The sequence below is a fragment of the Fuchsiella alkaliacetigena genome (assembly GCF_023227765.1).
Lineage (GTDB): Bacteria > Bacillota > Halanaerobiia > Halobacteroidales > Acetohalobiaceae > Fuchsiella > Fuchsiella alkaliacetigena.
Genome location: NZ_JALKBZ010000014.1, coordinates 1 through 57,671 on the forward strand (window position 1 = coordinate 1; position 57,671 = coordinate 57,671).

General features: G+C 36.7%; 59 protein-coding genes (1 of these 59 running past the window's edge). All 59 read right to left on the reverse strand.

Annotated features, from left to right (window positions below; genetic code table 11):
* Positions 1–83 precede the first annotated feature (83 nt).
* Positions 84–2,513 carry a coiled-coil domain-containing protein gene (locus tag MWH30_RS05765; RefSeq protein WP_248663106.1) on the reverse strand — a complete coding sequence of 810 codons (2,430 nt, stop codon included), beginning with the start codon at positions 2,511–2,513 and terminating at the stop codon, positions 84–86.
* Positions 2,514–2,659: 146 nt separating this feature from the next.
* Positions 2,660–3,310 (reverse strand): YjbH domain-containing protein, encoded by a 651-nt coding sequence (locus tag MWH30_RS05770; protein ID WP_248663107.1) that lies wholly within the window; start codon positions 3,308–3,310, stop codon positions 2,660–2,662.
* 3 nt (positions 3,311–3,313) lie between these two features.
* The gene (gene lpxD, locus MWH30_RS05775; protein WP_248663108.1) at positions 3,314–4,345 is read right to left on the reverse strand and encodes a UDP-3-O-(3-hydroxymyristoyl)glucosamine N-acyltransferase; all 1,032 of its coding nucleotides are present in this window, start codon (positions 4,343–4,345) and stop codon (positions 3,314–3,316) included.
* 21 nt (positions 4,346–4,366) lie between these two features.
* Positions 4,367–4,792, reverse strand: a complete 426-nt coding sequence (locus MWH30_RS05780; protein ID WP_248663109.1) for an OmpH/Skp family outer membrane protein — start codon at positions 4,790–4,792, stop codon at positions 4,367–4,369.
* Between the two features lie 13 nt (positions 4,793–4,805).
* Positions 4,806–5,993 (reverse strand): coiled-coil domain-containing protein, encoded by a 1,188-nt coding sequence (locus MWH30_RS05785; RefSeq protein WP_248663110.1) that lies wholly within the window; start codon positions 5,991–5,993, stop codon positions 4,806–4,808.
* A 33-nt stretch (positions 5,994–6,026) separates the two neighbouring features.
* A complete protein-coding gene (locus MWH30_RS05790; protein WP_248663111.1) occupies positions 6,027–6,536 on the reverse strand; it encodes an OmpH/Skp family outer membrane protein in 510 nt (169 codons plus the stop codon).
* Positions 6,537–6,560: 24 nt separating this feature from the next.
* The gene (locus tag MWH30_RS05795; protein ID WP_248663112.1) at positions 6,561–8,285 is read right to left on the reverse strand and encodes a BamA/OMP85 family outer membrane protein; all 1,725 of its coding nucleotides are present in this window, start codon (positions 8,283–8,285) and stop codon (positions 6,561–6,563) included.
* Positions 8,286–8,305: 20 nt separating this feature from the next.
* Positions 8,306–12,670, reverse strand: a complete 4,365-nt coding sequence (locus MWH30_RS05800) for a translocation/assembly module TamB domain-containing protein (protein ID WP_248663113.1) — start codon at positions 12,668–12,670, stop codon at positions 8,306–8,308.
* A 177-nt stretch (positions 12,671–12,847) separates the two neighbouring features.
* Positions 12,848–14,770 (reverse strand): SpoIVB peptidase S55 domain-containing protein, encoded by a 1,923-nt coding sequence (locus tag MWH30_RS05805; protein WP_248663114.1) that lies wholly within the window; start codon positions 14,768–14,770, stop codon positions 12,848–12,850.
* A gap of 80 nt (positions 14,771–14,850) precedes the next feature.
* A complete protein-coding gene (locus MWH30_RS05810) occupies positions 14,851–15,204 on the reverse strand; it encodes a rod-binding protein (protein WP_248663115.1) in 354 nt (117 codons plus the stop codon).
* A 25-nt stretch (positions 15,205–15,229) separates the two neighbouring features.
* Positions 15,230–16,438, reverse strand: a complete 1,209-nt coding sequence (locus MWH30_RS05815; RefSeq protein WP_248663116.1) for a flagellar basal body P-ring protein FlgI — start codon at positions 16,436–16,438, stop codon at positions 15,230–15,232.
* A gap of 37 nt (positions 16,439–16,475) precedes the next feature.
* Positions 16,476–17,051 (reverse strand): flagellar basal body L-ring protein FlgH, encoded by a 576-nt coding sequence (locus MWH30_RS05820; RefSeq protein ID WP_248663117.1) that lies wholly within the window; start codon positions 17,049–17,051, stop codon positions 16,476–16,478.
* 58 nt (positions 17,052–17,109) lie between these two features.
* Entirely contained in the window at positions 17,110–18,096 is a 987-nt protein-coding gene (gene flgA, locus MWH30_RS05825; protein ID WP_248663118.1) for a flagellar basal body P-ring formation chaperone FlgA, read from the reverse strand.
* A 17-nt stretch (positions 18,097–18,113) separates the two neighbouring features.
* Positions 18,114–18,908 carry a flagellar basal-body rod protein FlgG gene (gene flgG / locus MWH30_RS05830; protein ID WP_248663119.1) on the reverse strand — a complete coding sequence of 265 codons (795 nt, stop codon included), beginning with the start codon at positions 18,906–18,908 and terminating at the stop codon, positions 18,114–18,116.
* A gap of 160 nt (positions 18,909–19,068) precedes the next feature.
* On the reverse strand, positions 19,069–19,806 hold the full coding sequence (gene flgF / locus MWH30_RS05835; RefSeq protein WP_248663120.1) for a flagellar basal-body rod protein FlgF: 738 nt from the start codon (positions 19,804–19,806) through the stop codon (positions 19,069–19,071).
* Positions 19,807–19,887: 81 nt separating this feature from the next.
* Entirely contained in the window at positions 19,888–20,151 is a 264-nt protein-coding gene (spoIIID, locus tag MWH30_RS05840; RefSeq protein WP_248663121.1) for a sporulation transcriptional regulator SpoIIID, read from the reverse strand.
* A gap of 116 nt (positions 20,152–20,267) precedes the next feature.
* A complete protein-coding gene (locus MWH30_RS05845; protein ID WP_248663122.1) occupies positions 20,268–21,080 on the reverse strand; it encodes a M23 family metallopeptidase in 813 nt (270 codons plus the stop codon).
* Positions 21,081–21,161: 81 nt separating this feature from the next.
* Positions 21,162–21,971: a stage II sporulation protein D gene (spoIID, locus tag MWH30_RS05850; protein WP_248663123.1), complete on the reverse strand. Its 810-nt coding sequence runs from the start codon at positions 21,969–21,971 to the stop codon at positions 21,162–21,164.
* Between the two features lie 261 nt (positions 21,972–22,232).
* Positions 22,233–22,826, reverse strand: a complete 594-nt coding sequence (locus MWH30_RS05855; protein ID WP_248663124.1) for a YueI family protein — start codon at positions 22,824–22,826, stop codon at positions 22,233–22,235.
* A 77-nt stretch (positions 22,827–22,903) separates the two neighbouring features.
* A complete protein-coding gene (locus tag MWH30_RS05860) occupies positions 22,904–23,308 on the reverse strand; it encodes a F0F1 ATP synthase subunit epsilon (protein WP_248663125.1) in 405 nt (134 codons plus the stop codon).
* Between the two features lies 1 nt (position 23,309).
* Positions 23,310–24,743, reverse strand: a complete 1,434-nt coding sequence (gene atpD, locus MWH30_RS05865; RefSeq protein WP_248663126.1) for a F0F1 ATP synthase subunit beta — start codon at positions 24,741–24,743, stop codon at positions 23,310–23,312.
* 62 nt (positions 24,744–24,805) lie between these two features.
* The gene (atpG, locus tag MWH30_RS05870) at positions 24,806–25,666 is read right to left on the reverse strand and encodes an ATP synthase F1 subunit gamma (RefSeq protein ID WP_248663127.1); all 861 of its coding nucleotides are present in this window, start codon (positions 25,664–25,666) and stop codon (positions 24,806–24,808) included.
* Positions 25,667–25,704: 38 nt separating this feature from the next.
* Positions 25,705–27,240, reverse strand: coding sequence for a F0F1 ATP synthase subunit alpha (atpA, locus tag MWH30_RS05875; protein WP_248663128.1), 1,536 nt, complete (start codon positions 27,238–27,240; stop codon positions 25,705–25,707).
* Positions 27,241–27,804, reverse strand: a complete 564-nt coding sequence (atpH, locus tag MWH30_RS05880; RefSeq protein ID WP_248663129.1) for an ATP synthase F1 subunit delta — start codon at positions 27,802–27,804, stop codon at positions 27,241–27,243.
* Positions 27,798–28,301, reverse strand: coding sequence for a F0F1 ATP synthase subunit B (atpF, locus tag MWH30_RS05885; protein ID WP_248663130.1), 504 nt, complete (start codon positions 28,299–28,301; stop codon positions 27,798–27,800). The genes atpH and atpF overlap by 7 nt, the downstream gene beginning before the upstream one ends.
* A gap of 137 nt (positions 28,302–28,438) precedes the next feature.
* Entirely contained in the window at positions 28,439–28,672 is a 234-nt protein-coding gene (gene atpE, locus MWH30_RS05890) for an ATP synthase F0 subunit C (RefSeq protein ID WP_248663131.1), read from the reverse strand.
* 65 nt (positions 28,673–28,737) lie between these two features.
* Positions 28,738–29,385, reverse strand: coding sequence for a F0F1 ATP synthase subunit A (atpB, locus tag MWH30_RS05895; RefSeq protein ID WP_248663132.1), 648 nt, complete (start codon positions 29,383–29,385; stop codon positions 28,738–28,740).
* A gap of 17 nt (positions 29,386–29,402) precedes the next feature.
* Positions 29,403–29,804 carry an ATP synthase subunit I gene (locus tag MWH30_RS05900; RefSeq protein WP_248663133.1) on the reverse strand — a complete coding sequence of 134 codons (402 nt, stop codon included), beginning with the start codon at positions 29,802–29,804 and terminating at the stop codon, positions 29,403–29,405.
* 127 nt (positions 29,805–29,931) lie between these two features.
* Positions 29,932–30,159, reverse strand: coding sequence for an AtpZ/AtpI family protein (locus tag MWH30_RS05905; protein ID WP_248663134.1), 228 nt, complete (start codon positions 30,157–30,159; stop codon positions 29,932–29,934).
* 192 nt (positions 30,160–30,351) lie between these two features.
* Complete coding sequence (gene wecB / locus MWH30_RS05910) at positions 30,352–31,470, reverse strand: non-hydrolyzing UDP-N-acetylglucosamine 2-epimerase (RefSeq protein ID WP_308221603.1); 1,119 nt, start codon at positions 31,468–31,470, stop codon at positions 30,352–30,354.
* Positions 31,471–31,599: 129 nt separating this feature from the next.
* Positions 31,600–32,643, reverse strand: a complete 1,044-nt coding sequence (locus MWH30_RS05915) for a glycosyltransferase family 4 protein (RefSeq protein ID WP_248663135.1) — start codon at positions 32,641–32,643, stop codon at positions 31,600–31,602.
* 81 nt (positions 32,644–32,724) lie between these two features.
* Positions 32,725–33,207: a deoxycytidylate deaminase gene (locus MWH30_RS05920; protein ID WP_248663136.1), complete on the reverse strand. Its 483-nt coding sequence runs from the start codon at positions 33,205–33,207 to the stop codon at positions 32,725–32,727.
* A complete protein-coding gene (gene upp / locus MWH30_RS05925) occupies positions 33,194–33,823 on the reverse strand; it encodes a uracil phosphoribosyltransferase (protein ID WP_248663137.1) in 630 nt (209 codons plus the stop codon). The genes MWH30_RS05920 and upp overlap by 14 nt, the downstream gene beginning before the upstream one ends.
* Entirely contained in the window at positions 33,823–35,085 is a 1,263-nt protein-coding gene (gene glyA / locus MWH30_RS05930) for a serine hydroxymethyltransferase (protein ID WP_248663138.1), read from the reverse strand. The genes upp and glyA overlap by 1 nt, the downstream gene beginning before the upstream one ends.
* Before the next feature lie 23 nt (positions 35,086–35,108).
* Entirely contained in the window at positions 35,109–35,543 is a 435-nt protein-coding gene (gene rpiB, locus MWH30_RS05935) for a ribose 5-phosphate isomerase B (protein WP_282706208.1), read from the reverse strand.
* A 56-nt stretch (positions 35,544–35,599) separates the two neighbouring features.
* The gene (locus MWH30_RS05940; protein WP_248663139.1) at positions 35,600–36,082 is read right to left on the reverse strand and encodes a low molecular weight protein arginine phosphatase; all 483 of its coding nucleotides are present in this window, start codon (positions 36,080–36,082) and stop codon (positions 35,600–35,602) included.
* A 17-nt stretch (positions 36,083–36,099) separates the two neighbouring features.
* The gene (locus tag MWH30_RS05945) at positions 36,100–36,639 is read right to left on the reverse strand and encodes a manganese efflux pump MntP (RefSeq protein ID WP_248663140.1); all 540 of its coding nucleotides are present in this window, start codon (positions 36,637–36,639) and stop codon (positions 36,100–36,102) included.
* A 21-nt stretch (positions 36,640–36,660) separates the two neighbouring features.
* Positions 36,661–37,248 carry a manganese efflux pump MntP gene (locus MWH30_RS05950; protein WP_248663141.1) on the reverse strand — a complete coding sequence of 196 codons (588 nt, stop codon included), beginning with the start codon at positions 37,246–37,248 and terminating at the stop codon, positions 36,661–36,663.
* 47 nt (positions 37,249–37,295) lie between these two features.
* Positions 37,296–38,351, reverse strand: coding sequence for an L-threonylcarbamoyladenylate synthase (locus MWH30_RS05955; protein WP_248663142.1), 1,056 nt, complete (start codon positions 38,349–38,351; stop codon positions 37,296–37,298).
* Between the two features lie 521 nt (positions 38,352–38,872).
* Positions 38,873–39,760, reverse strand: a complete 888-nt coding sequence (prmC, locus tag MWH30_RS05960; protein ID WP_248663143.1) for a peptide chain release factor N(5)-glutamine methyltransferase — start codon at positions 39,758–39,760, stop codon at positions 38,873–38,875.
* 1 nt (position 39,761) lies between these two features.
* Positions 39,762–40,841 carry a peptide chain release factor 1 gene (gene prfA / locus MWH30_RS05965; RefSeq protein ID WP_248663144.1) on the reverse strand — a complete coding sequence of 360 codons (1,080 nt, stop codon included), beginning with the start codon at positions 40,839–40,841 and terminating at the stop codon, positions 39,762–39,764.
* Between the two features lie 52 nt (positions 40,842–40,893).
* Positions 40,894–41,781, reverse strand: coding sequence for a DUF1385 domain-containing protein (locus MWH30_RS05970; RefSeq protein ID WP_248663145.1), 888 nt, complete (start codon positions 41,779–41,781; stop codon positions 40,894–40,896).
* A gap of 69 nt (positions 41,782–41,850) precedes the next feature.
* A complete protein-coding gene (gene rpmE / locus MWH30_RS05975) occupies positions 41,851–42,051 on the reverse strand; it encodes a 50S ribosomal protein L31 (RefSeq protein WP_248663146.1) in 201 nt (66 codons plus the stop codon).
* Positions 42,052–42,211: 160 nt separating this feature from the next.
* Positions 42,212–43,474 (reverse strand): transcription termination factor Rho, encoded by a 1,263-nt coding sequence (gene rho / locus MWH30_RS05980; protein ID WP_248663147.1) that lies wholly within the window; start codon positions 43,472–43,474, stop codon positions 42,212–42,214.
* 74 nt (positions 43,475–43,548) lie between these two features.
* Positions 43,549–44,547, reverse strand: a complete 999-nt coding sequence (locus tag MWH30_RS05985) for a sodium:calcium antiporter (RefSeq protein WP_248663148.1) — start codon at positions 44,545–44,547, stop codon at positions 43,549–43,551.
* Between the two features lie 171 nt (positions 44,548–44,718).
* The gene (locus MWH30_RS05990; protein ID WP_248663149.1) at positions 44,719–45,570 is read right to left on the reverse strand and encodes a class II fructose-1,6-bisphosphate aldolase; all 852 of its coding nucleotides are present in this window, start codon (positions 45,568–45,570) and stop codon (positions 44,719–44,721) included.
* A 67-nt stretch (positions 45,571–45,637) separates the two neighbouring features.
* Entirely contained in the window at positions 45,638–46,273 is a 636-nt protein-coding gene (locus MWH30_RS05995; protein WP_248663150.1) for a hypothetical protein, read from the reverse strand.
* A 90-nt stretch (positions 46,274–46,363) separates the two neighbouring features.
* The gene (locus tag MWH30_RS06000; RefSeq protein WP_248663151.1) at positions 46,364–46,906 is read right to left on the reverse strand and encodes a hypothetical protein; all 543 of its coding nucleotides are present in this window, start codon (positions 46,904–46,906) and stop codon (positions 46,364–46,366) included.
* An 86-nt stretch (positions 46,907–46,992) separates the two neighbouring features.
* Positions 46,993–48,585 (reverse strand): CTP synthase, encoded by a 1,593-nt coding sequence (gene pyrG / locus MWH30_RS06005; protein WP_248663152.1) that lies wholly within the window; start codon positions 48,583–48,585, stop codon positions 46,993–46,995.
* A gap of 142 nt (positions 48,586–48,727) precedes the next feature.
* Positions 48,728–48,883, reverse strand: coding sequence for a XapX domain-containing protein (locus MWH30_RS06010; protein ID WP_248663153.1), 156 nt, complete (start codon positions 48,881–48,883; stop codon positions 48,728–48,730).
* A 22-nt stretch (positions 48,884–48,905) separates the two neighbouring features.
* Positions 48,906–50,582 (reverse strand): arginine--tRNA ligase, encoded by a 1,677-nt coding sequence (gene argS / locus MWH30_RS06015; protein ID WP_248663154.1) that lies wholly within the window; start codon positions 50,580–50,582, stop codon positions 48,906–48,908.
* Positions 50,575–51,000, reverse strand: coding sequence for a YwiB family protein (locus MWH30_RS06020; RefSeq protein ID WP_248663155.1), 426 nt, complete (start codon positions 50,998–51,000; stop codon positions 50,575–50,577). Before MWH30_RS06020 ends, argS begins: the two co-directional genes overlap by 8 nt.
* 140 nt (positions 51,001–51,140) lie before the next feature.
* Positions 51,141–51,590: a DUF441 domain-containing protein gene (locus MWH30_RS06025; protein WP_248663156.1), complete on the reverse strand. Its 450-nt coding sequence runs from the start codon at positions 51,588–51,590 to the stop codon at positions 51,141–51,143.
* A gap of 66 nt (positions 51,591–51,656) precedes the next feature.
* The gene (locus tag MWH30_RS06030) at positions 51,657–52,718 is read right to left on the reverse strand and encodes a CoA protein activase (protein WP_248663157.1); all 1,062 of its coding nucleotides are present in this window, start codon (positions 52,716–52,718) and stop codon (positions 51,657–51,659) included.
* A gap of 73 nt (positions 52,719–52,791) precedes the next feature.
* On the reverse strand, positions 52,792–53,748 hold the full coding sequence (locus MWH30_RS06035; protein ID WP_248663158.1) for an acyl-CoA dehydratase activase: 957 nt from the start codon (positions 53,746–53,748) through the stop codon (positions 52,792–52,794).
* Positions 53,745–54,833: a 2-hydroxyacyl-CoA dehydratase gene (locus MWH30_RS06040; protein WP_248663159.1), complete on the reverse strand. Its 1,089-nt coding sequence runs from the start codon at positions 54,831–54,833 to the stop codon at positions 53,745–53,747. Before MWH30_RS06040 ends, MWH30_RS06035 begins: the two co-directional genes overlap by 4 nt.
* Positions 54,830–55,819 (reverse strand): acyl-CoA dehydratase activase-related protein, encoded by a 990-nt coding sequence (locus tag MWH30_RS06045; RefSeq protein WP_248663160.1) that lies wholly within the window; start codon positions 55,817–55,819, stop codon positions 54,830–54,832. The genes MWH30_RS06040 and MWH30_RS06045 overlap by 4 nt, the downstream gene beginning before the upstream one ends.
* 431 nt (positions 55,820–56,250) lie before the next feature.
* Positions 56,251–57,582, reverse strand: a complete 1,332-nt coding sequence (gene glnA / locus MWH30_RS06050; RefSeq protein WP_248663161.1) for a type I glutamate--ammonia ligase — start codon at positions 57,580–57,582, stop codon at positions 56,251–56,253.
* 79 nt (positions 57,583–57,661) lie between these two features.
* Positions 57,662–57,671: the 3' end of an alkaline phosphatase family protein gene (locus MWH30_RS06055; RefSeq protein ID WP_248663162.1), read on the reverse strand. 896 nt of this gene lie beyond the right edge of the window; the window shows 10 of its 906 coding nt (coding positions 897–906); its start codon lies beyond the right edge, outside the window; the stop codon is at positions 57,662–57,664.

Below are 57,671 nucleotides of genomic sequence, written 5' to 3' on the forward strand. Positions count from 1 at the left end.
CTTTTTGCTTTTAATTATAGCATCTTAAAGGGAAGAAATTAAATCTATTTTAGAGTTCTTTCTTGCGATTGCCCTGATTAGCATTACTTAAATACCAACTGCCTTTTATTTAACAAGCTCAAAAAACCAGGCCGACCTTCAGGAATAATCAACTCCTGCATAATCAAGCTATAATCTAAGCCCATAGCCTCCCCAGCCAAAAATTCAGCTTCCGCAATGGGATTAATAGCTTCAGCTTTATTAGCAGCTAAAACACCTAAGAAGCCTCCCAGTCCAGCAGTATGCACTAAATTAAGATAAGGCAAACGGGCCCGAGTAAGCAAAAAGATAAACACTAACACCACCGCTCCCACCGAAAAACCATATACATACTTAGAATTAAGCAGCTTCATTACTCCCTTATTGTATCCACAACTAATCCTTTTCATACTGACCATCAACAACGTTTGATCTATAAATAACACAAAAGCAGTAAATACCAGCGCTGTTAAAGCAGTAATAATCATCTTTACTTCACTTAAAACCCTAAACAGCTCCCCGCGCACATTGGGCCGAATTAAGCCTGCTTCAGTAAAGACCGAAGTAACTTCTTCTGCAGAAAAATGATTAATAATCACTTCCTCCACCAGCTCTTGATCAAGATCACGATCCACTAAATAATAAAGACTTTCTCCAGCTACTACCTCGCCAGCTAAATGTTCATTTAGCAGTTCAATGCTACTTGTAATCTCCTCATCTTTCAACTGAGGTAAAGAGTTTTCTAAATTATTAAGCTGTTGACTTAAAAGCCCTATATCTAAATCCCTAAACACTAATAAATTCTGAACTAAACTATCAATTTGCACTGATAACTGTAGCTCTTCTAAATCTTGACTTAAACGTTGAAATTCAGCTAAAAAATACTCCACTGAATCCAAATTAGCATCTATCTCACTTCCCTGCTGTAAAAAATATTGAACAGACTCTAAACCCTGTCTCCAGCCTTGTAACTGCTCTAAAAAAGAATTATAACGGTTTAAACTATTAACCATCGATTCTGTATTTTCTACCATCTTCATTCTCAACTCTGCTAATGAACTACGTAAATCCATTAAACGCTGCTCATCTTGATTAAGCAAGGATAACATCGTTAGCTGCTCAGCTACTTCAGCTTCAAAATCATAAAAATCAGCTCTCATAGCTAGTAACTTTTCCTCCCAAGAGTCCAAAACTGTTAAATTACTCTCTAATTGCTGGCTTAGTTTAAGAATCTCAGTTAATAAACTGTCTATCCGTTCCAAATTAGCATTATTTAACTCCAAACTACTTAACTGCTCCGTATAAAAAACTAACTGCTCCTCCAACTCCTCTAAGTTCTGAAGCTTATCCTGCTGGGCTAATAAAAATCCTGAATTAGCTTTAAACTGTTCAGATTGAGCTAATAAAGAGTCCACTCCTGGTAATAAGTTCTTAGTTTCACTAACTGCCTGCTGCAATAGATATCTCGGCTTATTAATCTCAGCTTCGCCTAAATATTCAACAACCTTTCCGGTTTCATCAATTAAATAAACATCTTTAGCTCCTAACTCAGCTACATCACCGCGACTAATTAACGCCTCTAAGCTTCCTTCAGCTGTCTTTAAAGTAGTCAACAATAGCGCTTCACTACCTAACTCTTCTCCAATAGCTAAAGAGTCTTGTTCTTGACTAGACATAGCCAAGCTCTGTTCATCAGTAATCTCAAAATCAGCCGGCACTTTTACTTCAATAACAGTAGCATATCCCAATAAGAATCTTTGCATCTCCGTCATTGTCTTTACTAAATTGCCTAAGCCATCAATCTCTTCAGTTTCTAATCTAATTATACTTTCTTGAGCAAACTTAGAGCTCAAATCCGCCTCTAAATCCCTAACTAAGCTATTAGTATTATCAGCCAAAGGAAGTTCTAACTGTAATAATTGCTGACCAGCTAATATTTCAACAACAGCTGCTTGAGCCTCCTCCAAATCAGTCCCTTGCTTAAATATTATATCTAAACCGGAGCTAGCTGGAAGAATGAATTCAACTTCCTTTAAATCTTCAATCTGCTGGCCTAAAACTAAATTAGCATCTCCTACCATACCTCTTAGTGAAAGCATCGGTTCTGCAATCACCGAAACATTATCCAATCCAGGTATCTGTTCAAAATAACCATTATCTATTTTAGAAAATACCTCTTTATTTCTATAATTATCGTTCAACTTTAAAAAATAATTAGCCTTTCCAGCTACCTTAACTCCTGAAATTAATTCACTTTCCGGTAAATCTTTAGCTAAAATCTTCTCTATTTCTGCTACTGCTGATTCTTCCCCTTCTTGATTAATAGTCAATAAAAAATCATATTCTCCATAGTCTCCTACTAAATTATTAACTGTATCTCCAAAATAGTTATCGGCTAGATAACCTACGCTGCTAGCAAATAAACTACCAATTACTACTACTACTATCAGCCAAATCATTAAGTCTTTTCTAAACTCATAGCTTAAAATTCCCATTTAAGCTCCTCCTCTACTTCAACTAATTATAGCATTTAACTAAAGGAGCGTAAATAAGTAGCAGCAGGTAATTATTGTTTATCAGCAAACAAAACTAAAAGAGCTGTCCTCTAGTTTCAACTAAAGAACAGCCTTGAGCTAAGTTATTAAAATCTATTACTAAAGGTAACTCCTGCTCCTAATTCCGAAAAGTCATTAAGCGCTAAATTTAGGTCCAACTGAGAACTCATTTTGAAATCAGCTCCAAAATTAAAATCGGCCCCATCATACTCAAAAATCAAGGTAGTAATCGGTAGCTGAAACCAACTATCTTCAGTTAAAATACTGACTGGATTGATAGTCTTAGTAATTCCCCCAAAGATATTTTCAAAACGACCATTTCCTACTCCAATATGGGCTCGCAAACCAAAATAGTTTAAACTTTGACTAACTGCTAAATAAAGATCTTCCTCTATTAAGCCTACAGCCAAAGCAGGCTGCCTAGAGTCTTCTGCTAAAAGCTTCAACTTAGCATTTAAAGCTAATTCACTATCTTCATTTTCTAACCAAGAAAGACCTGTTAAGCCTAATTCAAGATTTCCATCCATTCCGTAATTAACCACTAGCTTATTAGTTCCTGCCAGATAACGATAGCCTATAGTAGCCTTTTGAGCCGGAGCTATCTCGGCGGTAGGGGTTCTAATCAGTCCGCTGTAACCTCCTTGGAAGGCGGTAGTAGCTGTAGCAGTAGCTAAACTACCTAATACAGAGCTTAACACTATGGTAAGTATTAAAGCATATTTAAGCTTGTTTTTCACTCCTTATTCCTCCTCAACTTGGGCCCGCAGCTTAGCCACTTCCTTTTTTAAACTTCTTAGCTCCTTTAACATCTCCGGCAGCTTCTGTCTAGCTGCCTTAATCCTCATCTCTTTTTTATGATCACGAGCCGGATAACCGGAATAAAAAGAGTCAGCCGGTACATCACTAATTACCACACTGCGCCCCCCAATAGTAGTATTAGCTCCAATCTTTAAGTGACCAACTACTCCTACCTGTCCAGCTAAAGTTACCCAGTCTTCCAATTCAACACTGCCTGAAATTCCTACCTGAGCTACTATTAAACAGTTCTGACCAATCTTCACATTATGACCGATATGAACTAGATTATCCACCTTAGTCCCCTGTCCAACTACAGTATCTCCTGTAGCCCCGCGGTCCACGGTCACATTAGCTCCTAACTCCACTCGGTCTTCAATAATCACATTTCCTAACTGCGGCACCTTATAGTGACCCTGCTCAGTGCTTTCAAAGCCATAGCCATCACTGCCAATTACAGTTCCAGCCTGCACAACCACCTCTGAACCCAGCTGAGTACCGTGCTCTACTACTACTTGGGGATGAATCAAGGTCTCATTTCCTATAGAGACCTCTCTTCCTATATAAACTCCAGCTGCTAAGGTAGTATTATCTCCAATTTGAACTCCTGATTCTATAGTTACCTGTGGACCAATAGAAACCCCACTTCCTAATTCGACATCATCAGCAATAACTGCTGTTTTGTGAATCTGACCTGTTTTATACAGTTGTGGTGTAAACTCTTGGGCAATCTTAGCAAAGGCAAGACGTGAGTTATCAACTCGTAATAAGGTTTTAGCTGATTCAAAGTCCTCTTCTACAATAATCACTGCTGCTGGACTAGCTTCCGCCTTAAGAAAATACTCCTCAGTTTGAGCAAAGGTAATCTCTCCTGCCTGCACATCTCCAACCCCGCCTACACCAGAAATTTCTAATTCATTTTCCCCAACTACTCTTCCCCCAACTAACTCAGCTAATTCTCGCAATAAATAAGCCAAAATCAGTCCTCCTTCATAAACTTACTGCAGTATTTCTAATACCTGCTCAGTAATATCTACTCCTCCATAATGTAGCTCCGACTTCTTTAAAACTACCTCTAAATTCTTTTCTTGAGCTATCTTAGCAATAGCTTCTTGAATTTGCTCTTTAACCTCTAACTCCATCTCTTCCTTGATCTCTTGACTTTTAGCATAGGCTTCTTCTCTTTTCTGTTCTATCTCCTCTTGGTCTTCTAGCTCTTCTAACTGAGAGGTATATTCTACCTGCAACTCCTCAAGCTGATAGTCCAAAGCCTCTTGATAGTTTTGAATATAAACGCTACTATTAACCAACGCCTCCATATCTATAACCCCTATCTCTTTTTCCTCAACTTGACAGGCTCCCAATAAAGATAAGAAAACCACAAGAATAATCAACAATACTGCCTTTCTTTTAAAAGCTTTCATTCCAAAACCCTCCTTAACCGCCTAATTCACTCAGCCTCTCCAGCACTTCATCGGTAATATCAACTGTATTTAAATTACTATAGGAATCCTTGAGCACTACCTCTAATCCTTCTTCCTCAGCCACAAGGGCCACTTTAGACTTTATCTCTTCTTCTAGTCTATTTTCAAACCTAGATTTACTACTCTGTAATTCCTTTAAATTATTGCTTAATTCTTGATTCCTACTTCTAACATCATCGCTTAACTCCCTTTCAGCCTGAAGTACCATACGCTTTATACTACCTTCCAGTTCAGCTTCTTTTTCTGCTAAGTCTTTTAGCAAAGCTGCTTCCTGCTTCTCTATATAATTTCTTAACTGCTCTTCTTTTGTCTTTTGCTTAGCTGATAGTTCTGCTTCTCTTTCTTTTACTAATTCTCGACTATAAGATATTAATATTTGCCTAGCTTCTTCTTGTCTATTCTCTTTAAATTCATTTAATCTCTCAGCTAAAGCTGATTCCTTTTCTTCTAGCCTCTTACTTCTTTCAGCTTCCAAGCTACTTGATTTTTGTTGATATTTCTCTCGTCGTTCTTCATTTAAATCTAAAGTATTCAACTTCATTCTTAAGTTAAAGATATCACTATTAAATTCTCTATTCAAATTCTTTTTAAACTTCTTTAGTTCTTCAGCCAACTCCTGTTCTTTAGATTCCACTTCAACCTTTAAATCTTCATTCAACTGTTCATCCTTTTTAGTTATTGCTTGAGATACTTCATCCTCAATCTGTTTTCTATAATTCTCTAAACTTTTTTCTTTTTCCTTAGCTTTCCTTCTTATCTGACGACCATAGGTCTCTTTGATCTCATTCAACCTTCTATCAATAAGTTGTTCTACACTTGCTGTGTGTAGTTGACGGTTTTCTTCAACCAAAGATAATACATTAAACTGCTCTTCTAAATTTAGTCTTTCATTTTCAATCTGTTCTCGCAATTCATAAAGTAGTTCTATTTGCGGATGAGCATCTTTTAAACGCTGCCAATCAACTACAGCTATCTTAGGGCCCGCTTCAGCTGTTGAATCTTCTTGATCCTGCTCAGCCTCAACTACCTCTTCTTGATTAGAATCGTCTGATAAACCTCTATCCCTACAAGCTACTACAGCAAAAAGTAAAATAAATACTACCCCTAAATATAAAAGCTTTTTCAAAGGCTGTTTAGGCACCTCATAACACCTACTTCCTAAGTTGAGATTTAATTAATCTTGAGCTACCTTAGCTTCAAGCCGCTCTATCACAGCTTCTGTTAAGTTATGGCCTCCGTAAAGAACAGAATCTTCCTCCAAGATTACCGCTACCTCTTTTTCAGCCCCTATTTTTTCAACGGTAGAATGGATTTCTTTCATCAAGGAATCTAGTAACTCCTCTTCTTTTTGGGTAATTCTATTTCTCAACTGCTGTTCATAGCTTTGGACCAACTTCTGCCGATCTTCGCCGCTTACTTCCTTTAACTCTAATTCCAAATCAGCAGCTAAATCACTCCTTAACTCTTCTACTTTTTTATTAAACTCAATTTCTGTTTCTTCTTTGTGAGGATGATTCTCGAATATCTTTTCAATATTTACATAAGCAACAGCCTTTTTTAACTCATTTTCACTTTCAGCTTCCGCTTCAACAGCCGGGGAGAGGTAGCTAATTAAAGCTAACCCCATCCCCAAAACCACTAAAGCTATTAAAAGTTTAACTTGCAAACTCTGCTTAGCTAACATATTTTAGCCCCCTTTCTAAACAACCTAAAAGGCTTGACCTAAACTAAAGTGTGGTCTAGACTCATCTTCTCCCCAACCATAGTCCAGCCTCAACTGGCCAATAGGAGTATGAACTCTAACTCCCAAACCAGCAGACTTTTTTAAGTCACTACTACTGAAGCTACTATCCCAAGCATTACCAGCATCAGCAAATAAAACTCCTGTAAAGTTATCGGCAACAGGAATCCTATATTCAGCACTTAAAGCCATCATTGAATCACCTGTTAAGTCCCTTTCTGTACGCTCATAACCTCTTACCCCTTCGGCTCCTCCAATTCTATAACGTTCACCTTGAGGTAGATCTCCATCACTCAAACCAAATCTAGACCTAAAGGCCCAGCTATTACTATCCGATAAGAAATCAGCAGTATACTTACGCAAATCAACTTGATACTTAGTAAAGTCATTGTCGCCGCCTAAGAGTTGACCAGCATATTTCACTGATACCCGATTATTAGTTCCAGAGCGAGGTTCAAAGATATTATCTCTGGTGTCTCTAGTTCCAGAAAAGGTCAAGCTACGAACTGTACTTTCGCTTTCCTCATCTAAAATCCTATAATCACTCTCCAAAGACTCATACTCAAAGCTCTCATACTGATACCTTAATGAACCATCTATGGTATTAGTTAGAGGACGACCTAAGGTAATACTACCACCTCTTCTATGCTCTTCGTATTCAATATTTTGTTCATCATCATCTTCTTCAACTCCAAAATCACCAGAGCCCTCTCGAGTTTTATCATAAATACTGAAACCAAAGGAGGTATCAGTACCGAAAACCCAAGGTTCATGGAAGCTTAGCTCATAGGTATTCTGTTCTCCAAATTCCCAACGGAACTTAATTCTTTGGGCCCGACCCCGCAAATTATCCTCTTGAATCTCAAAGTGACCTAGCCAGCCTATACCGCTATTGTAGCCAGCACCTATACCAAAGGTTCCTGTTTTTCCTTCTTCAACCTCTAAAACTAAATCAACTTCATTTTCTAACCTATCAGCCTCTTCTAAATGAGGTATAATATCCTCAAAAAAGCCTAAGTTAAAAATATCCCGTAAGTCCGACTGTAACTGCTGAGCATTAAAGACATCCCCTGACTCCTGAGAAAGATTTCTTTCAATAACGAAGTCCTTAGTCTTTTCATTACCTTGGATCTTTATTTCATTTAATCTACCTTCATTAATCTCAATCTCTAAAACTCCATCCTCTTCCATATATATATCATCTATTCGCATCAAAATATATCCTTGTTCCTGATAGTAAGACTCTACATTACGCAAACCTTGATCCAAGTGATTATTATTTAAAATCTGTCCAGCTTCCAAGGATAATTTTTCTGCTAACAAATCATCATCTAAAGCTTCATTTCCTTTAAACTTAATTTCATCCAAAGTAGGATTTTCCACCACCTCAAAGATCAACTTCACTCCATCTTGATAAGGTTCAAAGTGAATCTCTAAGTTAAAAAAGTAACCTAAGTCAAAAATAGACTGTAAATCCTCTTGTAAACGTTGACTAGAAACTCTATCTCCCACCTCTGTCTCTATTGGTGCTAAAATATCCTCTTCAGCTAATTTTTCGTTACCTTCCACCTCGATAGCAGTAATTAAATTACTACCTTCTAGAGGACTATCATCTGCTGCTAAAGATAAGCTGCTACCTAATATCATTGTCAAAATAATAATTAAAACTAAATATTTAACTTGACGTCTCAAAATTAATTCCTCCTTATCTTTTAGTTAAAAGGTAATATCATCTGTAACTTTAACTGATACTGTTCTTCATTATTTATAGAACCATCCAAAATTAAGTTCCTTAATCTATCCATTATTTCATACTCAAAGCCAATTGAACGCCTATCTTCACCATTGATAGTCTGTTCATACTTCAGAAAGAACTCCTCGGATAAATACTTTCCCATCCGAATTCTCCAATCTCTACCAAAGGAAGGATAAATTCTAAACTGATCTAAGCCCCATTTTTCCTCTATAGTCTCTTCAATTCCTGAAAAAAGTCTCATCGTAAGTCCAGCCTGTACTATCCGCCACAGTTCAGCCTCCAAAGCCTCTTCATAATTACCTTCTAAAAAGCTGCCTAAGCCTCCCTGGCGAGCTAAGAGATTAACTATCAATTCCTCATCCATCTGTGGCTCAGATTCAAAACTGATATTCATTTGATCTGCGGGCCCGCTCATATTCAGCTTAACCTCTATTTCTTCAAACTCCTGCTGAGGCTCAACCTCCGGCTCTACCTCATTTTCAGCAACTGATTCTACATCTACATCTCTGCCTGGTAAAGAGTCAGTACCTGAAGTAACATTAGTCAGTTCAGTAGTAGCATCTATATCTAAATAAGGCATAAAACCATCGTAAACATTAAAAGTAGCTCTAGCTGAATCCACTTCAAATCTATTATTATAGTAGTTAAATCTACCAATTTTAGATCTTAGGTTACCACGCATAGCTAGCTCCTGATCTATAGTAATTAAATTAACAGCACCCTGTTCAACTAAAATATCAATATTATCATTATAGACCCTCACATTATCACCAGGTCTAATTATCAAATCATAGCTGGGCCCGATTATTGGATCTTCAGCCACCGGCCATTCAAAAGGAATCAAAATTCTAGTATCATAAGCTACTATCTCTCCTCCTATATGTGGTTGTAAAGCAGTACCAGTGATCTCTAAGTCAACATTATTTTTACCCTGCCAAGAACCATGCTCAAAAGGAATCTCTTTCCCACTAAGCTGAAGTTCTAAGTCTCCTAAACCCCATTCATCTATAGCTATTTGACCAGTGCTTTCAAACTTTCCACTTCCATAACTTCCGCTAAACTGGTCAACACTAATCAACTGTTCCTCAATACTCAGTTGAGCATTGATAGCAGAAAGCTCCGCGGGTAAAGCATCTGCCCAAATTTTTCCTTCGCTAATCTGCAAATCACCACGAAAGTTAGGATCATTTCTATTCCCATAAATGATTAACCTTCCACTGCTACTTCCTTGAGCCTGCTCAATCCCATTAACTAAGTTAGCCAGAAGAGCTAAATCCCCCTCGCCTAAGTTTAGGTTGAAATAAAGAGGCTTCTCTTTAGAATCCAAAGGTACATAGCCTTCGGTAGTAATTAAATTATTTTCATCAACTAGCATCTCTAATCTCTGAGTGATTTTGAGATCTTTACCTTCATTTAGAGCTATAGCTCCCGTTAAAGAATCATACCTTAAGTTACCAACCCTACCTCCCCAAACTTCAATCTCAGAATCTATATCTAACTTAGCTAAGTCTCCTTTTATATCAGCAGCTAAATTAACCCGACCACCTAACTCCTGCTCTATAGGAATCAGTTCATTAAAAGGAGCCAAGGTAAAGGATTTAGCAATTAAAGATAAATCAGCACCTGAATCATAATCATAGCTTCCTTGTAGATTAATCGAGCCTATTTGATCTACATCTTTTACTAAGAGTTCTCCTGAAATTCGCGGAGTTAGAAATTCATTTTCAATTACTACCTCTCCAAAAAAACTATGAGGAGTACGCAAATTTAAGCCTTCAACTTCTAAAGGCAACAAAGCAACTAATTCATCTAGCTTACCATTATCCATTTTTAACTCTAAACCAACAAATTCCTCCTTAGCTAAATTCAGCCCTCCATCTAAGCCATAGATAGTTTGATCTTTAACAATTTTTAAGCTCTTTAAGTCCACTTTATCTTGAAGATACTTAACTCCTCCACTAATTTTATCAAAATTATATCCCCGAACTTCAGCTTCTTGAAGCTCAAGCTCTCCTGCAAACTCTGGAGCAAAAACCGTTCCAGCCACTAGACCTTCAAAGTTCAAGTTTCCAGTAAATCCTTCAAATCTAGAATCAAAGTTACTTAGATGCGTTAAAGCAAAGTTTTGGCCTGTCAGTTTTAGGTCTAAATTACCTTCAATATCAACACTACCCTGAGCAGTTAAATCTACTTCTTGATTAGCTAATCTTAACTGATTCACTCTTAAGTTATCATCTTGCCAAGCAAAATCAATAACTCCTCCTGTTAAATCAATACTATTAACCTGCCCACTTAGCAACTGTAGATTACCAGCAGCAATTAAATCATTAACAGCTCCTTTAATAGCTACCTCACCACTAAACTCTCCCTCAAAATCTACTAAATCTTGTTCTACAAATAACTTAGACAAATCATTTATTTTACCTCGTTCAGTCTGCAAGCTTAGATCAATTAACGGCTCTTCAATTAATTCTATACTACCTGTCAATTGATAATCAGTTTCTCCATAAGCTAAAACAAAATCACTTAAATCTAACTGTCCCTTTTTATAACTAACCCTTCCTGTTAACTCCTCAAATTCCCTATCCAAATAGCCTAAATTATTTATATTAATCTCACCTATAAAATTAGGTTCTGTTACTCTTCCTTTTACTTCGCCTTGTAAATCAGCTATCCCAACTAAGCTTTCATAGTTATGTACCCCCTTTAAGTCTGCTAAATCGATCTGTTCAGCTTCAATATCTAAACTTAAGTTTTCTGTTTCATCTATTAGCCCTGTTGCTTTCCATCTACTAGGGCCCGATTCTAAAACTAAATTACTGAGTAATAGCTTATCTCCTTCTAACCAGAAAGTACCAACTAAACTATCAAAATCATAATCATTAACAGCACCTGAAGTAACTTCAATATTCCCAAAAAGATTTAAATTCTCCCAAGAATGCTGCCCACTAACCACTAAGCTACCATTTAAACTACCACTTAAATCCTGAGCTAACTCCACTGGCAGTTCAGACATCAGTTCCAGTTCACTTAGCTCAACTGTAGAAGCATCTACGGACATACTATAAACCAAATCTTCTCCTGGCTGCCACTTAACAGTACCTCGACCAGCTAAATTACCACTAGCTAGATGAGCATTAAAGTCACTCAAGTTAGCAATTCCATCTCTATACCATAGCCTAAAAGATATATTTTCAAAGTCTGTTTCATTCAACTGGCCTTCAGTAAGTCTAACTTCAGTGTTAATAGTCGGAGCTTCAATAGAGCCTCTTAACTGTCCCGCAATATCTCCACTACCGCTTAGCTCTAACTGCTGTGGTAAGTAATCTTTAAAATTAGTCAAATCTAACTGTGAACCTGCATACCTTAAATAGAGTTCAGGACTAGACTGCCAATCATTAATTAATCCTGCTATCTGTATTTGCGAACCATTAAATTCAGCTACTAAGTCCTGAAGTGAAAGCTGTCGTTGCTCAACCCTTAAACTACCACCAACAATGCTAACTTCCTCTTCAAAATCACTATTTGCAGCTAAAAGCTCTTTAATCTCTAAGTCAGCTCTATAGTTAAGTTCAGCTAATTCAGCTAACTCTCCATTTAGTACTAACTTACCGTTAAGTAAGCCCTTTTTGACCTGCCAGCTTGATTGTTCAAGCTTTTGTTTGAGCTTAGTCGGCAAAGTTTTTAAATCAAGCTGCTCAAAAGCAAGTTCCACATCAAAGTCTGTTAAATTAGTCCTTCCTACTACAGAAAAAGGACTAACTTCTATGTTTTTAATCTCACCTTCTAAGTTAAACTCTAACTCATCACCAGCTAAAAAATCTACCTCTCCTTTAATACTTTCTAAAGCATCTAATTCTGTTAAACTATTAGCTTTAAAGTTACCTTCATTTAAAAGAATACTACCTCTAAATTGATTTAAAAAATCAGGCACAACTATTTCTTCTTCAATTTCAACATCCAACCATTCAAGTTCAGGCTTGAAAAATTCAATAGTATCTATGCTTTCTACTACCCTATTTCTCTGCAATAGGAAATCCCTTAGTTGATAGGAAATCTCAATTCTAGCAGTAGAAAACTTATAAAAATCAGTTTCCAATTTTAGTTCCTTAATCTCCAGTCTATTTAAAGCAGTTATTTTAATTTCACTAAATTCTATACTGTGTCCATACTCTGCTTCCACTACTTCAATCAAATTTTCCTTAGTATTATCCAAAATCTCCATCCAGTTCTGAGATAAACTCCAAACAACTAAAACTAATAAACAAATAACTAAAATTACAGGAATAACCTTCTTAGTCTTCCTGGCTAGCGGTACCATGCTATAGCCTCCTGCTTTAATCTCAATCAAACCTAAACTATACTTATGATATTATATTTTTTAAAATTATGCAACAACTATCGTCAGTTATTTTATTATAATTCTGTTAAGTACTTCCGCCAAGATTCAAAAGAGCAAGCCGTTAACGGCTTGCTCTTTTGAAGAAAATTATTTAATTTAAGATCCATTATTTTCCCCAGCTTTAATATTCAGCTTTGTATGCACCCTTCCTTCTAATATATATTCAGTTCTAAAAGTTTCCTCAATTAAATCATCAATCGTAAAGCCTTCGTGAACACCATGTGGGCCCTCTTCTGCCTCTGCTGGTAAGTCATCATCAGGTATATCGTCATTATAATTATTAGGTTCTACCTCCTCTGCAGCTTGCTCCTCTTCAACAGCAGCTGGAGATCCACTTTCTGGAATATAATCAGGCATAATTCTAATCACTAAATCATTATTAATCTTCTGCTTTTCAAAAGCAGTTAAAACCTCTTCTAAACTCTTAAAGGTATCGCTTCTACCTTCGCCATACTCCGTTTCTTGATGAGGTTCACCTTCTTGCCCATACTGAGCATAGTTAGCTTCTTGTCCTCCAATTAACTCCATACTAACCACACCTGGCTCGATATCCTCTGGCAATTCAAGGGTGTAGTTTTTAGTTATAGTCTCCCGACGATAGGGCATAAAAGTAACCTCAATCTCTATCTCATCTCCCGGTTTAATTTCATCTTCTAGCACTTTAACTTCATCTATCAAAGCTACTTGAGGCTCTTCTTCTACCTCAATATCTAATTCGATCGAAACTAAATCAACCTTCTTAAAAGGATTATAAGTAATCAACATCAACGCCTCTAAAAAATCATCTAAGGCCACTGAAGCTACATCATGGCGATTATAAAACATATTCTCTCTTTTAATAATTCCCTCTTCTAAATTATTACCCATAATTTCCATCTTAACCTTTGCTGTTCCTCCGCCCGCTCTGTCCATAGTATTATAAATAGACTGATAAACTACTGTTCCTGCTAAAGCCGAAAGTAGGTCTTCATCTCTAATTAGTTGAGTATCAATCTGTTGGTCTCTGTTCATATCCTTATCTTTAACTAAAACCTCTACCGGAACTACTCTAGGATACTCTCCCAGCAAACCACTAACTCCGGCTCTACGATCTTGAGTAGCTATTCCTTTTAAATCCATAGGTGCTCCTAACTTAAAAGGCATATCCAAACTATCCACTACATGATGAATATAAGCAGAAGAAAAGAAGTAATTACTACTCCCTTTACTCATAAAAGGATGCCCAAAACCTAAAAACTGTTCATCTTCTAAATAAGTTAAGGTGCCGATAGCAGCAATATCAATATCTCCTTTGACTAATTGTAAAGCTACTGCACTACCAGGTGCTAACTCCGCTTCTTCCTCTCCTTGGCTACTTGCACTCCCAGTTTGAATCGGCTTCAAATCATAATCTTCCAATTGATTATCCAAGTGCTTCAAAGCTGGCTTCTCCAAGCCACTAACCAATAAAGGAGTCTGAACTGGATAAGCTAGCAATGACTCTTCATCAGTAGCTGAAGACTCTTCTTTTTTCTCGTGACTATCTATAAATTTCACTTGCTCTACAGTTCTATCATCCAACTCCACTGCTTCTACCAACTGAGCAACTTTATTATCTACATCTATATCCAACTCCCAAATATCCAACATACTTTCAATGGGAGTAACTAAACCTAGTTTATGGTCTGTTAACTGCCAACCATAACCAATAGCCCCTATTAATTTTCCCTCAACATAGATAGGACTACCGCTCATCCCAGCCGCAATACCACCTGTCTCCTCAATCAATTCACCACTGACTTCTATCAAAATCAAATCTTGATTGGAACTCTGCTCCTCTAAAACTCCTAAAATCTCAACGTCAAACTCCTCTATTTCCGTTCCTGAAACTGTTGTTTTACCATAACCGGTCATTCCCTTTTCAAGCTCTGCCAAGGGTAAAATATCTTGATTACTATCAATGCTTGGCCCAGCCATAACTGGAAAAGCAATTAATAAGCAAATTATTAACCCTAATAAACTAACTCCCAACCTACGCAACTAAATCCCTTCCTTTCCTAAAGATTCAAGATTTTTAATCAACTATTGCAGTAAATATTACTATGTATTAACTTCTAACTCTATTTTTTGCTTAATTGTTCATATATCACTTTAGACAGGTTCAGTTGCTCAGAAGAAGCTATCTCCTTTGCATACTCCTCATCTAACATATCTTCAAATATATCTCCCTGTAAACCTGTATCCAAATAATCAGATTCTGGAACACTATTTCGCATTTCTTTTAGCATTAAATGAACAAATAAAGACTCAAACTCCTGGGCTACTGCCTTTAGTTCTTGGTCTTGATTACTATCTTTAGAATTCTCATTTTGAAGTTCCTCTAATTTATTCTTAAATTGTTGGTCTTTAGTATCTTCTAATCTCTTTTGATTTTCCATATTTAACATGTTTAGCTGATAGTCTCCAACCTTCATTCCTAATCCCTCGCTTTACTATTTATTAAATGATTTCCAAATCTGCATGCAGAGCTCCAGCCTCTTTAATAGACTGTAAAATAGCTATAGTATCTCGGGGAGTGGCTCCAATAGCATTTAAAGCTTGCACTATCTCGGAAATAGTAGAACCTTGTGGCACTACTACCATCTCTTGTTCTTCTTCCTCTACTTCTATATCCACATCCTCAATCACTTCAGTTTCTCCTTCCGCAAAAGGTTCAGGCTGTACTACTTCTTCCTGAGTACTAATAGTAATAGTTAAGTTACCATGAGAAACTGAAACAGTGGAAATTCTTACATTATGTCCCATCACTACAGTTCCAGTTCTTTCGTTGATTACTACTTTAGCTTCTGTATTAGGTCTAACAGCAAGACTATTTACTTGAGCTATAAAGTCCACAATTCTATTTTGTAAAAAACTAGGTACTGAAATCTTAATTTCCCCTGCATCTACAGCTTGAGCAAAGTTTCCTACTCCAGCTTGATAACCATACCGTTCATTAATCGTTTCAGCTATCCTGCGAGCAGTTTCAAAGTTAGGATTTTCTAATATCAAAGAAATCTCTTCCTGTTGGCTAAAGTCAGTCCTAACCTCTCTTTCTACAATTCCTCCGTTAGGAACCTTGCCTACAGTAGGATGATTTTGCTGTACAGCATCATCATTAGCCTCTACATTGAAACCACCAATGGAAACCGGGCCCTGCCCCATCACATAAACCTGATCTCTATCCTGACCAGTCAAAGGAGTCATCAATAACGTTCCCCCTTCGAGGCTTTCAGCATCACCAATAGAAGAAACAGTCAGATCAATATTATCTCCAATTCTATTAAAAGGAGGCAGTTCAGCCGTCACCATTACCGCTGCTACATTCCCCGCTTCTACCTGATTAGGGTCTACATCAATGCCAAAGTTTCTAAGCATATTAGTAACTGAATTAAAGGTGGACTCCGAACTACTGCTATCACCTGTATCGTTTAACCCAACTACTAAACCATAACCAACTAGCTGATTGCTTCTGACTCCTTGAACTCTAGTAATGTCCTCTATTCTCACCATCGGATCATGGTATGTGCTTTGGTTTTGAGGATTATTTTCATTCATATTCTGACTTTGAGCATCCCCCTCTAGCCCTTCATAGCTTTGAGCTACCAAAGATAAGGAAAATAACAAAGCTAAAACTAAAATCAAAGACAGTAGTCTATTCCTTTTCATAAGCTTAACACCTCTCTACAAGCTTCATTGCTCCCTTTTAAAATAACCAACTAAAAAACCTACTTAAAACACCTGGACGTTGAGTATCACCAATTGGACCATCTCCCGTATACTCAATCCTTCCGTCAGCTATATCAGTAGAGGTAACAGTATTATCAATACTAATATCATCCGGTCTGACAATCCCCGAAAGCTCAATCCGCTGTGTTTCATTATTAATAGTAATCTCCTTGCTACCCCTTACTTTTAAATTACCATTATCAAAAACCTCTACTACCCGCACTGCCATCATGGCTGTTAAATCCCCACTTTGAGTAGTTCCGCCGCTGGAACTACTACTTGAACTTTGGCTTAAGTTGATAGCTCGAATAAAATCAACTAAACCTCCACCAGCTCCTGCATCAAAATCACCATCTTGCTCTAACTCATTACTTGCTTCATGGCTAGCTGAAGACTCCTCAGAAATAATTACCGTCAATAAGTCACCTTCTTGTTGAGGTTTATTATCTCGATAAATAGATCCCGAGTCCTGATATAAAGAAGCAACTACAGGAGTCGTACTTAACAATAGTACCAATAACAAAGAAAGAACAACTAAACTCCTTCTTTTCATAATTTTTCACCTCAAGTTAATTTATACACTTTGTTTTAGAGCAACTAACTAATCTACTTTATAAGTTAACTTTAACTTTATCTTTAGCTATCACTTTAGCCCTCAATTCTCGACCACTGGTTAAGTTTTCAACTTGAATAGTCTGTCCTTCAGCCCCATCCTCTAAAGCAAGTCCTTTGGTAGTAATATTAACTCCGCCCACTTCAGCTATAATAGTAACCTCCTCATTTCTGCTTACCAAAGGAGGAATCTCTACTAAGTTTTCAGTGATAATCTGCCCTCTATTAATAGGGCGCCGAGCCTTAGAGCCACTAATATCTTCAAAGTTATCAATAGGCTCTCCCCGACTGGAAGCGGAAATACTCTTTCTTTCTAATTCAAACTGCTCTTCATTCAAAGACTGATTACGAGAGATAGCTTCTTGAGCTACCAAAACCTCTTGATAAGCTTGAACTTCGACCTGTACGTGATTTTTTCTAAAAAAATCACCATCAACATAAATATCTATAGGAATTGTAGCTCTGCCTAATAGAGCCCGACCACTAAAGTTGCCTACCTTTAAATCTACTTCTCCTTTAGGCAGTCTTATTTCATCACTAACCCTTTGTACTCTGATTTCAACATCTTCCTCAGCTAAATCCAAACTTCCCAATATATATTCTTCTGCTTTATTTACCATTTCATTTCCAGACAAGGTTTGATAAGGAGTAGTAACTCGAATTTGAGTAGGTATTTGATAGTCTATTTGCTCTAAGTCAAAACCTGCTCTCCGTAAAGCTGAAAGAATATAGTCCTGATTTAAAGCTCTGGTATAGCCTGGCAATGGAGCCTGACCTAAATCTATTCTAGCTAGGCTATCTTTATGTTCAGACGGACCCTGAATCTTAGCTATATCACCTAAATACAAAGTTCGACCACTGCTTTCAACTTCATATTCTATTTCAATACTCACCCGCTGTCCAGCTATAGTCCAAGAGCTCCCAAGTAATAAACTGCTAATAATAATTAACAGCACCAAAGTAAATTCTTTTTTACTATTGAACATCGCTTATCAACTCACTCTTATCTTCGTAGATTATTAGCCTGCTGTAACATCTCATCGGAAGCCTGAATAGACTTAGAATTAGTTTCATAAGCTCGCTGAGCCTGAATCATATTTACCATTTCATCGACGACCTCTACGTTGGACTCCTCTAAATAACCCTGGGCTAAAGTCCCAAATCCATCTTCCCCAGGTTCACCCACAATAGCATCACCTGAAGAAGGAGTTTCACCAAATAAATTGCGACCCAAGCTCTCTAAACCAGCTGCATTAGGAAACTGAGCTAACTCCAGCTGACCAATCTCTTCGTAATCATCTTCACCCGGTATTTCTGCATGGATAGTCCCTTCTTCACTAATAATTACACTAGTAGCTTCATCAGGAATTACAATATCATCATCCGGCTGCACTATATAACCATCGGAAGTCACTAACTGCCCATTTTCATCTTGCTTAAAGGAACCATCGCGAGTATAAGCTACAGTACCATCCGGTCTTAAAACTTGAAAAAATCCTTGTCCCTCAATAGCTACATCTAAAGGATTTTCTGTATTCTTAAATCCACCTTGAGCAAATAGTTTCTGAGTAGAGGCTGGTCTAACTCCATGTCCCACCTCTATGCCGTTAGGCACCTGAGAACCTTGATTATTAGGAGTTCCCGGCTCTCTTAAAGTCTGATACACTAAGTCCTGAAAATTAACTCTACTTTTCTTAAAACCACTAGTATTTACATTGGATAAATTGTTAGAAGTAGTATCTATATTCAATTGCTGGGCCTTCATTCCCGTTGCTGCTGAAGATAAAGATCTCATCATATCAAATCATCATTTAACCTTATCTAGCAAGGTTAAATGATTATTCACCTTCCTTTCTAAGTTATCATTATTTAAATTTAATCGAAGTCGCTTCTATCAGTCCACGACTTTTGGCTTCTCTTTAAGAATTAATCCCTTAAACAGTCCAGCCTTAATTTATTTATACATTACCTACAGAATTAACTGCCTGTTCTAATGTATCATCATAAGTACTAATTACTCGTTGATTAGCCTCATACTGTCTGGTAGCTTCAATCATTTCTGTCATAGACTCCACTACATTAACATTTGAAGCTTCTAAATAACCCTGTTGAATAGTCCCAGTAGCCATAAACTCATTACCTACTTCTGGGGTAGCCTCATAAAGATTACTACCTTCCTGCACTAAACCATCCAAATCATCAAAGGTTACCACCTGTACCTGATCCACCACAGCTCCATCAACTATTAAGTTATTATCATTATCTAAAGATATCTCTTCGCCAAAGGCTTCCAGCGGGCCCGCTTGTCCCATTACTAAGTTGCCATCCTGAGTTACTATCTGTCCTTGCTCATTCAAACTAAAGTTACCATTACGAGTATAGCGAATCCCTTCAGGAGTCTGCACAGCAAAAAAGCCTTCACCATCAATAGCCCAGTCCAAAGTATTTTGAGTCTTTTCTAAACCTCCACTACTATAATCAGTATAAGTTCCATCCAGTTTAACTCCAGTACCCAAGCTACCTAACTCTTTATTATCCGGCAAGCGCTTTAATAGCATTTCTTTAAAAGACTCACTAACTGCTTGATCTTTTTTATAAGCAGTAGTATTAACATTAGCTAAGTTATTAGTAACTACATCATTTCTCTTTTTTGCTTCGTTCATTCCCGAAGCAGCAGTGTACATGCCTCTCAGCATCTAATCACCTCCCTTTTCTACTACTGTTATTACTTCTACATCAAAATCTAATTTCCTGTTCGAAAAGAAAAAAAATGAAGGCTAATCTGACTCTTGTTCTGTTGATAGATACTTCCTTTTCGTTGCTTCCCCACCCCGAATATGTCTTTCCGATTTATTATATTCCAAAACTTGTTTAACCTGTTCAGCCAACCTAGCATCAATTTTGCTGATCCTTTCAGTAACGTCCTTATGTATGGTGCTTTTACTAACTCCAAACACTTCAGCTGCCTGCCTAACAGTTGCCTTAGTTTCATATATATAATTACTAACCTCTAAGACTCGCTTATAAATATAATCCTTCATTTTTCCTATTCCCCCTACCCTACTTATTTAATCCTTGCTAAATATATATGTAAGGAATAGGAAAATATGTTTTTGAAGGTCTAATCTTCTTAACAATTAAAAAAACAGAGAGCTAATTAGCCCTCTGTATCAATATCTAAATATTCACTAGGATCGGTAGCTTCATCTTGATGAAGAATTTGGAAGTGCAAGGTAGGCTCTATAACCAAACCAGAACTACCAACTTCACCAATAGCTTCTCCAGCATTAACTTGCTGTCCTTCTTGCAGGTATAATTGATTAAGATGTCCATAAAGCGTTTGATAACCATCATTATGATCTAACACTATTACTAAACCCAAAAAGTTATCCTCTCTAATTTCTTCAATTACTCCTGATTTAGCAGCTTTAATAGGCGTTGCTTCAGCAGCTAAAAAATCTATCCCTTGATTAAAGCGCCAATCTTCCAAAACAGGATGTTTATTCCAACCATAGTCCTGTACAACTTCGCCACCTTGAACCGGTAAAACAAAGTTTGGCTTCGCTGCTACTTCTTGAGCAACATCAGTATCAACATCTGCTTCTGGTTCTATCTCTCTTTCCGGCTCCACCTCTGCTACTTCATCTTCTGCTTCAATTATTTCTTCTACTTCCAAAACCTCTTCCTGAATCACCGTTTCTTCTGGCATATCTAGCTGATAGTCCTCTCCGGGTTCGGGTTCTGAATCGTATATTTGAGTAAATATTCCAATTCCCAAGAGAATTACCATTGCCGTTATAACTAAGACTCTTTTTTTACTTAATCTCTTCGCCAAAAACTTTCTCCAAGAAAATTTATCAGCCAATTTCTGAATATTATTCTTTACTTTAAGTTTAATATCCTGTTTATCGATTTGAATAGAAAAAGGTATCTTTTTATCATCTTTGGAATTTTGATCATCTTTGTTCATCTATCCCACCTCCAAGCATATTATGTCCTGGTAGGAGGGATTATATACATTTTTTTACTTAAAATGCTATTTTTTATAATTTCAATTAGTAATTTTATTAATATCAACTCCGGGATAATAATGTGCTAAAATATCCAAATAACTATAGCCTCTTTTAGCCATTCCATTAGCCCCGTATTGACTCATTCCTACTCCGTGTCCATAGCCTTTGGTAATAAATTCAATCTCTTGTGCTGATAATCTATACTCGAAATTAGCCGAACGCAAACCTAAGCTTTCTCTAAGCTCTCTCCCAGTCATAGTTTGATCAGCAATCTGTATTTTCAAAACTCGACCACTTTCGCTTCGCTCTAAAATACTTATTTTCTGTTCATTCAATTCATTTAAGCTAATTCCTATCTTTTCTGAAAATTCAGCTACTGAATAACTTTGCCGATAACTATTATAAGGTGATTCCTCTTCATAGGGACTCTTTACCATTCGTAAATAAGGTAGTTCCTCACCCCAAACTTGAGCAGCTGAATCAGTTAAATAGCCACTAGCTGAATGATAAGCTGTTAAAGCTACCTGACCCTGATGGCTTAAAAAAATCCCCTGAGTAGAATCTACCGCTTCAGCAATTTTTAGCCAGTCTGCTAAAGTTCCTCCTTTACTTAGGAATTCTTCTTTAGATAACCAAGCCTGATCTATATTATAGTCACTGCTAATCTCAATTACATTATCTCCACTACCCTGTAACTTTCGCAAGGCATAAGTTCTAGCTGCTACTGCTTGGGCCCGCAAAGCCTCCAACTCAAAGCTAGCTGGCATTTCAGCAGCCACCACTCCCTTTAAATACTCTTCTAAAGAAAGATAATACTGTTTACCATCTAAAGTTGATAACTCAACCATAATTTTGTTATTATCTTCAGCTATCCATTCATAACTCCAAGTAGATACTAGAGGTATCCCTAAAAAAATCAATAAATTAAAAAGAATAAAGACGACTATTAACTTTTTTATTATTCATCGCCTCCTTAAACAAAATCTTATTAAAAAATATGCTAACTTCTCTCGAGATATACTTAACTAAACAAAGATTAAACTTCTTTAATAATCAGCTATCTCAATCTAATCTTCTAGACCTATTTTAGAATATCCTGCTTAAATAAACTATTCCTGTTGACAAATACAGTCATTATTAAGTAATTTATCTAACCAACTCATTTTTCTAAAATTAATTGCTTCTTCTGGAGCCTTTTCGACTAGCTGTTGATAACAATCGGCACATAATCTTTGACCAGTTTTCTTTATAAACTCTATTGGCAGGCCTAATTTTTCAAACTTTTCCTTTCTATCAAGCACTTCAATTTCATCTTCTTCTACTGCTCCATTGCTAGCTACAACTAAAGCAATCTCTCCTTTTAAGTCCGGCGAACTTACCTTTTTAAAAGAAAGATTATTTTTCCGCGCTAAATCTATATATTCCTGAGCTGACTCCATATCTACTTCTTGTCTAATAATTAGTTTATCAGCCTCTATATCTTTAATAGCAGCTAAAATTTCCGGATAAACACCAGCTTCTTCAACTTGTTCAAAGGTCAATACTTTAATAATCCTCTCTTTAAACTCTCCTAAAAAACGTCGTTTTTCTCCCTTTTTAAGCTCAAAGTCACCGTGAACACCAGCTGAAACTACTTGTTCTAACTCACTTTTGTCACTCTGACTACTAATAGCTTCACTCTCAATCTCCTCAGTTTTATCCATGTTTAATTCTCCTTTAAGCTATATTATTCCCAAAATTTAAAATGTTTAATACAAAAAAAGAAGAGCAAGAAAAACTCTTACTCTCCTTTAGCTAATTTTATTCTATTTATAGCCCTCTGTAAAGCTGCTTCAGCTCTAGCTTCATTTATGTGTTGACTATCCTCTTCTAAGCGACGCTTAGCTCTCCGTTTAGCCTCCCTAGCTCTTTCTAAATCTATCTCTTCAGGAAACTCCGTAGCCTCAGATAGAATAGTTACCTGATCAGGTTTAACCTCCATAAAACCACCGCTGCTAGCTAATAGCTTTTCCTCACCATCTACTTTAACCCTAATAATCCCTACTTTCAAAGCAGTCATTAAAGGGGCATGGTTAGGCAAAACTCCTAGGTCACCATCTATAGCTGGTACTATTACCATTTCTACCTCATTATTGTAGACATGGCGTTCAGGAGTGGCAATATCAAGTTGAATAGTCTTAGCCATCTTACTCACTTCCTCTTAACTTTTTCGCCTTCTCTACAACCTCATCTATAGTTCCAACCATATAAAATGCTTCTTCAGGCAAGTCATCATGCTTACCAGCCAAAATCTCTTCAAAGCCTCTAATAGTTTCCTCAACAGGTACATACTTACCTGGAGTTCCAGTAAACTGTTCAGCTACAAAGAAAGGCTGAGATAAGAAACGCTCAATTTTACGGGCCCGCTCTACTGTCAGCTTATCCTCAGGAGACAGCTCATCCATACCCAGGATAGCGATAATATCCTGTAAATCCTGATAGCGCTGCAAGGTCTCCTGTACTTGACGAGCTACTTCATAATGACGCTCTCCTAAAATATTTGGATCTAGGATATTAGAAGTAGAGTCTAAAGGATCTATAGCCGGATAAATACCCTTCTCAGCTAATGGTCTAGACAGTACTGTTGTTGCATCCAAGTGAGCAAATGTTGTCGCTGGTGCCGGGTCTGTCAAGTCATCCGCCGGTACATAAACTGCCTGTACTGAAGTAATTGAGCCTTTATTAGTAGAAGTAATTCGTTCCTGTAAAGCCCCTACATCAGTAGCTAATGTCGGCTGATAACCTACCGCCGAAGGCATTCTACCTAATAAAGCCGATACCTCGGAACCGGCCTGGATAAATCTAAAGATATTATCAATAAACAGTAGTACATCCTTTCCAGCTTCATCACGGAAGTATTCAGCCATAGTTACTCCCGTCAAACCAACTCTCATTCTAGCTCCGGGTGGTTCATTCATTTGACCATAGACTAGGGCCACCTTATCTAAGATATCGGCTTCCTTAAACTCTAACCACAGGTCATTTCCCTCTCTAGTTCTTTCACCTACACCAGAAAATACTGAATAACCACCGTGTTCAATAGCTATGTTATTAATTAACTCCTGGATCAATACCGTTTTTCCTACTCCCGCACCTCCAAAGAGACCGGTTTTTCCTCCTTTAGTATAAGGAGTTATTAAATCAATTACCTTAATTCCGGTTTCAAACATTTCAATAGAAGTACTCTGCTCTTCAAACTGCGGAGCTGGACGGTGAATAGGATTTTCAATTTCAGCCTCTACCTCACCTTGTTGGTCTATTGGATTACCTAATACATTAAAGATTCGACCTAAACACTCCTCACCTACAGGAACTGAAATCGGCGCTCCTAAATCAATAGCTTCCATTCCTCTTACTAATCCGTCAGTAGAAGACATTGCTACTCCTCTTACTCTATTATCTCCTACCTGGTGCATTATCTCTACTGTTACATCAACATCTATCGGACTTTCGTCGTCCTTATCAACTACTCTAACAGCATCATATATATTCGGTAACTCTTCAGAATCAAATTCAAATTCTACTACTGGACCGATGACCTCAACTACTTGGCCAATATTTTGGTCCTTACTTTCGCTCATCTTAATACCTCCTTTACTTCATTTCCCTTATTAATATTAATAAATTTAATAGTTAAAGCCTTTTAATCTAAAGCCTCTGCTCCACTAACAATTTCTGATATCTCCTTAGTGATTTCTGCCTGTCGAGCTCGGTTATAGGATAGAGTTAAGTCCTTAATCATTTCCTCAGCATTTTCAGTAGCTGAATCCATAGCTACCATTCGCGAAGCAAACTCACTAGCCTTAGACTCTAATAAAGCACCATAGATTAGATTCTGCATATAGCTAGGAATTACTCGCTCCAGTACTTGATTAGCCGAGGGTTCATAAATATAATCACTTTGCAAACTCTCTTCATCGATCTCTTTAGCCTTTATAGGCAGTAACTGTATCTCTCTAACCTTTTGAGTAAAAACATTTTGAAACTCAGTATATATTAAGTGTAGCTTATCTATATCCCGATTTTCATAAAAACTTATAACTTCATCGGTAATCTGCTTAGCCCATCTATAAGAAGGCTCATCATCAGTATCAAGATACTCTGAAATAATCTCTAGTCCCTCTCTTCTAAAATGATTACGCCCTTTTTTACCGATAGCAATTATCCGACTATCTTTTTGCTCATCTATACACTCTTCAGTCTTTTTAAATATCCGTGAATTATAGGGCCCGCAAAGACCACGATCAGCAGTAATCGATATATAGCCGACCTTATCAATTTCTTCTCTTTCAGTTAGCAAAGGATGTTCTTCTTTTTCTACTTCCATCCTGCTTACTACTTCACTTAAAACCTCTTTAGTCTTATTAAAAAAAGGCTTAGCTGCTTCAGCCCTATTTTGAGACTTCCGAAGTTTAGCCGAAGCTACCATCTTCATAGCTCGGGTTATCTTTTTAGTATTCTCTACACTATTGATTTTACGCTTAATATCGCGCATAGTTTGCATAAGAATCACCTCACTTCCTTAAAAGAACCCTTTCTCTTTTAAGCACTCTCGTCCTCTTTATCCTCGCTAACTACAAAGGTTTCTTTAAATTCTTCTATTGCTGCTGTTAAATCTTCTTTAATATCATCAGCTAACTTACCTGTTTCCTTAATTTCAGTAGAAATCTCTTCGTAATTAGCACTAATATATCCTAACAACTCATCTTCAAAACGGTTTATATCGTCTACCGGAATATCGTCCATCAAGCCCTCAGTCACTGCAAAAATACTTATCACCTGATCTTCAACCTCCATAGGGCTATTCTCAGGCTGCTTCAAAATCTCAACTATCCTATCTCCTCGAGCTAGCTTCTCTTGAGTAGCCTTATCAAGATCAGAACCAAACTGAGCAAAGGCTTCTAGCTCTCTATATTGAGATAAGTCTAAACGTAAAGTTCCGGCAACATCCTTCATTGCTTTTACCTGAGCACTACCTCCAACTCTAGATACAGATAAACCGGCATTAATAGCTGGTCTTACCCCAGAATAAAACAGCTCATTTTCTAAATAAATCTGACCATCAGTAATGGAAATTACATTAGTAGGAATAAAAGCAGAAACATCTCCCGCTTGAGTCTCGATAACTGGTAAAGCCGTTAAAGAACCGGCTCCCATATCATCACTGAGTTTAGCCGCTCTCTCTAACAATCTAGAATGTAAATAGAATACATCTCCTGGATAAGCCTCTCGTCCCGGAGGTCTACGTAAAAGCAAGGACATTTCTCGATAAGCCACAGCGTGCTTAGATAGATCATCATAAACTACCAAAACATCTTTACCGTCATACATAAACTCCTCTCCCATAGCACAACCAGCATAAGGAGCTATGTACTGCAACGGAGCAGGCTCACTAGCATTAGCTGCTACTATTATAGTATGATCCATAGCATTATGCTCTTCTAATCTTCTCACTACCTGAGCTACTGTCGAAGCCTTCTGCCCAATGGCTACATAAATACAGATTACATCCTTATCTCTTTGGTTAATAATAGTATCTATCCCGATAGCAGTCTTTCCAGTTTGACGATCACCAATAATTAACTCTCTTTGCCCTCTACCAATCGGCACCAAAGAGTCAATTGCCTTCAAACCAGTCTGCAAAGGAACCTCTACTGGCTGTCTTTCAATTACATTAGGTACATCAGACTCTACTGGGCGAGTATTTTCAGTATCGATAGGGCCCTTTCCGTCCACAGGTTGGCCTAAAGCATTTACTACTCTTCCCATTAGATTTTCTCCTACTGGAACCTCAACAATTCTATTAGTTCTTTCAACGGTATCTCCTTCTTCAATCTCAGTCTCATCACCTAAGATTACACAGCCTATACTATCTTCCTCTAAGTTAAGGGCCATTCCAAAAACATCACCTGGAAACTTCAATAGCTCTCCAGCCATAGCTTCTTCTAAACCATGTAACCTAGCAATTCCGTCTCCTACATCCAATACAGTACCTACACTCACCGTCTTTAATTCTTTTTCATAACCTTCTATCTGTTCTTTGATAATTGCACTAATTTCTTCTGGTCTTAAATTCACTTAACTCACCTCCAGCTTACTAACTTCTATTTTATTAATTTCTTCTTTAACGCTTTCTAATTCCTTCTTAAGACTACCGTCGACCACTCGATCTCCAATCTTCAAAACTAAACCACCTAGTAAGTCTCTATCCACTTGAGTCTTAAGCCTAATCTCCTTATTAGTTACTTCTGCTAACTTAGTCGCTAATCTGTCTTTGTTCTCTGCGGTTAATTCAAAAGCTGAAATTACTTCAACCTCTAAAATACCTTTTTCACGATCGACATACTCTAAGTAACGATCTAAAATAGCTTCTAAAAAATGTTCTCTTCGCTTATCTATTAATAGCTTCAGAAAATTTAACAAAGTTTTAGAAACTTCATCAGCAAAAAGCTTTTCTACCAGCTGCTTTTTATCTTCATTTGAAATCTGCGGATGATAAATAACTTCTTGTAAATCATTATGATCACTAATAGTTTCTACTACTGCTATTAAATCATCCTTAACTTCATTTAACTGATCTTTTTCTGAAGTTAACTCAAACAGCGCTTGGCTATACTTCTCTGCTATTTGATTGTTTAACATTTAACCTCACCTATCTTCTCATCATCCAGTTTATCAATATATTCACTTACAATCTGTTGTTGAGACTGCTCATCAATAGATTGCTCAATTAATTTCTGGGCAATTAAAACAGATATACCCGCCACCTCGTTGCGCAGCTCAGACAAGGCCTCTTTTTTAGTGCGTTCTATCTCTTTTTGAGCTTTTTGTAGCTTCAAGTTAGCTTCTTCATTAGCTTTTTGAATAATCTCTTCTTTTTCTTTCTCTCCCTGCTGTCGAGCTTGATCTATAATTTCCTGAGCTTCTTTACGGGCCTTAGATAGCTCCTCTTCATACTCCGCTTTAAGCTTTTCAGCCTCTTCACGTCTTTTTTCTGCTTGGGACAGATTATTTTCTATCTTATTGGACCGTTTTTCCAATACTTCGGTAATCGGCTTATATAAATACTTAGTTAATAAAAACATTAAAATCAAAAAGTTAACTATCTGCCAAAAAATACCCCAATCAATATTTACCATACTTTTTTAGACCTCCCTTCCCAAAAAAATCAATATATATTTAAAAGTTTAATCTCAAAAATAGAAGTACAAGGAAAGAAAAGTAATATTACTTTTCTTTCCTTGTAATTCGGCAAAACCAAAGCCGATAAAAATTTCTAAATAACAACAAAAATTAAAACAAGAGCAATAACCAAAGCATAAATACCAGTAGACTCAGCAACAGCCTGTCCTAAAAGCATAGTTCTAGTAATATCACCCTGTGCTTCCGGCTGTCTAGCTACTGATTCTACCGCTTTAGCAGCAGCATACCCCTGACCTATTCCAGCACCAAAACCAGCAATCATTGCAATTCCTGCTCCCAATGCAGCAGCAGCACCAACTATGTCCATTATTCTTTCCCTCCTTTCTCCAATATCTTCTCTACAATCTTAAAGCATGCCTTTTAAAGCCAAGCTTAACCTCTAGCTACAGCAATATAGGCAATTGACAGCATAGTAAATATAAAGGCTTGAATAATCCCTACAAAAATATCAAACCACGCCATTAATGGCACTGGAATTATCCAAGGAGCAAACATAGCCGCAATAGTAATCGCAATTCCACCACCAGCTACATTTCCAAATAAACGAAACGATAAAGAAACAGGCTTCGCTAACTCTCCAATAATATTAATCGGCATCATAAGTACTGTTGGTTCTGCAAAACCCTTTATATGTTCAAAGCCATTCTCCTCTAAACCATAATAATTAGAAACTAGCAAAACAATTAAAGCTATTCCCATTGTTGTATTTAAGTCAGCCGTAGGGTTATTCACAAAAGGAATTATACCTACTAAGTTTGAAACCCCAATTAAGAGAGCAATAGTACAAATAAAAGATAAAAACTTCTTACCTTGATTAGGCATCATACTTTCAATTAAGTCTATAATAGCCTCTATTATTAATTCAGCTACATTTTGTGCTCCCTTAGGCACTGTTTTTGGATTGCGAGTAGCAAAGATAGCAAAGATCCAAAGGGCTAACATAATAACCCAAGTTACTACTATAGTCTCACTTACTGGAATACCGAATAAATGGAAGACTACCTGTGCTCCTTCCCCCATTTAACTTCACCCCCTCCTTAATGATTATTTTCTACTAAGTTATTTAAGTAGTCTCTAAATTTAGTATAAATTTCACTTACTATAATTGTAATTTTAACCATTAATAAACCTATAACTGTAGCTATAAAATCCAATTGATTATTTGTTAAAGCTAAGTAAATAATCACCCCATAAATCGAGTACCTGATAAAATATCTCCTAACCATAAAACTACCTGCTCCAGTAGTAGATTTTTTTATAGATTCATTAATAGTAAGAGCCAAAAGTCTAAACATCAATAAAGAAATAATAGTACCCAAAACAAAACCTAATACCCAATCTATTTGCAAACTGAAAATAAGAAGTAAGGTTAAAATTCCCCCTATTTTTAAAATTCTATTTCTAATTTCAGCTTCTGTTTTCTTCAACTTTTCATTCAAATACGCCCACTCCTCATCACCCTCTAATCACTACCTCCATTAAAAGCTATTCTACAAAAAAAAACGATACTCCTTCTTTTTAATATAAATAATTTATATGAATAGAAAGAGCTTCAACTCTAAAATTCTAATCCCAATCCAAAATATCAGCAATACTACGGTAGATATTCCAAAATCCTGCTCCAATTCCTAACACAATAAATAATCCTGTAAAAACAAATTCAAATCCTAAAGCTCGATCAATAAAACGACCACCAAAAAAACCAATACCAATAGAAATAATCATTATCAGGCCTATTTGAGAAACTAAAGTTAGCATCTTTAAAATTTCTTTTAAATCTTCTTTACTTAACATTAAAAATACCACCGCAATTTCTTAGAAAGTTCTACTTAAAGCACTTAATATTTATGTATAATTTGAATACATGCAATAAATCACAAAACCAATTATAATGATACCAAATAAACATAAAAAAATCAAGAACAATTTGTAAACACTTAATAACTTAATAGCATATGTATATAACCAAGTAAACCTCACTCAAAATCAAAAATATGAACTTAATATCTCAGCAATTTGAACTGCTGATTTCCCTTGTCCATACAAATTTTTAGATTCAAATAAAAAGTCCTGTGCTTGCTGCTTTAATAGTTTAATACTCTCATCTACAATCAAACTCGATGTACATCCTACTAATTTAGCTAAACCACTATTAACAACCTCAGGACGTTCTGTCTTTTCTCTCAAAACTAAAAGGGGCTTCCCTAAAACAGAAGCTTCTTCTTGAACTCCTCCTGAATCCGTCAAAACTAGACTTACTCTCCCCAATAGATTAATAAAGTCTTGATAGGCTAAAGGTTCAATTAAGTAAACCGAAGTGCTAGCCTTCAACTCGGCAGTAATTATTTTTTTTATTTCTGGATTAGGGTGAACTGGACAAATAACTTTAACTCTTTCTGTTTTAGCTATAATCTCTTTTACAGCTCTACAGATATTAAATAAAGGCTGACCAATGTTTTCTCGCCGATGAACAGTTAAAAGTACCACCTTATTTCCTTCAAAATTCAAACTATTTAAAGAGGCTTCCTTAAATTTATGATCAGTAGTAAAGATATCCTTTAAAGCATCAATAACTGTATTCCCAGTTACAAATATATTTTCTGCTGCTACTCCCTCCCGGAGTAAATTATTTTTTGCCTTTTCAGTAGGAGCAAAGTAAAGATCGGCTAACACATCACTTAAATGACGATTCATCTCTTCTGGAAAAGGATTATATTTATCATGAGTTCTTAGTCCGGCTTCGATATGCCCAATAGGAATTTGTTGATAAAAAGCTGCTAAAGCACTAGCAAAAGTTGTTGTAGTATCCCCATGAACTAAGATTAAGTCTGGATCTTCTGCAGCTAATATAGTACTGAGTTCCGCTAATATTTTAGTCGTTATTGTCTCTAGTTTTTGCTTAGACTCCATAATATCCAGATCATAATCAGGAGTAATTTCAAACAAGTCCAAAACTTGATCCAATAACTCTCGGTGTTGAGCAGTAACTATTACTAGCAATTCTATTTGTGAGTACTTTTTTAGCTCTTTAATAACCGGAGCCATTTTAATAGCTTCAGGTCTAGTTCCAAATACAATAGCTACTTTTTTGATTCTTCTCACCACCTATATTTCCAATCCCATATTAGCTATATTTTAGCAATTTACTAAATAAATTATGTACTACTTAACAACAAATGATGAAGATAGATAAAGATCGACCAATTTACTTTAAATTAGCCGATCCTTATTTTTCTAACTCACATTTTCATACTTTTCTTGATTAGATTCCAAACTCAAGCTAGCTAAATTAAGTCTATACAAAATAACACCTAAAATCACTAAAACCAATACTGCTAAGAAGATAACGATTAACTTAATAGTACCATTAATTAAAACAGCTAATAAACCTAGAAATATACTAGCTAAATAAACTACTAATACTGCTTGCACCTGAGTTAAGCCTAAATCCAAGAGCTTATGGTGAATATGGCCCTGATCCGCTTTAAAAATAGGCTTTTTTCTTCGGCAACGCCTGATAATAGCAAAAGCAGTATCAAAAATGGGCACTCCTAAAGCTAAAATAGGAATAACCAAAGTCATAGTAGCAGCACCCTTTAGAGCCCCAACTGCTGAAATTGAAGCAAATAAAAAGCCTAAAAATAAAGAACCTGCATCCCCCATAAATATCTGGGCCGGATTGAAGTTATACTGTAAAAATCCAAAGCAAACGCCAGCTATAATAACTGTTATCAGCATTATTATAACCTGAGCTTCTTGCATAGCCACCAAAAATAAGGTCAAGGCAGCTATAATAGAGACACCAGCTGCTAAACCATCCAGTCCATCAATTAAATTAAGCGTATTAGTAATAGCCACTAACCAAAAAATAGTAAAAGGAATGCTCAAAACACCTAAATAAAACATTCCCCCTAAAGGATTAGTAATAAATTCAATCTTAATTCCAAATTGAGTTAACAATCCAGCTATTAACAATTGAAAAATAAACTTTTTATAAGCAGTAACTCCTTTTATATCGTCAACTAAACCTAAAAAAAACATTAATGTACTACAAACTAAGATTCCTAATAGTTTCGAATTATAACCTACCATCAGTAAAGTTATTAAAAAACCTATATAAATAGCCAAACCACCTAAGTTAGCAATAGGAACCGTATTGATCCGTCTATTATTCGGAGTATCTACTGCGCCTAAATAGAGGGCTAGCTTTTTAATAAAAGGAGTAATTAGATAAGTTATTGAGGCTGCAATTAGAAAAGAGAATAAATACTTCTCCATTCTTCTCCATCCTTTCTAAATTCGATAATCTTACACCTCTATTCTATGTGCTAATAATTGAATTGTCAACTGAAAACCGAGTCAAGCATCTTCCATCTTCTGTACCTCAATTCCTGCTTCAGCTAACATGTTGTTAGCTAACTGATCTGGATACTCACCAATAAAAACTATCCGTTTAACTCCTGTATTAATTAACATCTTTGTACAGAGAATACATGGTTGATGGGTAGAATAAAGAACAGCCTCATCAATAGAAATACCATGTAAGGCCGCCTGAATAATAGCATTCTGTTCAGCATGTAAGCCTCGACAAAGTTCATGTCTTTGACCAGAAGGAATCTCTTTAGATTCTCTAATACAGCCTGCTTCTTGGCAGTGCTCTAAACCGCTAGGAGCTCCATTATAACCGGTAGCTAAAACCCTTTTATCTCTAACTAAGATAGCCCCTACCTTCCTCCGCAAACAAGTAGAGCGTTTAGCTACTACCGCTGTTAACTCCATAAAGTACTGATCCCAACTAGGTCTTGCTGATAAGGAATCCTGATCTAAACTATTTTGTTCCATAAAGCCTATCCCCTGCATCACCTAAGCCAGGTACTATATAAGCATGGTCATTTAATTTCTCATCTACGGCAGCAGTATATATATCTACTTCCGGATGAGCCTGCTGTACCTTTTCTAGGCCTTCAGGAGCAGCAATTAAGCAGACTAATTTAATTTTCTTAGCTCCTCTTTCCTTAACTGAATCAATACCTGCTACTGCTGAACCACCAGTAGCTAACATAGGATCTACTACAATTAATTCTCTATTTTCTACCTCCACAGGTAACTTACAATAATACTCCACTGCTTCTAAAGTTTCTGGATCTCTATATAAGCCTACATGACCTACTTTAGCCGTGGGAATTAGCTTTAAAATACCATCTACCATTCCTAGTCCTGCTCTTAAAATCGGTACTATAACTAATTTTTTGCCAGTAATAGTTTGGGCCCTAGTCTTGGTAACTGGAGTTTCAATCTCTATCTCCTGCAAAGGCAGCTCTCGAGTTACCTCATAAGCTAGAAGAGTTGAAACCTCCTCTACTAATTCTCTAAACTCCTTAGAGCCGGTATTTTTATCCCGGATATAAGTTAATTTATGCTGGATTAAAGGATGATCAATAGTACGAACTGTACCCATTATCCCACTTCCTCTCTATAATAATCGCTTTGATGTAGCGGGAACTTACTTACTAAGTCCTTCACTCCAGCCTTAACTTCAGTTTTAACCTCTTCATCATCTATATTATTTAAGATCTTAACAATTAATTTACCGATCTTTTTCATCTCCACTTCTTTCATGCCCCGAGTAGTAACTGCTGGAGTGCCAATTCTAACTCCGCTAGTAACTTTAGGACTCCTAGTTTCAAAGGGAACTGTATTTTTATTAGCAGTAATCCCTACTTCATCTAGTGCTTCTTCAGCAGCTAAGCCAGTAATTTCTTGATCAGTTAAATCGATTAATAACAGATGGGTATCGGTTCCCCCAGCAACTAACTTATAACCTCCTGCTTTAATCTCAGCAGCTAAAGCTTGAGCATTCTTAACAATCTGTTGCTGATAATCTTTAAAGCAAGGTTTTAAAGCCTCTTTAAAGGATACAGCTTTAGCAGCGATTACGTGCATCAGAGGCCCGCCTTGAATCCCCGGAAATATCGACTTATCTATCGCTTCTGCAAACTCCTCTTGACAAAGAATCATTCCTCCTCTGGGCCCGCGCAAAGTCTTATGACTAGTGGTAGTTACAAACTCCGCGTAAGGCACTGGACTAGGATGTGCACCAGCTACCACCAAGCCAGCAATATGAGCTATATCTACCATTAAATAAGCTCCCACTTCATCGGCTATCTCTCTAAACTTAGCAAAGTCCAGCTCTCTAGGATAAGCACTAGCTCCAGTAACGATTAATTTAGGCTGATGCTCTTTAGCTAGTTCACGCAACTGTTCAAAGTCTATAGTTTCTGTTTCTTTATCAACCCCATAAGAAACAAAGTTATATAGTTTCCCTGAAAAGTTAACCTTGCTCCCGTGAGTTAAATGCCCTCCATGAGTTAGATCCAATCCTAATACCGTATCACCGGCTTCCAAAACTGCATTATAAACTGCAGCATTAGCTTGAGAACCTGCATGAGGCTGTACATTAACATGGTCAGCTCCAAAAAGTTCTTTAGCTCTCTCTATAGCCAACTCTTCAACTATATCGACATACTCACAACCACCATAATAACGAGCTCCGGGATAGCCTTCAGCATACTTATTAGTTAAGGCCGTACCCATAGCTTCCAAAACTGCTTCACTAACAAAGTTCTCCGAAGCAATTAATTCAATTTTATTCTTTTGTCTATTAACTTCCTTTTCAATAGCCTCTGCCACTGCCGGATCTACTTCTCTTACTTTTTCCATTACTCAATTCACCCCACTAATACTCATTCAATTTCTTTTATTTTATCTACTCTTCTTTGATGACGTCCACCTTCAAAATCAGTGTTTAGCCAAACTTTCACTATCTCTAAAGCCAAACCCCGACCTACAACTCGCTCTCCTAAAGCTAATACATTGGAATCATTATGTTCTCTAGTAGCTTGAGCCGAAAATAAATCGTGACATAAAGCAGCTCTAACTCCTTTAACCTTATTAGCCACAATAGACATCCCAATTCCAGTTCCACAAACTAAAATACCTCTTTCAGCCTCTCCTTTAGCCACAGCTTCAGCCACCTGAATAGCAAAATCAGGATAATCAACCGATTCTGTAGATTTAGTACCGTAATCAGAATATTTCAAATCCATTTCTGTCAACAGCTTTTTAATCTCTTCCTTAAGTTGATAACCACCGTGATCGCTTCCTAAAGCTATCTGCATCAGTCTAACCCCCTCTGTAATTATTCTCGAAGTTTCGACATAGTCCTGCTTATAAACTAAAAATCATTCTCTTTCAATCTAGTTAAAGCTGACTTAATAGCTGTTTCAATCTCTTGAGCACACTGACGATAAGTAGTCAGAGACTGGCCAAAGGGATCGCTGATATCTAGCTCAGCTAAGCCTGATTTGGAAGTTGCTTCCTTTTTACTAGCAAACTCTTTTAAAGTAAATACTTTAGCTTCACTAACCGATAAGTTCTCTAAAATATTTTTTTTATGTCTGTAAGTCATAGTCAGAATTAAATCCGCTTCATCAGCTAAATCGGCAGCCAATCTTTTAGCTTGATGTTCAGAAATATCTATTCCTTGCTCAGCCATAACCTCCACGGCAGGCTCAGCCGCAGCACTACCTTCTATAGCAGCTAAACCAGCTGAATCAAAGGTATATTTATCAGCTGCCGTTAATTGCCTAGCTAAATATTCGGCCATACTGCTCCGACAGGTATTGCCAGTACATACAAAAAGAACTTTCTTATTCATGCTCCACCTCCCTAGCTCTACATGAATAACATTCTCAAGCCTAATCCTAGTAAGATTAAACCGGCCCAAAGTCCGGTCCTAGTAACAACCTTTCCTAACTGCCTGCCAACCACAGCCCCACCAATAGTCATTAAAAAAGCAACTCCACCAAAGAAAAGAGCTACATTTAGCGAAATAACCCCCACCGCTCCTAAGCTAAAACCGATAGTTAAGGTATCAATACTCACACTCAAAGGAATTAAATAAAGATTTGCTCCTTGCAACTGACTCTCTTCTAGCTCTTCTGTTTCAGCTTGAAAATCCTTTCTAATCATATTAATACCTAAAAGCATTAAAAATACACTACCTAAATAATTAGCAGCTTGTCCAAAAAATGTACCAACTAAACCACCAATATATAGTCCTAACAGGGGGAGTACAACGTGAAAAATAGCTACTAGAAAGCTGAACTTCAAAAGCTCAGTAGAACTAGTATCCTGTACTCCAATTCCAATAGAAACAGAAAAGGAATCCATCGCTAAAACTACTGCTAACAGACTTATCTCATAAAAGGACATTTGCTATTTGATCACCTCATTTTAAATTGTCAGTAAAAAGTAGATTCCAATACTGATTAATATTCCTCCCCCAAAAACTTCTGAATACTCTCCCAAAAAGCTAGAAACTTTCTTTCCTAAAAGCAGCCCTAAAGCTACTAATAAAGCACTAATTATTCCGAATAAGAAACAGGCCAAGACAAAATTTACAGCTAACATTGCTAAGCCAAATCCTATTGATAAGGCATCAATGCTAACGCTGAGCGCTAAAATCAGCAAACCCCAACCGGTTAAACTCCAGTTTTTCAGCTCTGCTGCTACTGCTTCATGCTCCGTTAAACTCTGATAAATCATCACTACTCCCAAAACTATCAGTAAACTTGAGCCTAAAAGAGTAGTTAATCTATCTAAAATTAATTGGTTTAAGTTAAGCTGACTAGCAAAAATATAGTTCGCTAAATAGCCTAAGTTTAAACCAACTAAAGACATTAAAATATGAAAAAAACCAATTACTAAACTTATCTTCAAAACTTGCCCAGCTTTAAAACCTCTAGTCCCCAAAGCAGTTGCCACTGAAAAAGCATCCACTCCCAAGGCCATCCCCAAAAAGATAAGTTTCAAAGTTTCCATACTTTTCCCTCCGCTGATGTTCCACCCTCTCTAAGATTATATGTGGACTAAGCCTTAATTATCTGACCATCAGCGGACTTTCTTAATCTATTCATAATTGCTAAGCCTAAACCTTGAGTTGGTAAGGCTTCTACTAAAATAATATCTACTCCCAAACTATCAAACTCTCTTAATAACTTAAATAGATTAGCACTTATTTCGGCTAGTCTATCTCTACTGCCCATTACTTTTATCTGCCCTAGGGAATAAAAATCTAAATTCTCCTGAGTAGCCATAATTCCTACTTTTTTACCTAGATTCAAATATTTTTTTGCTAAGCTAGCTATTTTACGAGGTATTTGAGAGCACTCACCTGCAACTAGGATTACTTCAGCTTGGGGAGAGTAATGCTGATACTTCATGCCTGGAGCTAAGGCTTGGCTAACCTCCTTTTCCAGCTCAGACCTCACCACTGGATCAATCTCTACTCTCCCTAAAGTCTGCTCTAGCTGCTCATAAGTAATCCCACCAGGTCTTAAAAGGGTTGCCTTTCTTTCAGTTAAGCTAAGTACTGTAGACTCAACGCCAATTCCGGTAGCTCCTCCATCTATAATAGCTTCAATACGCCCTGCTAAATCTTCAATTACATGTTGAGCAGTAGTAGGACTGGGCCGACCTGATAAATTAGCACTAGGAGCTGCTATAGGTAAAGTACTTTCTTTTAAAAGCTCTAAAGCTAGGCTATGGTCTGGTATTCTAACAGCTACTGTATCTAAACCACCTGTAGTTACTTGAGGTACTATTTCTCTTTTAGATAAGACTAGAGTTAAAGGGCCCGGCCAAAACCTTTCCGCCAACAACTCAGCCTCTGGTGGAAGCTCAGCAACCAAATCCTGTACCTTTTGCAAAGAGTCCACATGCACTATCAAAGGATTATCGACTGGTCTTTGCTTAGCGGCAAAAATCCCTTTTACTGCCTCTGGATCTAGGGCATTTGCTCCTAAACCATATACTGTTTCCGTAGGAAAGGCTACCAATCCTCCTGCTGCTAAAATTTCGCTACAAATTTTTAAGCAATTTTTATCACTTTTAGTAAATAGTTTAGTCCCCTTTATATTCTCCATTTAACTGCTTGCTCCTTTAGCTTCATCTGCTAAGTCTTTATTAAAGTTTCCTTTATCTTTGTAAAGTATTCTTTTAAAGTCTTGTATTATATTGTAATAATGTTGAAGTTAAGTTCAAAGATAAGTCTGACATAGATTACACAGATAAATAAGAATCAACACAGATAAGTTCAAGACATTAAAACCTTTTTGACACAGACTAAAATCTGACTAAGTTCTGACTAGACCTTAAAACATAAAATCAAAAACTTAGAACCATATTAAAATTAAGCTTTAATTAAAGTTTTAGGTTTTACTCGTGTCAATTGATACTCATTAGTGGTTTCAACAGGTTTTAAGATTTTATGTTTTAGTCAGATTTTTATCAGAACTTAGTCACCCCAAGAGTTCCAGAGTAATGACTAGCCAAAATAATGGCGTCGCTTCCTCAGTCGTTCCTCCTTCAGGGCGCTGTGTCAAATAGATCTTGAACTTTATCTTTTGATTTTAATTTGTCCTCTATCATCTATCCTTTGTTCTTATCAGCTGCTCTTCTTTGCAAAAATAACCCTAGGAATTTCAGCATAATCATCAATAACTTCCACTTCAATAAAACCCTTATCCAACAGCAGTTTCTGCACAGCCTCAGCCTGTCCTAAGCCGATCTCCAATCCTAATAATCCCTGCTCAGCAATTACAGATTCAGCTCCACTAATAATTCGCCGATAAAACTCTAAGCCATCCTCACCAGCCTTTAAAGCCAACTCAGGCTCACGCTTTACCTCAGGTTGCAACTGCTCCCACTCCTCAGTAGCTATGTAAGGAGGATTAGCCAATAAAAGATCTGCTTTGTTAGCTAAATCCTCTAAGGGAACTAATAAGTCCCCGCTTAGAAACTCTATCCACTCCAATACCCCATGTTTACTAGCATTCTCCTGAGCTATTTCCAAAGCAGATTTAGATATATCAGTAGCAACATAATCAATTTCTTTAGTCACAGCCAGTTCCCCCAACTGCTTAGCTAAACTAATAACTACAGCTCCACTGCCAGTACACAGTTCCACCACCTGTAAGCTTTCTTTAGTTAAAGACTCTATTTTTTCTAGTGCTGTTTCTACCAAATGTTCGGTTTCCGGTCTAGGAATCAAAACCTGATCATTCACTTTAAACTCCAAAGACATAAACTCCTGATAGCCAATGATATAAGCTACTGGAATCCGCTTTGAACGCTGAATAACTCGTTTCCTGTACTGATCTACTTCTTCAGTTTCCAAAGGTCGATCAAAATTGACATAAAGCTCTATTCTCTCCATTCCTAATAAATCAGCCAGTAAAACCTCAGCATCCAGCCGGGGCGTCTGTAACTCATACTTTTTAAAGTGGGCTGTGGTTTTAGCTAAAATTTCTTTAATGGTCAATCGAGTGCTCAACTTAATACACCTGCTTTAACTTTTCAGCTTGATCAGCTGCTATTAGCTTATCCACTACCTCATCAATCTCTCCGTCGAGAATACTATCCAACTGGTGAGTAGTTAAGTTTATTCTATGATCCGTTACCCTACCTTGAGGAAAGTTATAAGTTCTGATTCTCTCACTACGCCCTCCGGTGCCTATTTGCGTTTTGCGAGCTTCATCAACCTCAGCCTGTTTCTCAGCCTCTAATTTTTCTTTGATGCGGGCCCGCAAAATCCGCATTGCCTTCTTTTTATTTTTATGCTGAGACTTTTCATCCTGACAGGAAACTACTACTCCTGTAGGTTCATGAGTGATCCGCACAGCCGAATCAGTGGTATTTACACTCTGTCCACCGGGCCCGCTAGAACGATAGGTCTCTATATTTAAATCATTCTGTTCAATTTCAATCTCCACATCTTCAACCTCCGGCAGTACTGCTACTGTAGCCGTAGAGGTATGAATTCTGCCGCTGGATTCAGTAGTCGGTACTCTCTGCACTCTATGCACACCGCTTTCATACTTAAGGCGACTATAAGCCCCCTTACCTTCTATTACAAAAATAACCTCTTTTAAGCCCCCTACTTCTGAATCACTAGTACTTATTACTTCCGTCTCCCAACCTTCGCCTTCAGCATAACGAGAATACATTCGATAAAGATCACCAGCAAAAAGAGCTGCCTCATCGCCACCAGTTCCAGCCCTGATCTCCACAATTACATTCTTATCATCATTAGGATCTTTAGGAATTAATAGCAAAGGTAACTTCTCTTCTAGCTCCTCCTTACGAGGCTCAAGCTCTGCTAACTCCATCTCAGCTAAAGTAATACTGTCTTCATCATCGCTATTTTTAAGTAAGTTCCTAGCCTCTTCAATACCCTTCATTAGCTGCTTATACTCTCTAAACCTAGCTACTACCTCTTTTAATGAAGCATGCTCCTTAACTAGCTTTTGAAACCTTTGCTGATCATTAATAACCTCGGGATCACTAAGCATTTTCTGTAACTTTTCATACCTTGTTTCTGTTTCTAATAAAGCTTCCTTTAATCTTTCATTCATACAGTTAACTTACCAAAACTCAGGTAAGCTTAACTCACCTCCTAGATATATTTTAACAGTCCTCAGTAATTTCTCCCTCTCTAGCTAAAACCCCTTCTAAAGCCTTAATAGCTACTTCAATTTGTTCATCCTCTGGCTTTCTAGTAGTCAATTTTTGCAGCCATAAGCCTGGAGTAGCTAATAATCTAATCGCTAAATTTGGATCTTCTCGACCAGCCAACTTAATAATCTCATAAGCAATCCCTGCCACTAAAGGCAAAATAGAAATATGAATTAAAATCCTATTTATAACTGAAGGTCGGCCAAAAAAAGAAAATATCAAAATACTGACTATCATTACTATCAATAAAAAATTAGTACCACACCTCGGATGAAGCGGACTATGCTGTTTAGCATTTTCAACACTTAGAGGTTGTCCAGCTTCATAATTATAAATCACCTGATGCTCCGCCCCGTGATACTGAAAAACTCGCTTTATATCTTCCAATTGAGAAATGCCCAATATATATAAGAAAAAAACTGTTATTTTAATACTTCCTTCTACTAAGTTCAAAGCTAGATCAGACTCAAAATAGTTTTGAATAAAGTTAATAGCCACTGCTGGCAAAACTACAAACAATAAAATAGCCAGTCCTAAAGCTGAGGCTATAGTAACTATCAACTCCAGAGTAGTCAACTCCTCTTCTTCCTCTTCCAAGGCTTGATTAGCAGAAAAACTCAAAGCCTGGATTCCTATTATTAAAGATTCAAAAAGATTCACTACCCCTCTAATCAAAGGCTTACCTAAAACAGGAAGCTTATCAGTGATGGAACTAAACTTTTCCACCTTTAGTATAATCTCTTCCTCATTCTTTCTAACAGCAATAGCCTGCTCATCTTGACCACGCATCATTACTCCTTCAATTACAGCCTGGCCTCCATATTGATTTTTTTTACCCATTTTGCACCTCCCAGCTTCTTCTTTTCTGGTAAAGAAAATAGCAGAGCACCAATGCTCTGCCAATTATCCCTACTCCAGTCCATATTTTTTCTTAAATCTCTCAACTCTTCCGCCCCGACTGGCTTTTCGTTGTTTACCAGTATAAAAAGGGTGGCAGTTAGAACAGATTTCCACTCGCAAATCACCCTTAGTAGTCTTAGTATTAAAGACCTCTCCGCAAGCACAGGTAATTGTTGCCTCATTATTTTCAGGATGAATTTCTTCCTTCATTCCAGGTCACCTCTTTCTTTAATTATATCTCCAAAGACTCCTTAAGCAGAATCTTTTTTTAAAAATCATTCATAAATCTTCAAGCTTCATTTCAACCTTGTTCATTATAACATAGTTATTTAGCTATTTCAACTCAAAGAACAGCAAAATTCTACAGTCCTTAGCTACTTTTTTTCTTGAATGCTTTTTGCAAAGAATTAAGCATCTGCTGATTAGAATCAGTATTATTGATATGTTTAATAAAGGCTCTAATAATCTCTGTTTTTGATAGTTTGCTGATTTGCTTACGCAAAGTCCACATAGTATCCAGCTCTGAATCATCCAGTAATAACTCTTCTTTCCTAGTTCCCGAAAGCTGAACATCAATAGCTGGAAAGAGTCTTTTCTCAGCTAAACTTCTATCTAAGTGCAGCTCCATATTCCCAGTACCTTTAAACTCTTCATAGATTACATCGTCCATTCTGCTACCGGTCTCTATTAAAGAAGTAGCTAAAATAGTCAAGCTACCTCCTTCTTCTATATTTCTAGCTGCCCCAAAAAAGCGCTTAGGCTTGTGCAAAGCAGTAGGATCTAAACCTCCCGATAAAGTACGCCCACTAGAAGGTACATTAACATTATAAGCTCTAGCCAATCTAGTAATACTATCTAAGAGAATAATTACATCTTTCCGTTGTTCTACTAGCCTTTTAGCCTTTTTTAATACTAACTCCGACACCTTAATATGGTTTTCCGGCGGTTCATCAAAGGTAGAGCTGATTACTTCAGCATCTACCGACCTCTTCATGTCAGTAACTTCCTCTGGCCTTTCATCAATCAAGAGAATCATAACCTTAGCTTCAGGACACTTTTGAACAATGCTATTAGCCATCTTTTTTAATAAAACAGTTTTTCCGGCCTTGGGAGGAGCAACCACTAAACCCCGTTGTCCTTTACCTACCGGAGCTACTAAGTCTACTAAACGAGTTGAAATATCATTGGCTGAACTCTCTAAAGTAATCCTTTCCGTAGGATATAAAGGAGTTAAGTCCTCAAAATGTGGTCTCTCTTGAGCTAATTCTGGATTTTCAAAGTTAACTGCTTCTATTCTTAACAAAGCAAAGTAACGTTCATTATCCTTGGGCTTACGTACTTGACCAGAAACTACATCACCAGTCCTCAACCCAAAGCGCCTAATTTGAGAAGCAGAAATATAAATATCATCGGTACTAGGCAGATATTTAGACGGCCTCAAAAAACCATAACCATCCGGTAAAATTTCCAAAACTCCCTCTGCAAAAATCAAGCCCCCGTTTTCTGTTTCCACTTTTAAAATTTCAAAAATTAATTCTTTTTTCTTATAACGAGTATAGCCACCGATATCCAAGTCTTTTGCAATTTCATACAGTTCAGTAATTGTCTGTTCTTCTAATTCAGTAATATTCATAACTTAAGTCGTTTTAAAACCTATGAGCTTACTCACAGGATAAACGACCTTCCTCACCCCTTTCTTTTTCTCAATTAAAAGTTAATTCCTAGTCTAAATAATAAATAAGCTCCCAATAAATAAACAGTAATAATAGCCGCGGAATCCCAACCTACATTCAAAAAACTCTTTTGTGAGCGATAAAAAAGACCAATCACCAAAATAGTACTGAGCACTAACCCAATTAAAGCTGTAATAATATGCTCTAAAGTAACATTAGCTAATACCGGGCTCGATGTATAGAATAAATCAACAAGTACAATAATTACCATATTGAAAATATTACTACCAATAATATTTCCAGCTGCCATATCATAGGCATTAATTCTAACTGCTCCAATTACTGTCACCATCTCCGGCAAAGAGGTAGCAGCTGCTATCAAAATAGTACCTACAAAGGCTCTATCAACTCCAGTAGCTAAAGCAAGTTGATCTCCCAGTCTACTCAGGTTTATTCCAGCAATAACTATTATTGCTGCCACTAGCAAAAACTTAAGAAATACCTTCAAAGGTACCATCTTCTTTGTTAAAGTCTTTTGCTGAGTTTGATTCTTTTTTTGATAGCGAAAAATTAAACGTTCACCAATAATATATGTAAAAAGGATAGCTATGCTTCCTAATCCTAAGCCTAGGAAGGTAAAGTTAGTAGATAAAAAGTAGTTGATTAGAATAAATAAAGCACCGAGAGTTGAAAGCAAAATGCCTATCAAGGCAGCTAAAATGTGCTTTAACTGGATATGGAGCAAGAAAGGACCTGGCCCTTGAATTAAATCTGCCAGAGCTAAAATCATCATGTTGAAGGTGTTGCTACCATAAAGATTACCAATAGCAATATCTGGAGCGTTAATGGTAGCAGCAGTGGAGCTAGTAACTACTTCTGGTAAAGCGGTAACTGTTGCTATTAAAATACCACCTATCAAAGCTTGATCCAAACCACTTTTTTCAGCAATTAGATCTCCATATTTAGATAACTTAATTCCTGCCACAACAATCAATAGAGCATAGAATAAAAACCTAATTACCAACTCAAACAAAGCAATATCCTCCTGTTATCCAAACTCAATTATATCAGTGTTAATTATTATATCATTAATTACTTTTCAAAGTCAAAAATCATATATAGTATATTTAATATAAAGAGCGGTGTAGAGTATAACTCTACACCTATTAATATTAGCAGTTAAATTTTATATTCTCAAATATCTTTAAGCTTTACCATCACTACCAAAAAGCCTGATTTTTTCTATTACTTTTTCTTTCATAGCATCCTTAGCAGGACCACATATCTTCCGCGGATCATAAACATCTGGATCTTCTAAAATCTCCCTCATCTTAGCAGTAAAAGCCTGTTGGAAAGCAGTATTTACATTGATTTTATTAATTCCTAATTCAATGGATCTAGCAATATCAGCATCCGGTACTCCCGAAGCTCCATGTAAAACTAAAGGAATATCTACTTCATTATTGATTTTTTCCAGCCTTTCAAAGTCAAGATCGGGATCTCCTTTATAAACTCCGTGAGCCGTCCCAATAGCAACAGCTAAAGCATCAATTCCTGTTTTATCTATAAACTCTGCTGCTTCATCTGGATTAGTTAAAGTAGCATCTTTCTCCTCAACTACTACATCATCTTCAACTCCACCTAATTGACCTAACTCAGCCTCTACACTAACTCCTACAGCTGATGCAGCCTCCACAACTTTACTAGTTAAAGCAATATTTTCTTCAAAAGGCAATTTAGAACCATCGATCATTACTGAAGAATAGTCATTTCTAATACACTCAATAATTTTAGCAAAACTCTCTCCATGGTCTAAGTGAAAAGCTATCGGCACAGAAGCTTTTTCAGCAGCTGCCTTAGCCATAGCTACTGCGTATTCCATATTAATATACCTTATTGCACCTTCACTAGTCTGTAAAATAATAGGTGCCTGCTCAGCTTCAGCTGCTTCAATAATTGCCTGTAATGCCTCTAAATTATTGATATTAAAGCCTCCAACTGCATAATTCTTTTCATTTGCATCGGCTAAAATTTCCTCCATCGGTATTAATGCCATATTAATTCCCCCTTTTTATATAGTTAAATAAAAGCTCAGTTTATTAATTAAACTATATAGCTACAACTTAATTTTTCTTCTCTAAAGCACTAACTACCCCTTCTAACATTTCAATTTTTTTGATTTTCTTCAAAAAGCTTAAATCATCTTCAGTTTCAGCATTAATGGTAGTTAATCCATCACATTTATCACAAAACAGTTCTATCTTGCCAGAAAACATATCTATTTCAATATCTCCATTTCCACATTGACAGGAAAGTCCATTTTTTTGAGCTATATCATGTAATAAATTAAGAGCTGATAACATAATTTCAGGACTGCTAAAATAATTTTCAAATCCAATCTCGTCAAATACTAAATCTAGGTAGTCTTCTTTCGCTAATAAATCTTCTATTTCACTTGCTGGGCCCAAATGCCCCAGTTGAATCTCATTCTCTAAACAGAAAATTTCCTTAACTTCTGCTGACCAAAAATCCTGAACTGAATAATGAACAACATGTTCTACTTCACAAATAATACAAGCAAACTGTAACCAGTACTGTTTATAATCATTATGCTCTATTAACATCTTAGTAAAACCACATCTACATTCTATTTCAAAACTTTCTTGACCAGAAAAGTTAAATATAGTAAACTGATGTAACTCTAATTCTCCACAAATAGGGCATTTAAGGGCTAAAGCAGCTTTATAATCGATTAACATAAGGCTAACCTCCTCTACCTAATACTATTCTTTATTAAATAGAAAATTCCTCTAGATAAAGGAGAAATATTAACTAAATTAAAACTATTTCTAATGTTCATAGCTACTCACCTTGAGTTGTTTAACTTTTTGCTCCAAACCTAAAATTAAGAGTCCCTGCTCCCCTACTTGCAAATTATCAAAACTAGTTGAATAATTATTCTTCTTTAAAGCAATATCACCTTTTGCTTCTACTTTCATTATTTCTTGAGAATCCAATAGCAATACCTTCAAAACTGATTCATCATAATTAATTTCTTTAATCTGCATAGGTCTAGCATAATATCCTGTCTTCACCTGCTTAAGCTCCCCTTCAGCATCGAACTTCAATACTGCCTCTTGAAAATTATGCTCTGTAATAGGCTTTAAAGCTTCTAAAGAAAAAACTTCCTGTTGATTTCTAATTAACTTCGTTTGAGCAGTTATTCTAAACTCTTCTATACCTTCTTCACTCTTTAACAAAAAGCTCTCTCCTTGACTGTTAACAGCTACAATATCTCCTTTTATTACTTCCTGAGCATTAAGCGATATTCCCCATAATAATATACAAACAATAGTTAAGAAAACAAAACAAAACTTAGTTTTAATAGACATAATAACACCCCTCCAGTAATCTGTTTATAAATATCATTGCCAAAAATAACCAGATTATACCTGGAAAGGTTAATTTAACTAGAATATTATTTCAAAGTAACCTCCACAAAATCTCTAAATAAAGGGTGGGCCCGATTAGGCCTAGACTTAAATTCGGGATGAAACTGCACAGCTACAAACCAGGGATGATCCTCTAATTCAATTATTTCCACTAGTCTATCGTCGGGAGATACCCCACTAAAAATCATTCCCTGCTGCTCAAAAAGCTTACGGTACTGGTTATTAAACTCATAACGATGGCGATGCCTTTCATAAACTACCTCTTTTGCATAAGCAGCTTCAGTTGAAGTTCCTTCTTTAATCTTACAAGGATAAGTTCCAAGTCTCATAGTTCCTCCCAAATCTTCAACATCCTTCTGCTCCGGTAGTAAGTCTATCACCGGCTCAGAAGTAGCCTGTTTAAATTCAGAACTAGCAGCTCCAGTCAAATCACAAACATTCCTAGCAAATTCAACAACTGCACATTGCATTCCTAAGCAAATCCCGAAATAAGGAATCCTATTTTCGCGCGCATAGCGAATAGCTTCCACTTTTCCTTCAATCCCTCGGTCACCAAAACCACCAGGAACTAAAATTCCATCTACTTCAGCCAAATAATCGGCAGCCGGCTCTGTCTCTAAATCCTCTGCATACACCCATTTAATATCAATATCTGCATTGTTAACTATTCCCGCGTGAATCAAGGATTCTACAATACTAATATAGGCATCCTGTAATTCTATATACTTACCTACAATAGCAATCTGAGTTTCAAACTCTAAATTCTTCATTTTAGAAACCATTTCTTCCCAATCAGCCAAATCTACTTCTTTAATATTTAAATTTAACCTATTAACAGTTATATTTGCTAAACCTTCTTCTTCTAAAATTAAAGGGACATCGTAGATATATTCAGCATTAATTGCTTGAATAACCGCTTCCTTCTCTATATCACAGAAAAGAGCAATTTTATCCTTTACTTCTTGAGTAATCTCTCGATCTGCTCTACAAACAATTACATCCGGCTGAATACCAATACTTCTTAGCTCTTTTACACTATGTTGAGTAGGTTTAGTTTTCAATTCTCCGGCAGCTTTTAAATAAGGAATCAACGTACAGTGAATATACATTACATTTTCAGCCCCTAAATCACCTTTAAACTGCCTGATAGCTTCTAAAAAAGGCAAACCTTCAATATCACCGACAGTTCCTCCAATTTCGGTAATCACTACATCAATATTACCTTCCTTACCTACTCGAGTTATTCTTTCCTTAATCTCATCGGTAATATGAGGGATTACCTGTACAGTACCCCCTAAGTAATCTCCCCGCCGTTCTTTAGTAATTACCGATTGATATATTTGGCCTGTAGTTACATTACAGTTTTGACTGAGTTCCACATCAATAAAGCGTTCGTAATGCCCTAAATCCAAATCAGTTTCTGCTCCATCACTGGTTACAAAAACTTCTCCGTGCTGATAGGGGCTCATGGTTCCCGGATCAACATTTATATACGGGTCTAGTTTTTGAATGCTCACTTCTAGGCCTCTAGCTTTGAGCAAGCGGCCTAAAGAAGCAGCCGTTATTCCTTTGCCGAGTGAGGAAACAACACCTCCAGTTACGAAGATATATTTTGTCATTGGAACACTCCTTTTTCTAATTTATTCTTTGCCGAATCATATAAATTTGTATATTGCTTTGTTATCATTGATAGTCTATAGTGGATAGCTTATAGTTAAGTTTAAGTTCCAAAAGCAAACCAATTTCGGTCTACTGAACTTTCTAACTAAAATAATTAACTACTAAATAACCTAGATAAATTCCCACTACTCCCATTACCCCTCCTAAATTAGGAGGAGCTGGAATAGGTAAGTTAATTAAAGAAAAAATACTGCCTAAAATAAAGCCTGATAAAATCGATAATACTATAGTTTGCACAATATTACAAACCTCCCTCAAATCACATGCTTTCCGGAGCAGAAACACCTAAGATGGATAGTACATTACAGAGCACCTGCTTAGTAGCTAAAACCAAGCTAACCCTACTTAGCATTAGCAGCTCTTCCTCTCCTAAAATTATGCATTTATTGTAAAAAGTATGAAAAGTAGCAGCTAAATCATAAGCATAACGAGCTATATGATGAGGAGCTCTACTCTCAGCACTTTTTTCCAGCTCTTCAGTAAACCTAGCTAACTGCTGCATTAGCTTTAACTCAGCTTCATCTGTTAGGTTATTTAGCTTAAAATCACTTTCTAAATCCAATTCTTTAATTTCAGGTTGCGCTAAAATACTACAGATTCTAGCGTGAGCATACTGAATATAGTAGACAGGATTTTCTGTAGACTCCTTTTTAGCTAAATCTAAATCAAATTCCAGATGACTATCCACACTACGCCGAATATAAAAGTAACGTGCTGCATCTTTGCCTACCTCAGCAACTACGTCCTGCAAAGTAACAAAGTCTCCTGAACGCTTGGACATCGATACCTGCTTACCTTCCCGAAGTAAGGTCACCATCTGTACAATGATCACCTCTAGCATCTCTCGTTGATAACCTAAAGCCTCTATTACTGCCTTCATTCGTTCCACATAGCCATGGTGATCAGCTCCCCAGACATTGATCACTTCTGTAAAGCCTCGTTGATATTTATGTTGATGATAAGCTATATCGGCAGCTAGATAAGTAGTACTACCATCTTCTTTGACCACTACCCGATCCTTATCATCGCCTAATTCGGAAGATTTAAACCAAAGGGCTCCCTCCCTTTCATAAAGATAGCCATCCTCTTTTAAGTCTTCGATAACCTCTTTAATTAGACCTTGATTATGCAAAGTTCTTTCGCTAAACCAGTTGTCAAACTCAACTCCAAACTCTCTTAAGTCATTTTCAATATTTTCTAGTAATCGCTGATAAGCAAATTCTTTAAAAAAATCATAATTTTCTGTTTCAACTTTACTTAAATGTTCTTTTCCATATTCATTCTTAATTTTTTCAGCAATCTCTTTAATATACTCCCCTTGATAGGAGTTCTCCGGTAGCTCAACTTCAGCTCCAAATAACTCTTGATAACGCAAGGCTACCGACTGACCTAATAACTCCATCTGATTTCCAGCATCGTTTATGTAGTACTCTTTAGTAACATCAAAACCTACCTTAGACATAATATTAGCTAAAACATCGCCTACTACCGCCCCGCGACTATGACCTATATGCAATGGGCCCGTAGGGTTAGCACTAACAAATTCAATCTGCACTTTTTTATCCTGACCTAAATGACTACTACCATAGTCATCACCCATTTCCAAAATAGTCTCTACTGCTTCATAAAGCCATTGATCACTTAAATAAAAATTAATAAAACCCGGGCCCGCTACTTCCACCTGAGCAATTAAATCCAAGTCAGCTAAATTATCAACAATCAGCTGGGCAATCTCTCGCGGCGCCCGTTGAGCCTGCCCAGCTAAAACCATAGCAATATTAGTAGCATAGTCACCATGGGCTTCCTCTCGCGGTTCTTCTAACATAATTTCAGGAATTTCTGCTAAAGATAAGTCCCCTGCATCTTGACTCTTTTCCAAAGCAGCACTAATTTCGGCTGCTAGCTTTGTTTTAACTTCCTTAACTAAATTAGCCATTAAGATCCTCCTTATAAGTTATAAGCAATTGATTTCGACTAATTAACTGCTCCCCATTATTTAAACTATACTGTAATTCAATACTTCCCTGCTGAGCAGCAACCTCTAACTCCACTTTAGCTACCATCAGTTGAAAATTAAACTCTCCATAAGCAGTTTGATACTTAAAATCACTACTCTTGCCGACCACAAACTCCTGTTTCATACTAACTCCACCACTGCGAATCAAAGTCAGGCTTCCTTCTTTAATTTTCATAGTAGTAATAGTCTTTTCCGCAGTATCTATTAATTCTTCCTGATATCGTAAATAATACCCTGCCTTTTTTTCATAAATACGTCCTAGAGTGCTAAAAGAAAGCTCTTCTCTATTACCTAAGTCATCACTTTGAATACTTTTGACCTCCACTACTACCTGCAAAGTACCTACCTCCAGCTTAATATTAACATTATCATATTATATCTACTACTTTAGATTTTTGCAAGTAAAAAAAGAGACCCAGCTAAATCAGGTTCCAAAGATCCCCAAAGCAAATAACTAATCAACTATAGTATATTTATTTAAGTCCCAAAAATTTTAAGTAAAACTCCTGTAATTCCCCCCGCAATTAAAGGTCCACTAGGAACTCCTCCAAAAAAAGCAATGCCGATAATGATTCCTGTCACCAAGTTAGGAATCACTTCCGGCGTACTTTCCAACAAAGCTATTCCTTCTTTAGTAAACTGAGTTACCAAAACTCCCATCACTAAACCAATCAAACCTAAAGGACTCTTAACTGTTGCAAAAATCTCCAATAAATCTATCTGCCCCGTAGCTACTGGAACTAAAACCCCTAACATAATTAAAATAATCCCCAATTGAATACTATACTCTTCAATCACAGTCAATGAATTTTCCAGATTAAAGATTCTTAAGACTAACAGAATTAAAGCTGAAAATAATAATGAACTATTTTGAGATAGAACTCCTAAAAGTAATAAAATAAATAGTACTAGCTTAGTCCTAAGCATAAACTTGCTCCTTTCTAAACAAAAAAACATAATTAAAACATTCCTAAAATAGGAATGTTCTCAATTCTAACCGCTCTTTCTATTTAAAAGATCTATAAAAGCTTCTAGTCTAGTCTGTAATCCAGCAGCACTGGAATGCTCATCTAAAGTAAGGGATAACACCGGAGTATTTAATTCATTTTCAACCTGAGTCAAAGCACTTTTAGCAACTATTTCTGGCATACAGCCTAAGGGAGCTAGCTGAATCACCCCATCATAATGACTATTCCGACTATAGAGCACCGTCTCACCAACAGTTTCCAGTCCTAAGCCACCTACCTCAGCTTGTAAATATCCCTTAGCAGCTTTAATTATTTTTTGCTTATTAATGGTTCCTAAAACACCAAGATTAGCTTTCACCCATTTGCTTAGGTAAATAGCTCTATCAACCTCTACTCCTAACTCATTTAACCTTTTGGCTATGCTTAGGTTAGCAAATGGTTCTAATAGCGTATATATATCACCTACTAGACCTATTTTCAAACTTCCTTTAGGCTGCTTAGTAGCAAGCTTTTTTAACTTTAACCTAAATGTGCGCTGAATTCTCATTAACTCCTTTTTATCACTACTGCTGGATATTAAGTCCAAATAGTTATCTTTAAGTGCTAAGCTATCTGTTGAAGAAAGATAGGCTCCTAGTTGCAAGCTAAGTTGATTAAAATCCTCAATTAAGTTTAACTTCAACCAAGCTATCCTTAAAGACTTCAATAGCTTTAATAAACTAAAATCAACAGCTAAAGTATCTATAATCCCAATAATAGAACGCAACGATGGTTCTATTATATAAGTTTCAAAGTCATACCCTAAGTCCAGTAATATTTTTTGGCTTAACTGACCAAAGTGACCAAAACGACAAGGACCATTACCACCAGCAATAAGAATTCCTTCTGCTCCTAGCTCCAAAGCTTCAATAAAGTTACCTAAAACCAACTTAAAAGGCAAGCAAGAAGCTTCGGGAGCATGCTTAACTCCTAAATTAAGACTTCTTTTACTCAACGGTGGCGGTTCTAAATAATCTATTTTTAAATCCTTAAATAAGCTCTTCAAAGGAATATCCAAACATCCCATTTGCGGAAAAGTAATGCTCATTCTGTACCCCCTAATCAATTTCACTTAAACTATAAGCATAGTATTAGGAATTAATTAGGGGATTATTCACTCTTTAAACTATATCCCACTTATTACATTTATAGCCCCAACGGGATATTAGTTCTCCATCCATCTCCATCTCAATTACTTCACAAAGATTAGAGCAACCCTCGCATTCAAAGCTAGTTGGAGTATACTCCAGTTCAGTTATTTGCCAGCCTTTAAAGTTAGTCTCTACCTCTTTGCTAGTCACCTTATCTTTAGCTAATAAAGCTGCTCCAATTGCTCCCATCACATTATAATGAGTAGGAATAACTACTTCAGTTTCCAAAGCCTCTTCAAAGGCCTTTTTAATACCTACGTTAGCTGCTACTCCTCCCTGAAAGACCACCGGAGCTAAGATTTCTTTACCTTGTCCTACGTTATTTAAGTAGTTTCTTACTAATGCCTCACATAAGCCAGCAATAATATCTTCTAAACTATGGCCCATCTGCTGCTTATGAATCATATCCGATTCAGCAAATACAGAACAACGACCGGCTATCCGTACTTTATTTTCAGATTTCAGAGCTAAATCACCAAATTCCTCAATAGGCACTCCTAACCTGGAAGCCTGCTGATCTAAAAATGAACCCGTACCAGCCGCACAAACAGTATTCATAGCAAAGTCAACTACAATTCCATTTCTTAAAATAGTAATTTTAGAGTCCTGACCACCTATCTCTAAAACAGTCTGTACATCAGGAACTATATGTGAAGAAGCTACAGCGTGAGCCGTAATCTCATTCTTGACAGTATCAGCTCCTACTACAACTCCAATTAAGTTTCTACCACTACCTGTAGTTCCTACCCCGGCAATTTCCAAATCATCAGGCACCTTTTTGCTTAGCTCTCTCATTCCTCGTTGTACTACATCAATTGGTTGACCTTTAGTTCGCAGATAAATCTTATCTATTACTTCTCCCTCAGTATCAATAATTACTATGTTAATACTAACCGAACCTACGTCTATGCCTAAAAATCCCTTCATGAAATTTTCTCCCTCGCTTTATCTCTTTTTTGAATTAATAGATCAACAAAGGCTTCTAATCTAGTTGATACTCCAGCTTTTCCTGTTTTTTCATCTATAAAGATAGTTAAGAACGGAATATCCTTATCTCTACTCACCTTTGGTAAGATACTTTTAGCTACTATCTCTGGAATACAGGTAAAAGGAGCTAATTGAATAACTCCATCAAAACCATTTTCAGCATATAATACAGTATTTCCTACCGACTCTTGACCGTGTCCGCCTATTAACTGATCTAAATAAGGCTCCGCTGCCTTTTCAACTTTATCTTCGCTATGCAGTGAAAAGAAAGAATGCTCCTTAGTCCAACCAGTCAAATAAATAGAACGATCTACCTCTACTCCCATTTCACCTAAAGTCTCTTCCAATTCAAAGTTAGCAAAAGGCTCTAAAACAACATAAATTTCCCCGATGATTCCTATTTTCAAAGGTTCATAGTCTTCATTTTGCGGCACACTCTTTAATAATTCGATCCCCTTCTCTTTAGCCTTTTCTATCTCTTCTTCAGTTTCAGCAGCAGCAATAATCTCTTGCGCCTCTTCAAAAGCCTTAGTGGTAGCTCTTCTTTCCAGCTCGCGTGGCCGTACTTTATGGCTTAGACGTTCTATATCATCTAAAGCCTTTAACCTATTCCACTCTTTTTTTATTAATTTAAATATAGACCACCAAGAAGGGCCCGGGCCCGCTATTTTCCGAATATTACCAAAGAAATCCTTGAAACTATCGGTGATTGCTTCAAAGATTACCATATCAAACTCATAACCTAGCCCTTCTAAAATATCAGTCTGAATCTGACCATAATGCCCAGCTCTACAAGGTCCTTTACCTCCTGAAGTAACAATTAAATCTGCTCCGTCCTGTAACCCCTCTATAAAAGTACCCAGCAAAATTTTAAAAGGAATACAAGCAAACTCCGGTGAATATTCAGTTCCTAAATCCAGAGTTCGATCACTAGGTTTATGCACCACAACTTCATGGCCTAACTGTTCCATAATAGACTTAAACACAATATTAGAAGTTCCCATATAGGGAAAAGTTATTTTCATGCTCTTTTCCTCCTTAATCTTAACATATCTATAAAAGCTTCTAGCCTAGTAACTATCCCAGCTTCTCCAGTATGTTCATCGATAGTTAAGGTGATAAAAGAAATGTCATCCTCAACCTCGGCTCCTAAGTTCAATAGCTTTCCTACCATAAAGTCAGGTCCACAACCAAAGGCAGTAACGTGAATTAAACCATCTATTTCCCCCTCTTGATAATAATGATAACCCGCCTTAACTACTTGGTCACTAAAGGTCCAAAAAGGCTCTTTAAATAATTTATGGCTTTGAGCGGTCAATTCTTCATCGGTTAACATATCAGCAGTCACAACTTCCACATTTAAATCTCTCAGCTTCTGAATCATATTCACTGAAACATAGGGATCGTAAATTATATAAGGATAACCTAAAACTGCTATTTTCAAATCCCGCTCTTGCTCTTGAGAATCAAAATCCTTTCTTTCTTCATTGCCTTCCAAAACATCTATAGCCTCTACTGCTGTATGGCCTTCACTCAATAAGCTATTAAAACGCTTAAAATAAGCCTTAGCTTTTTTGAAGGCTGAATAGATCTTTAAAGGGTTTTTAGTTAACACAGAGCCTATTTTATAGACTACTTTGATCAATTCCAACTTTCCTTTCCTTAAGTCTATCCTCGGAGCAAGTATCTCCGGTAAATCTTTCAAGGTATTTTTCACCATATCCGGCAAGCCTAAAAATTTAGGACAATAAATATGCTCCCCATCCACACTAACTAAACGAGGAATAAAGAAATAATCAGCTTTATCCTTGAGGTCTAATGAATGGCCATGAAATAACTTAATTGGTACACAAGCATCATTTACCGTTTCCTTAACTCCAGCATCAATTATAGGACGAGAGGTATTATCTGAAACTACCACCTCTGCTCCTAGCTCCGTAAAAAACTTTTTCCACAGAGGATAGTAAACATAATAAGAAAGAGTCTTAGGAATTCCAATTTTAACTGACATATACACATTCTCCTTTCGAATAGCAACTGAGTTACTAATTAAGGCATTTTCATCTATTATAAATACTTAATTAAATTATTTAAAATTAAAAATAGTTTTTCAATTAACTAAAATAATAGTCCTAAATTTCTATTTCTATACTTTCAGCACTACTTACCTATTCTCCTGCTAAATAAAAATATTAAATTATATCTTATATAGCTCCAATTTAGAATTCTCCGTTTACATTATATTAAATAATGAAACTTAATGTCAAGTTAATTGACTTATCCTTTGCAAAAATCAAGGTATCTTAAGATTTTTAAACCTAAATAAGACAGAAACCATCCATAATTAAACAGTTCCTGTCTTATATTGACATCCATTTTTGTAGAATACCTTTTCTATTAAAACTGCCTCATCTTTATAAAAAGTAATAATTCTTATTTAAATTAAAAAGTCTCTAAATATTGATCTAACTCCCATTGATGAACTTGGCTTTTATAAACATTCCACTCGATCTGCTTAGCCTTCATAAAATGCTTATAGACATGTTCACCTAAAGCCTCTTTAATTACTTCATTCTGCCTTAATTCATTTAAAGCAGACTCCAAATCTCCCGGTAGGTTTTCAATTCCAGCTTCCTTTCTTTCCGCAGTTGTCATATCGTATACATTATCCATAGTCTGTTCACCAGGATCTATCTGATTTTTAATACCGTCTAAACCTGCCTTCAACATAACTGCCATAGCTAAATAAGGATTGGCCGTAGGATCAGGATTTCTCATCTCTACTCTAGTTCCAAGCCCTCTAGAAGCCGGAATTCTAACTAAAGCACTTCTATTAGCAGTAGACCAAGAAATATATACTGGGGCTTCATAACCAGGCACTAATCTCTTATAAGAGTTCACCGTCGGATTGGTAATAGCTGTTAACGCTTTAGCATGTTTTAGCAAGCCACCAATGTAATAATAAGCTATCTCACTTAAACCTAGTTCATCTTCTGGATCATAAAAAGCATTCTCTCCACCCTTAAATAATGACTGATTAACGTGCATTCCCGAACCATTTTCGCCAAAAATAGGCTTAGGCATGAAGGTCGCATGTAAGTTATGTTCTTTAGCAATTGCTTTAGTTACAAACTTAAAGGTAGCTATATTATCAGCAGTCTGCAAAGCATCAGCATATTTAAAGTCGATCTCATGTTGACCTGGAGCAACTTCATGGTGCGAGCCCTCTACTTCAAAACACATTTGATCTAAAGCTAAAGTAATATCTCGTCGTGTATTTTGGCCTAAATCTACTGGAGAGAGATCAAAATAACCACCTTTATCGTTAGTCTTAGTGGTAGGCTCTCCATTTTCATCAAGCTCGAATAAGAAAAACTCCGGCTCCGGCCCGCCATACATCTCATAACCCATCTCATTAGCTTCTTCAATTACTCTTTGTAAAACATTTCTGGGCCCGCCAGCAAAAGGCTCACCATCGGGAGTATATACATCACAAATTAATCTAGCTACCGCCCCTCTATCGTCAGGCCTCCAAGGAAAGATACAAAAAGTATTGTAATCAGGTCTTAAATACATATCCGATTCCTGAATCCTAGTAAAACCTTCTATAGATGAACCATCAAACATTGCCTCACCATCTAAAGCTGACTCTAACTGCTCTACAGTAATCGCTACATTCTTAGTAATCCCTAAAATATCAGTAAACTGAAGCCTTATAAACTTAACATTTAACTCTTCTGCCTTTGCTAAAATATCTTCTTTACTTAATGACATCCAATTACCTCCTGTGCTTAAAATTTTATTCCTTCTCTAGTGTAACAAAAAATAGATTTAACGTCAAGTTGACGTTAGGTTACTGATGC

Excerpts from the sequence above, each read along its gene's own strand:
- pyrG (WP_248663152.1), bottom strand. The coding sequence starts at position 48,585 with ATGACAAAATATATCTTCGTAACTGGAGGTGTTGTTTCCTCACTCGGC.
- MWH30_RS05955 (WP_248663142.1), bottom strand. The coding sequence starts at position 38,351 with ATGGAGAATATAAAGGGGACTAAACTATTTACTAAAAGTGATAAAAAT.
- MWH30_RS06000 (WP_248663151.1), bottom strand. The coding sequence starts at position 46,906 with ATGTCTATTAAAACTAAGTTTTGTTTTGTTTTCTTAACTATTGTTTGT.
- flgA (WP_248663118.1), bottom strand. The coding sequence starts at position 18,096 with ATGTTCAATAGTAAAAAAGAATTTACTTTGGTGCTGTTAATTATTATT.
- glyA (WP_248663138.1), bottom strand. The coding sequence starts at position 35,085 with ATGGAAAAAGTAAGAGAAGTAGATCCGGCAGTGGCAGAGGCTATTGAA.
- atpB (WP_248663132.1), bottom strand. The coding sequence starts at position 29,385 with ATGGGGGAAGGAGCACAGGTAGTCTTCCATTTATTCGGTATTCCAGTA.
- MWH30_RS05920 (WP_248663136.1), bottom strand. The coding sequence starts at position 33,207 with ATGGAACAAAATAGTTTAGATCAGGATTCCTTATCAGCAAGACCTAGT.
- MWH30_RS05820 (WP_248663117.1), bottom strand. The coding sequence starts at position 17,051 with ATGAAAAGAAGGAGTTTAGTTGTTCTTTCTTTGTTATTGGTACTATTG.
- upp (WP_248663137.1), bottom strand. The coding sequence starts at position 33,823 with ATGGGTACAGTTCGTACTATTGATCATCCTTTAATCCAGCATAAATTA.
- MWH30_RS06030 (WP_248663157.1), bottom strand. The coding sequence starts at position 52,718 with ATGAGCATTACTTTTCCGCAAATGGGATGTTTGGATATTCCTTTGAAG.
- MWH30_RS05855 (WP_248663124.1), bottom strand. The coding sequence starts at position 22,826 with ATGGATAAAACTGAGGAGATTGAGAGTGAAGCTATTAGTAGTCAGAGT.
- MWH30_RS05765 (WP_248663106.1), bottom strand. The coding sequence starts at position 2,513 with ATGGGAATTTTAAGCTATGAGTTTAGAAAAGACTTAATGATTTGGCTG.
- rpmE (WP_248663146.1), bottom strand. The coding sequence starts at position 42,051 with ATGAAGGAAGAAATTCATCCTGAAAATAATGAGGCAACAATTACCTGT.
- prfA (WP_248663144.1), bottom strand. The coding sequence starts at position 40,841 with ATGAATGAAAGATTAAAGGAAGCTTTATTAGAAACAGAAACAAGGTAT.
- MWH30_RS05845 (WP_248663122.1), bottom strand. The coding sequence starts at position 21,080 with ATGAACAAAGATGATCAAAATTCCAAAGATGATAAAAAGATACCTTTT.
- MWH30_RS05970 (WP_248663145.1), bottom strand. The coding sequence starts at position 41,781 with ATGGGTAAAAAAAATCAATATGGAGGCCAGGCTGTAATTGAAGGAGTA.
- MWH30_RS05790 (WP_248663111.1), bottom strand. The coding sequence starts at position 6,536 with ATGTTAGCTAAGCAGAGTTTGCAAGTTAAACTTTTAATAGCTTTAGTG.
- MWH30_RS05800 (WP_248663113.1), bottom strand. The coding sequence starts at position 12,670 with ATGGTACCGCTAGCCAGGAAGACTAAGAAGGTTATTCCTGTAATTTTA.
- atpD (WP_248663126.1), bottom strand. The coding sequence starts at position 24,743 with ATGAGCGAAAGTAAGGACCAAAATATTGGCCAAGTAGTTGAGGTCATC.
- atpH (WP_248663129.1), bottom strand. The coding sequence starts at position 27,804 with ATGTTAAACAATCAAATAGCAGAGAAGTATAGCCAAGCGCTGTTTGAG.
- MWH30_RS05810 (WP_248663115.1), bottom strand. The coding sequence starts at position 15,204 with ATGAAGGTTGGAGACTATCAGCTAAACATGTTAAATATGGAAAATCAA.
- MWH30_RS06035 (WP_248663158.1), bottom strand. The coding sequence starts at position 53,748 with ATGAAGGGATTTTTAGGCATAGACGTAGGTTCGGTTAGTATTAACATA.
- MWH30_RS05915 (WP_248663135.1), bottom strand. The coding sequence starts at position 32,643 with ATGGAGAAGTATTTATTCTCTTTTCTAATTGCAGCCTCAATAACTTAT.
- flgF (WP_248663120.1), bottom strand. The coding sequence starts at position 19,806 with ATGCTGAGAGGCATGTACACTGCTGCTTCGGGAATGAACGAAGCAAAA.
- MWH30_RS05905 (WP_248663134.1), bottom strand. The coding sequence starts at position 30,159 with ATGTTAAGTAAAGAAGATTTAAAAGAAATTTTAAAGATGCTAACTTTA.
- MWH30_RS06040 (WP_248663159.1), bottom strand. The coding sequence starts at position 54,833 with ATGAAAATAACTTTTCCCTATATGGGAACTTCTAATATTGTGTTTAAG.
- glnA (WP_248663161.1), bottom strand. The coding sequence starts at position 57,582 with ATGTCATTAAGTAAAGAAGATATTTTAGCAAAGGCAGAAGAGTTAAAT.
- atpF (WP_248663130.1), bottom strand. The coding sequence starts at position 28,301 with ATGGTAAATATTGATTGGGGTATTTTTTGGCAGATAGTTAACTTTTTG.
- MWH30_RS06045 (WP_248663160.1), bottom strand. The coding sequence starts at position 55,819 with ATGTCAGTTAAAATTGGAATTCCTAAGACTCTTTCTTATTATGTTTAC.
- MWH30_RS05860 (WP_248663125.1), bottom strand. The coding sequence starts at position 23,308 with ATGGCTAAGACTATTCAACTTGATATTGCCACTCCTGAACGCCATGTC.
- atpE (WP_248663131.1), bottom strand. The coding sequence starts at position 28,672 with ATGGACATAGTTGGTGCTGCTGCTGCATTGGGAGCAGGAATTGCAATG.
- spoIID (WP_248663123.1), bottom strand. The coding sequence starts at position 21,971 with ATGGTTGAGTTATCAACTTTAGATGGTAAACAGTATTATCTTTCTTTA.
- MWH30_RS05780 (WP_248663109.1), bottom strand. The coding sequence starts at position 4,792 with ATGAAAGCTTTTAAAAGAAAGGCAGTATTGTTGATTATTCTTGTGGTT.
- atpG (WP_248663127.1), bottom strand. The coding sequence starts at position 25,666 with ATGCAAACTATGCGCGATATTAAGCGTAAAATCAATAGTGTAGAGAAT.
- MWH30_RS05940 (WP_248663139.1), bottom strand. The coding sequence starts at position 36,082 with ATGAATAAGAAAGTTCTTTTTGTATGTACTGGCAATACCTGTCGGAGC.
- flgG (WP_248663119.1), bottom strand. The coding sequence starts at position 18,908 with ATGATGAGATCTTTATCTTCAGCAGCAACGGGAATGAAGGCCCAGCAA.
- rho (WP_248663147.1), bottom strand. The coding sequence starts at position 43,474 with ATGAATATTACTGAATTAGAAGAACAGACAATTACTGAACTGTATGAA.
- rpiB (WP_282706208.1), bottom strand. The coding sequence starts at position 35,543 with ATGCAGATAGCTTTAGGAAGCGATCACGGTGGTTATCAACTTAAGGAA.
- MWH30_RS05995 (WP_248663150.1), bottom strand. The coding sequence starts at position 46,273 with ATGTTAATCGATTATAAAGCTGCTTTAGCCCTTAAATGCCCTATTTGT.
- MWH30_RS05990 (WP_248663149.1), bottom strand. The coding sequence starts at position 45,570 with ATGGCATTAATACCGATGGAGGAAATTTTAGCCGATGCAAATGAAAAG.
- MWH30_RS05815 (WP_248663116.1), bottom strand. The coding sequence starts at position 16,438 with ATGAAAAGGAATAGACTACTGTCTTTGATTTTAGTTTTAGCTTTGTTA.
- spoIIID (WP_248663121.1), bottom strand. The coding sequence starts at position 20,151 with ATGAAGGATTATATTTATAAGCGAGTCTTAGAGGTTAGTAATTATATA.
- MWH30_RS05945 (WP_248663140.1), bottom strand. The coding sequence starts at position 36,639 with ATGTCCTTTTATGAGATAAGTCTGTTAGCAGTAGTTTTAGCGATGGAT.
- argS (WP_248663154.1), bottom strand. The coding sequence starts at position 50,582 with ATGGCTAATTTAGTTAAGGAAGTTAAAACAAAGCTAGCAGCCGAAATT.
- MWH30_RS05950 (WP_248663141.1), bottom strand. The coding sequence starts at position 37,248 with ATGGAAACTTTGAAACTTATCTTTTTGGGGATGGCCTTGGGAGTGGAT.
- MWH30_RS06025 (WP_248663156.1), bottom strand. The coding sequence starts at position 51,590 with ATGCTTAGGACTAAGCTAGTACTATTTATTTTATTACTTTTAGGAGTT.